The 55,631-nt window shown below is 59.4% G+C and carries 61 protein-coding genes and 1 tRNA gene (2 of these 62 cut by a window edge); 12 read left to right on the top strand and 50 right to left on the bottom strand.

What is annotated here, in order from left to right; genetic code table 11:
• On the bottom strand, positions 1 to 485 hold the 5' portion of the coding sequence (locus EDF70_RS06425; protein ID WP_132272457.1) for an invasion associated locus B family protein. It extends 151 nt beyond the left edge of the window; 485 of the gene's 636 nt are visible here — the first part of the coding sequence; the start codon lies at positions 483 to 485; its stop codon lies off the left edge, out of view.
• Positions 486 to 758: 273 nt separating this feature from the next.
• On the opposite strand from EDF70_RS06425, the gene EDF70_RS06420 reads away from it, so the two are divergent.
• From EDF70_RS06420 to EDF70_RS06410, 3 genes are read left to right on the top strand one after another with little or no spacing between them, the layout of a single operon-like run.
• On the top strand, positions 759 to 2,564 hold the full coding sequence (locus EDF70_RS06420; protein ID WP_132272456.1) for an extracellular solute-binding protein: 1,806 nt from the start codon (positions 759 to 761) through the stop codon (positions 2,562 to 2,564).
• A gap of 52 nt (positions 2,565 to 2,616) precedes the next feature.
• Positions 2,617 to 3,288, top strand: coding sequence for a DsbA family oxidoreductase (locus EDF70_RS06415; RefSeq protein ID WP_132272455.1), 672 nt, complete (start codon positions 2,617 to 2,619; stop codon positions 3,286 to 3,288).
• A 4-nt stretch (positions 3,289 to 3,292) separates the two neighbouring features.
• The gene (locus EDF70_RS06410; protein WP_132272454.1) at positions 3,293 to 4,243 is read left to right on the top strand and encodes a DMT family transporter; all 951 of its coding nucleotides are present in this window, start codon (positions 3,293 to 3,295) and stop codon (positions 4,241 to 4,243) included.
• A 52-nt stretch (positions 4,244 to 4,295) separates the two neighbouring features.
• Here the strand turns inward: EDF70_RS06410 and mfd are convergent, their stop codons facing one another.
• Both mfd and EDF70_RS06400 read right to left on the bottom strand, forming a co-directional pair.
• A complete protein-coding gene (gene mfd / locus EDF70_RS06405; RefSeq protein ID WP_132272453.1) occupies positions 4,296 to 7,835 on the bottom strand; it encodes a transcription-repair coupling factor in 3,540 nt (1,179 codons plus the stop codon).
• Positions 7,832 to 8,161, bottom strand: coding sequence for a succinate dehydrogenase assembly factor 2 (locus EDF70_RS06400; RefSeq protein ID WP_132272452.1), 330 nt, complete (start codon positions 8,159 to 8,161; stop codon positions 7,832 to 7,834). Before EDF70_RS06400 ends, mfd begins: the two co-directional genes overlap by 4 nt.
• 220 nt (positions 8,162 to 8,381) lie before the next feature.
• Between EDF70_RS06400 and EDF70_RS06395 the strand changes: the two genes are divergently transcribed.
• Positions 8,382 to 9,392 (top strand): dienelactone hydrolase family protein, encoded by a 1,011-nt coding sequence (locus tag EDF70_RS06395; RefSeq protein WP_132272451.1) that lies wholly within the window; start codon positions 8,382 to 8,384, stop codon positions 9,390 to 9,392.
• A 115-nt stretch (positions 9,393 to 9,507) separates the two neighbouring features.
• Entirely contained in the window at positions 9,508 to 11,613 is a 2,106-nt protein-coding gene (recG, locus tag EDF70_RS06390) for an ATP-dependent DNA helicase RecG (RefSeq protein ID WP_132272450.1), read from the top strand.
• Here recG and EDF70_RS06385 read toward each other — a convergent pair.
• From EDF70_RS06385 to pcsA, 9 genes are all read right to left on the bottom strand, one after another.
• The gene (locus EDF70_RS06385; RefSeq protein WP_132272449.1) at positions 11,591 to 12,289 is read right to left on the bottom strand and encodes a DUF502 domain-containing protein; all 699 of its coding nucleotides are present in this window, start codon (positions 12,287 to 12,289) and stop codon (positions 11,591 to 11,593) included. The two genes, recG and EDF70_RS06385, sit on opposite strands and share 23 nt — an antisense overlap.
• 12 nt (positions 12,290 to 12,301) lie before the next feature.
• Positions 12,302 to 12,805, bottom strand: coding sequence for an N-acetyltransferase (locus tag EDF70_RS06380; RefSeq protein WP_132272448.1), 504 nt, complete (start codon positions 12,803 to 12,805; stop codon positions 12,302 to 12,304).
• A complete protein-coding gene (glmS, locus tag EDF70_RS06375; RefSeq protein ID WP_132272447.1) occupies positions 12,802 to 14,628 on the bottom strand; it encodes a glutamine--fructose-6-phosphate transaminase (isomerizing) in 1,827 nt (608 codons plus the stop codon). Before glmS ends, EDF70_RS06380 begins: the two co-directional genes overlap by 4 nt.
• A 210-nt stretch (positions 14,629 to 14,838) precedes the next feature.
• The gene (gene glmU, locus EDF70_RS06370) at positions 14,839 to 16,197 is read right to left on the bottom strand and encodes a bifunctional UDP-N-acetylglucosamine diphosphorylase/glucosamine-1-phosphate N-acetyltransferase GlmU (RefSeq protein ID WP_132272446.1); all 1,359 of its coding nucleotides are present in this window, start codon (positions 16,195 to 16,197) and stop codon (positions 14,839 to 14,841) included.
• Between the two features lie 159 nt (positions 16,198 to 16,356).
• Positions 16,357 to 17,430 (bottom strand): BMP family ABC transporter substrate-binding protein, encoded by a 1,074-nt coding sequence (locus EDF70_RS06365; RefSeq protein ID WP_132272445.1) that lies wholly within the window; start codon positions 17,428 to 17,430, stop codon positions 16,357 to 16,359.
• 50 nt (positions 17,431 to 17,480) lie between these two features.
• Entirely contained in the window at positions 17,481 to 18,395 is a 915-nt protein-coding gene (locus EDF70_RS06360; protein ID WP_132272444.1) for an ABC transporter permease, read from the bottom strand.
• A gap of 2 nt (positions 18,396 to 18,397) precedes the next feature.
• A complete protein-coding gene (locus tag EDF70_RS06355; protein WP_132272443.1) occupies positions 18,398 to 19,483 on the bottom strand; it encodes an ABC transporter permease in 1,086 nt (361 codons plus the stop codon).
• Positions 19,473 to 21,059: an ABC transporter ATP-binding protein gene (locus tag EDF70_RS06350; protein WP_132272442.1), complete on the bottom strand. Its 1,587-nt coding sequence runs from the start codon at positions 21,057 to 21,059 to the stop codon at positions 19,473 to 19,475. The genes EDF70_RS06355 and EDF70_RS06350 overlap by 11 nt, the downstream gene beginning before the upstream one ends.
• A gap of 152 nt (positions 21,060 to 21,211) precedes the next feature.
• Positions 21,212 to 21,946 (bottom strand): phosphatidylcholine synthase, encoded by a 735-nt coding sequence (pcsA, locus tag EDF70_RS06345; protein ID WP_348639710.1) that lies wholly within the window; start codon positions 21,944 to 21,946, stop codon positions 21,212 to 21,214.
• 156 nt (positions 21,947 to 22,102) lie between these two features.
• Between pcsA and EDF70_RS06340 the strand changes: the two genes are divergently transcribed.
• A complete protein-coding gene (locus tag EDF70_RS06340; protein WP_132272441.1) occupies positions 22,103 to 23,314 on the top strand; it encodes a UbiH/UbiF family hydroxylase in 1,212 nt (403 codons plus the stop codon).
• Here EDF70_RS06340 and EDF70_RS06335 read toward each other — a convergent pair.
• From EDF70_RS06335 to EDF70_RS06275, 13 genes are all read right to left on the bottom strand, one after another.
• Entirely contained in the window at positions 23,294 to 24,244 is a 951-nt protein-coding gene (locus EDF70_RS06335; RefSeq protein ID WP_132272440.1) for an AEC family transporter, read from the bottom strand. The genes EDF70_RS06340 and EDF70_RS06335 overlap by 21 nt on opposite strands.
• Before the next feature lie 9 nt (positions 24,245 to 24,253).
• Positions 24,254 to 25,012, bottom strand: coding sequence for a cytochrome c biogenesis CcdA family protein (locus EDF70_RS06330; RefSeq protein WP_132272439.1), 759 nt, complete (start codon positions 25,010 to 25,012; stop codon positions 24,254 to 24,256).
• A 128-nt stretch (positions 25,013 to 25,140) separates the two neighbouring features.
• A tRNA-Ala gene (locus EDF70_RS06325) sits at positions 25,141 to 25,216 on the bottom strand.
• Between the two features lie 150 nt (positions 25,217 to 25,366).
• A complete protein-coding gene (locus EDF70_RS06320; protein ID WP_132272438.1) occupies positions 25,367 to 25,831 on the bottom strand; it encodes a DUF3597 domain-containing protein in 465 nt (154 codons plus the stop codon).
• A 1,082-nt stretch (positions 25,832 to 26,913) separates the two neighbouring features.
• Complete coding sequence (locus tag EDF70_RS06315; protein ID WP_132272437.1) at positions 26,914 to 28,212, bottom strand: SIR2 family protein; 1,299 nt, start codon at positions 28,210 to 28,212, stop codon at positions 26,914 to 26,916.
• A gap of 99 nt (positions 28,213 to 28,311) precedes the next feature.
• Positions 28,312 to 28,782, bottom strand: a complete 471-nt coding sequence (locus EDF70_RS06310) for a dATP/dGTP diphosphohydrolase domain-containing protein (protein ID WP_132272436.1) — start codon at positions 28,780 to 28,782, stop codon at positions 28,312 to 28,314.
• A complete protein-coding gene (locus EDF70_RS06305; protein WP_132272435.1) occupies positions 28,779 to 29,060 on the bottom strand; it encodes a hypothetical protein in 282 nt (93 codons plus the stop codon). Before EDF70_RS06305 ends, EDF70_RS06310 begins: the two co-directional genes overlap by 4 nt.
• Positions 29,057 to 29,260 carry a hypothetical protein gene (locus EDF70_RS06300; RefSeq protein ID WP_245519055.1) on the bottom strand — a complete coding sequence of 68 codons (204 nt, stop codon included), beginning with the start codon at positions 29,258 to 29,260 and terminating at the stop codon, positions 29,057 to 29,059. The genes EDF70_RS06305 and EDF70_RS06300 overlap by 4 nt, the downstream gene beginning before the upstream one ends.
• Positions 29,253 to 29,450, bottom strand: a complete 198-nt coding sequence (locus EDF70_RS06295) for a hypothetical protein (RefSeq protein WP_132272433.1) — start codon at positions 29,448 to 29,450, stop codon at positions 29,253 to 29,255. Before EDF70_RS06295 ends, EDF70_RS06300 begins: the two co-directional genes overlap by 8 nt.
• Positions 29,450 to 30,115, bottom strand: coding sequence for a hypothetical protein (locus EDF70_RS06290; protein WP_132272432.1), 666 nt, complete (start codon positions 30,113 to 30,115; stop codon positions 29,450 to 29,452). Before EDF70_RS06290 ends, EDF70_RS06295 begins: the two co-directional genes overlap by 1 nt.
• Positions 30,112 to 30,831 (bottom strand): hypothetical protein, encoded by a 720-nt coding sequence (locus EDF70_RS06285; RefSeq protein WP_245519054.1) that lies wholly within the window; start codon positions 30,829 to 30,831, stop codon positions 30,112 to 30,114. The genes EDF70_RS06290 and EDF70_RS06285 overlap by 4 nt, the downstream gene beginning before the upstream one ends.
• Positions 30,828 to 31,010 carry a hypothetical protein gene (locus EDF70_RS06280; RefSeq protein ID WP_132272431.1) on the bottom strand — a complete coding sequence of 61 codons (183 nt, stop codon included), beginning with the start codon at positions 31,008 to 31,010 and terminating at the stop codon, positions 30,828 to 30,830. Before EDF70_RS06280 ends, EDF70_RS06285 begins: the two co-directional genes overlap by 4 nt.
• On the bottom strand, positions 31,010 to 31,465 hold the full coding sequence (locus EDF70_RS06275) for a hypothetical protein (RefSeq protein ID WP_245519053.1): 456 nt from the start codon (positions 31,463 to 31,465) through the stop codon (positions 31,010 to 31,012). Before EDF70_RS06275 ends, EDF70_RS06280 begins: the two co-directional genes overlap by 1 nt.
• Positions 31,466 to 31,582: 117 nt before the next feature.
• On the opposite strand from EDF70_RS06275, the gene EDF70_RS06270 reads away from it, so the two are divergent.
• The gene (locus EDF70_RS06270) at positions 31,583 to 31,831 is read left to right on the top strand and encodes a hypothetical protein (protein WP_132272430.1); all 249 of its coding nucleotides are present in this window, start codon (positions 31,583 to 31,585) and stop codon (positions 31,829 to 31,831) included.
• Here EDF70_RS06270 and EDF70_RS06265 read toward each other — a convergent pair.
• The 4 genes from EDF70_RS06265 to EDF70_RS06245 all read right to left on the bottom strand — a co-directional run bounded on the left by EDF70_RS06265 (position 31,828) and on the right by EDF70_RS06245 (position 34,539).
• The gene (locus EDF70_RS06265) at positions 31,828 to 33,090 is read right to left on the bottom strand and encodes an oxidoreductase (protein ID WP_132272429.1); all 1,263 of its coding nucleotides are present in this window, start codon (positions 33,088 to 33,090) and stop codon (positions 31,828 to 31,830) included. The two genes, EDF70_RS06270 and EDF70_RS06265, sit on opposite strands and share 4 nt — an antisense overlap.
• The gene (locus tag EDF70_RS06260; protein ID WP_132272428.1) at positions 33,087 to 33,311 is read right to left on the bottom strand and encodes a hypothetical protein; all 225 of its coding nucleotides are present in this window, start codon (positions 33,309 to 33,311) and stop codon (positions 33,087 to 33,089) included. Before EDF70_RS06260 ends, EDF70_RS06265 begins: the two co-directional genes overlap by 4 nt.
• On the bottom strand, positions 33,308 to 33,619 hold the full coding sequence (locus tag EDF70_RS06255; protein WP_132272427.1) for a hypothetical protein: 312 nt from the start codon (positions 33,617 to 33,619) through the stop codon (positions 33,308 to 33,310). Before EDF70_RS06255 ends, EDF70_RS06260 begins: the two co-directional genes overlap by 4 nt.
• 263 nt (positions 33,620 to 33,882) lie before the next feature.
• Positions 33,883 to 34,539, bottom strand: coding sequence for a serine protease (locus tag EDF70_RS06245; RefSeq protein WP_132272425.1), 657 nt, complete (start codon positions 34,537 to 34,539; stop codon positions 33,883 to 33,885).
• A gap of 101 nt (positions 34,540 to 34,640) precedes the next feature.
• Between EDF70_RS06245 and EDF70_RS06240 the strand changes: the two genes are divergently transcribed.
• The 4 genes from EDF70_RS06240 (at position 34,641) to EDF70_RS06220 (ending at position 36,804) form a co-directional block, all read left to right on the top strand.
• Positions 34,641 to 35,012, top strand: coding sequence for a hypothetical protein (locus tag EDF70_RS06240; protein WP_132272424.1), 372 nt, complete (start codon positions 34,641 to 34,643; stop codon positions 35,010 to 35,012).
• 157 nt (positions 35,013 to 35,169) lie between these two features.
• A complete protein-coding gene (locus EDF70_RS06235; RefSeq protein ID WP_132272423.1) occupies positions 35,170 to 35,901 on the top strand; it encodes an ImuA family protein in 732 nt (243 codons plus the stop codon).
• Entirely contained in the window at positions 35,898 to 36,137 is a 240-nt protein-coding gene (locus tag EDF70_RS06230) for a hypothetical protein (protein WP_245519052.1), read from the top strand. Before EDF70_RS06235 ends, EDF70_RS06230 begins: the two co-directional genes overlap by 4 nt.
• A gap of 295 nt (positions 36,138 to 36,432) precedes the next feature.
• Complete coding sequence (locus tag EDF70_RS06220; protein WP_132272420.1) at positions 36,433 to 36,804, top strand: phospholipid-binding protein; 372 nt, start codon at positions 36,433 to 36,435, stop codon at positions 36,802 to 36,804.
• 56 nt (positions 36,805 to 36,860) lie between these two features.
• Here EDF70_RS06220 and EDF70_RS06215 read toward each other — a convergent pair whose 3' ends face one another.
• The 8 genes from EDF70_RS06215 to EDF70_RS06175 form a co-directional block, all read right to left on the bottom strand.
• Positions 36,861 to 37,199: an oxidoreductase gene (locus tag EDF70_RS06215; RefSeq protein WP_132272419.1), complete on the bottom strand. Its 339-nt coding sequence runs from the start codon at positions 37,197 to 37,199 to the stop codon at positions 36,861 to 36,863.
• Positions 37,200 to 37,318: 119 nt separating this feature from the next.
• Positions 37,319 to 37,522, bottom strand: a complete 204-nt coding sequence (locus tag EDF70_RS06210) for a hypothetical protein (RefSeq protein ID WP_132272418.1) — start codon at positions 37,520 to 37,522, stop codon at positions 37,319 to 37,321.
• 630 nt (positions 37,523 to 38,152) lie between these two features.
• A complete protein-coding gene (locus EDF70_RS06205) occupies positions 38,153 to 39,487 on the bottom strand; it encodes an SGNH/GDSL hydrolase family protein (protein ID WP_165931942.1) in 1,335 nt (444 codons plus the stop codon).
• On the bottom strand, positions 39,472 to 39,789 hold the full coding sequence (locus tag EDF70_RS06200) for a hypothetical protein (RefSeq protein ID WP_132272416.1): 318 nt from the start codon (positions 39,787 to 39,789) through the stop codon (positions 39,472 to 39,474). Before EDF70_RS06200 ends, EDF70_RS06205 begins: the two co-directional genes overlap by 16 nt.
• 12 nt (positions 39,790 to 39,801) lie before the next feature.
• Positions 39,802 to 40,143, bottom strand: a complete 342-nt coding sequence (locus EDF70_RS06195; RefSeq protein ID WP_132272415.1) for a hypothetical protein — start codon at positions 40,141 to 40,143, stop codon at positions 39,802 to 39,804.
• Between the two features lie 216 nt (positions 40,144 to 40,359).
• Entirely contained in the window at positions 40,360 to 40,758 is a 399-nt protein-coding gene (locus EDF70_RS06185; protein ID WP_132272413.1) for a hypothetical protein, read from the bottom strand.
• Positions 40,755 to 41,330 carry a lysozyme gene (locus EDF70_RS06180; protein ID WP_132272412.1) on the bottom strand — a complete coding sequence of 192 codons (576 nt, stop codon included), beginning with the start codon at positions 41,328 to 41,330 and terminating at the stop codon, positions 40,755 to 40,757. Before EDF70_RS06180 ends, EDF70_RS06185 begins: the two co-directional genes overlap by 4 nt.
• On the bottom strand, positions 41,317 to 41,529 hold the full coding sequence (locus EDF70_RS06175; RefSeq protein ID WP_132272411.1) for a hypothetical protein: 213 nt from the start codon (positions 41,527 to 41,529) through the stop codon (positions 41,317 to 41,319). The genes EDF70_RS06180 and EDF70_RS06175 overlap by 14 nt, the downstream gene beginning before the upstream one ends.
• A gap of 86 nt (positions 41,530 to 41,615) precedes the next feature.
• Here EDF70_RS06175 and EDF70_RS29915 point away from each other — a divergent pair, with 86 nt between their 5' ends.
• Entirely contained in the window at positions 41,616 to 41,759 is a 144-nt protein-coding gene (locus tag EDF70_RS29915) for a hypothetical protein (RefSeq protein ID WP_165931941.1), read from the top strand.
• On the opposite strand, the gene EDF70_RS06170 is transcribed toward EDF70_RS29915, so the two are convergent.
• The 13 genes from EDF70_RS06170 to EDF70_RS06110 all read right to left on the bottom strand — a co-directional run.
• Positions 41,756 to 42,913, bottom strand: coding sequence for a contractile injection system protein, VgrG/Pvc8 family (locus tag EDF70_RS06170; RefSeq protein ID WP_132272410.1), 1,158 nt, complete (start codon positions 42,911 to 42,913; stop codon positions 41,756 to 41,758). The two genes, EDF70_RS29915 and EDF70_RS06170, sit on opposite strands and share 4 nt — an antisense overlap.
• 2 nt (positions 42,914 to 42,915) lie before the next feature.
• Entirely contained in the window at positions 42,916 to 43,128 is a 213-nt protein-coding gene (locus EDF70_RS06165; protein WP_132272409.1) for a tail protein X, read from the bottom strand.
• A 3-nt stretch (positions 43,129 to 43,131) separates the two neighbouring features.
• Positions 43,132 to 43,602 (bottom strand): phage tail protein, encoded by a 471-nt coding sequence (locus EDF70_RS06160; protein ID WP_132272408.1) that lies wholly within the window; start codon positions 43,600 to 43,602, stop codon positions 43,132 to 43,134.
• Between the two features lie 12 nt (positions 43,603 to 43,614).
• Positions 43,615 to 45,783: a phage tail tape measure protein gene (locus EDF70_RS06155; protein ID WP_132272407.1), complete on the bottom strand. Its 2,169-nt coding sequence runs from the start codon at positions 45,781 to 45,783 to the stop codon at positions 43,615 to 43,617.
• A gap of 124 nt (positions 45,784 to 45,907) precedes the next feature.
• Positions 45,908 to 46,165, bottom strand: coding sequence for a phage tail assembly protein (locus EDF70_RS06150; protein ID WP_132272406.1), 258 nt, complete (start codon positions 46,163 to 46,165; stop codon positions 45,908 to 45,910).
• Positions 46,166 to 46,245: 80 nt separating this feature from the next.
• The gene (locus tag EDF70_RS06145) at positions 46,246 to 46,755 is read right to left on the bottom strand and encodes a phage major tail tube protein (RefSeq protein ID WP_132272405.1); all 510 of its coding nucleotides are present in this window, start codon (positions 46,753 to 46,755) and stop codon (positions 46,246 to 46,248) included.
• A 12-nt stretch (positions 46,756 to 46,767) separates the two neighbouring features.
• Complete coding sequence (locus EDF70_RS06140) at positions 46,768 to 48,228, bottom strand: phage tail sheath C-terminal domain-containing protein (RefSeq protein ID WP_132272404.1); 1,461 nt, start codon at positions 48,226 to 48,228, stop codon at positions 46,768 to 46,770.
• 45 nt (positions 48,229 to 48,273) lie between these two features.
• Entirely contained in the window at positions 48,274 to 48,801 is a 528-nt protein-coding gene (locus EDF70_RS06135; protein WP_132272403.1) for a DUF4376 domain-containing protein, read from the bottom strand.
• Between the two features lies 1 nt (position 48,802).
• Positions 48,803 to 50,200: a hypothetical protein gene (locus tag EDF70_RS06130; protein ID WP_132272402.1), complete on the bottom strand. Its 1,398-nt coding sequence runs from the start codon at positions 50,198 to 50,200 to the stop codon at positions 48,803 to 48,805.
• An 11-nt stretch (positions 50,201 to 50,211) separates the two neighbouring features.
• Complete coding sequence (locus tag EDF70_RS06125) at positions 50,212 to 53,460, bottom strand: DUF4815 domain-containing protein (protein ID WP_132272401.1); 3,249 nt, start codon at positions 53,458 to 53,460, stop codon at positions 50,212 to 50,214.
• Positions 53,460 to 54,584, bottom strand: coding sequence for a phage tail protein (locus tag EDF70_RS06120; RefSeq protein WP_132272400.1), 1,125 nt, complete (start codon positions 54,582 to 54,584; stop codon positions 53,460 to 53,462). The genes EDF70_RS06125 and EDF70_RS06120 overlap by 1 nt, the downstream gene beginning before the upstream one ends.
• The gene (locus EDF70_RS06115; RefSeq protein WP_132272399.1) at positions 54,584 to 55,471 is read right to left on the bottom strand and encodes a baseplate J/gp47 family protein; all 888 of its coding nucleotides are present in this window, start codon (positions 55,469 to 55,471) and stop codon (positions 54,584 to 54,586) included. Before EDF70_RS06115 ends, EDF70_RS06120 begins: the two co-directional genes overlap by 1 nt.
• A gap of 2 nt (positions 55,472 to 55,473) precedes the next feature.
• Positions 55,474 to 55,631, bottom strand: the 3' end of a protein-coding gene (locus EDF70_RS06110; RefSeq protein WP_132272398.1) for a GPW/gp25 family protein. Its footprint extends 217 nt past the window's final position; only the last 158 of its 375 coding nucleotides appear in the window; the start codon falls outside the window, past its right edge; it ends in the stop codon at positions 55,474 to 55,476.

Genomic DNA, 55,631 nt, shown 5'->3' with positions numbered 1-55,631 from the left:
GAAAGCGTGATCTTGATCGGGTTCGGCGCGCGACGGAAGTTCACCGAGGTGAAGACAACTTCGGTACCCTTCTTGAGGGCGGCGAGGTTGGCATCCGTCAGCGGTGCTTCGGCAATGCACTTGTCCGGCAGGCAGACGGTGTAATCCATCTTCTGGCCCTTGCCGCCATCGATCTGCATGGTGATGCCCGGAGGCAGCAGGCGTGCGGTCGGAACCGAAACCTGCATGATCTTGCGAGTTTCCTTGCCCTGCAGCGTCATCAGGCCAACGGCGGTGATGAGCTGACCGTTCTGGGCGAGCTGGACGTTCTGGACGACGCAGAGGTCGTTTTCGCCCTGCTTGGCGCAGGTCTTGTACCACTGGCCCGGAGCCGGGCCGGCCGGTGCGGCCTGCTGAGCGGAAGCGGCGAAAGGAACTGCAGCCGTGCCGACCGTCAGAGCCAGAGCCGAAAGGGCCCGCGTGATGTTGTTTGCGTTAAGCGTCATAACGAAATCCGTCTCCTGAAATCCGTCCGAGAGCGACGATGCCGCTCGATATCGGGTTGCCTTCCTGCGTTCACCTGTCGGTCAAATGAGGCATTTGAATGACCCCCCGCGTTGAGCAACCTGTTACATCGCAGCTTCAGCGATATCCAGTGCCCGCGAGAATTTTCTTCGTATCAACCTTTATTTCCGCGGTGTTTGATTTGGTTTCCGCCACAAGCATGGTCTATTTTGCGCAGAATCATAAAGCATCATCTTCGAATGAAAGCCGCCCGCATGCGCAGACCGTCAGCCATACTTCTTGTCTTCTTGCTGGCCGGTACAGCAAGTGCGGAACCGCTGCACGGTATAGCCATGCATGGGCAGCCGGCGCTCGCCAGTGACTATACACATTTTCCCTACGTCAATCCAAATGTGAAAAAGGGCGGGCGCATCACTTATGGCGTTGTCGGCACCTATGACAGCCTCAATCCTTTCAACCTGAAAAGCATCCGCACCACCGCACGCGGGGTCTGGGATCCGTCTTTCGGCAATCTCATCTACGAATCACTGATGACGCGATCCAGCGACGAGCCTTTCACGCTGTATGGTTTTCTCGCCGAAAGCGTCGAATGGGACAACGACAGAACCTTTGTGCAGTTCAATCTCAATCCGAAGGCAAAGTGGTCAGACGGCCAGCCTGTCACACAGGACGACGTGATCTTTTCCTTCGAGGTGCTGCGCGACAAGGGCCGCATTCCGTTTTCCCTGCGCCTGAACTCGGTAGAGAAGATGGAAAAGGTCGGCGAGCACGGTGTTCGCTTCACCTTCAACGACAAGGCCACGCGCGAGACACCGCTCATTCTGGCCACTGCCACGCCAATCCTGCCGAAACACGCCATCGACGTGGACACGTTCGAACAATCCACGCTGAAACCACCGATCGGCTCCGGTCCCTACCGCGTGAAATCCATTTCGCCGGGCGAGCGCATCGTTTACGAGCGCAATCCCGACTATTGGGGCAAGGACATCCCCTCGAAGGTTGGCTTCGACAATTACGACCAGATCGCCATCGAATATTTTCTGCAGGACAACACCCTGTTCGAAGCCTTCAAGAAGGGTGCGATCGATGTCTATCCTGATGGCAGCCCCACGCACTGGACACGCGCCTACGATTTCCCGGCCGTCAACAATGGCAGCATCGTCAAGGACGCCTTCCAGCCGCAACTGCCGACCGGCATGCTCGGCTTTGCCTTCAATGTCCGCCGGCCATTGTTTGCCGACGTTCGTGTCCGTGCGGCCCTCTCGCTGGCCTTCGATTTCGAATGGGCCAACAAGAACCTCTTCGATGGCGCCTATACGCGTACGGAAAGTTTCTGGCAGAATTCGCCGCTCTCGGCGCTCGGTAATCCGGCCGACGAACGCGAGATCGCTCTTCTCGGCAAGGCGAAGGATCGGATCGAACCCGATATCCTCGATGGCAGCTATCGCCTGCCGAAGACCGACGGCACGGGCGGTGACCGCACCGTCCTGAAAAAGGCAGTCGATCTGCTGCAGGAAGCCGGATACACGATCCGCAACCGCCGCATGGTCGATAAAAAAGGCCGCCAGCTTGCTTTCGAGGTGATGACGCAAACGCAGGATCAGGAAAAGCTGGCGATTGCCTATCAGCGCAGCCTGCGGCTGATCGGTGTCGCCATGACGATCCGCACCGTCGATGATTCGCAATATCAGAGCCGCTCTGGCAGCTTTGACTATGATGTCATCGTAAAGTCCTACCCATCGTCGTTATCGCCGGGTATCGAGCAGGTCGGACGCTGGGGCTCGGTGGCCGCCAAGTCTCCGGGCAGCTTCAATTTTGCCGGAACGGATGATGCCGATCTGGACCGGATCATGGATGCCATGCGGCTTGCCCGCAACAAGGAAGACTTTCAGGCCTCCGTACGCGCCTTCGATCGCCTGCTTCTTTCCGGCCATTATCTGGTGCCGCTTTACCATATCCCGCAGCAATGGGTGGCGCGCTGGAAACGTATCGATCGTCCGCAGGCGTTGCCGCTTTACGGCTACCAGTTTTCCACCTGGTGGGACGCCCGCGTACAATAATTGAAATCCTGCCGCCTCCTCCCGGCGGCTGTTCTGACATAAGGAGTTCCGGATGGAACGGCTCACTATCGACCTCGTTTCGGACGTCGTCTGCCCATGGTGTTATCTCGGCAAGGCAAGGCTCGAGCTGGCCATTGCCGAAGTTCAGGATGAGGTCGGCATCGACGTCAACTGGCGTCCCTACCAGCTCAACCCGGACATTCCGGCGGAAGGCGTCGATCATCACAAATACGTGGCGGAAAAGCTGGGTGGCGAAGACGCCGTCAAACAGGCCCATGACCGTCTGCGCGAATTCGGCAAGGAAATCGGCATCAATTTCGATTTCGCCGCCATCAAGATCGGCCCGAACACGCTCGATGCCCACCGCCTCATGCACTGGGCGATGATGGAAGGCCGCGAGCTTCAGGACAAGGTAGCGACCGCGCTCTTCAAGGCCAACTTCGAGGAAGGCAAGAATGTCGGCGATCAGGCCGTTCTTCTCGACATAGCAGAACAATCGGGCCTCGACCGCAAGGTCATCGAAAACCTGCTTGGCACCGATGCCGACAAGGACACGGTGCAGGCGGAAATCACTGCTGCCAAGGACATGGGCGTGACCGGCGTGCCGTTCTTCATCATCGACCAGCAATATGCGGTAAGCGGTGCCCAGACCCCGGATGTGCTTGCCAACGCATTCCGCGAAATCGCGGCTGCCAAGGCCGAAGCCCGCAAGGCGATGAACTAAGACCATGACCACTGTTTCGAAAGACCATGCTCTCAAGGGCGTCCTGATCGCCTTCGCCTCCTTTGCCGCCTATGCATTCAGCGACGCCAGCGTCAAATTGCTGGAAGGTACGCTCAGCCCCTATCAGGCCTCGTTCCTCGGTGCCATTTTCGGTGCCATGGCCCTGCCCTTCATCATGAAGCCGGGCGACCGCTGGACCGATGTGTTTGCCACCACCAACCGACCGCTGTGGATCCTGCGTTTTGCAGCCCAGGCCGGCGGCACGATCGGCAGCGTCACCGCCTTCACCCATCTGTCGATGGCGGAGGCCTTTGCGCTGATCTTTCTGCTGCCGTCCTTCGTCACCATCATGTCGGTGGTTTTCCTCAAGGAACAGGTCGGATTTCGCCGCTGGGGCGCCGTCATCATTGGTTTCGTCGGAGTGATGATCGTGCTGCGACCGGGCTTTCGCGAGCTTTCGATCGGCCATCTCGGCGCCGTGTTCGGCGGTTTGAGCGGCGCCATCTCGATCGTCATCTTTCGCGCTATGGGACCGTCGGAGAAGAATATTTCGCTTTATGGCGCCGGCGTTCTCGGCACGCTGGTCGTCTGCGGCGCGCTGGCCATTCCCGGTTTCCAGGTGCCCACGGCCATGCAATGGGTCTGGCTTGCCGGATACGGCGGTTTTGCCGCCATCGCCGCCATCCTGTTGATGTATGCGGCCGCCTATGCCCCCGCCACACTGATCGGCCCGACGCAATACAGCCAGATGCTCTGGGCGGTACTGTTCGGTTATCTTGTCTTCGGCGATCATATCGACCTGCCGATGATGATAGGCATTCTGTTGATCGTCGGCTCCGGCCTGCTGACGCTGGTGCGCGAACGCGTGCGTGGCACGCCGCTGCCGCCATCGATCGGCACGGATGCGCAGGCCGCCGCGATGGTTTCGCCGGAAGAACCGACCGAGCAGAAATAAATCGAAACACAGCTGAAACGAAAAATCCCCGGGCGACAAACCCGGGGATTTTTTATGCCTTGGCCAGTTCGGCCATCTGGCCCATCACCTGGGCAGCGGTCACCAGCCGTTTTTCCGGCGTGGGCAGGTCGCGGGTCAGGAACACGCTGTGGTCCGGCCGGATCTTGGCCATCGTGCCCTGCTTGGCGATGAAACCGACGAGATTGGCCGGGTTCGGGAACTGCTTGTCGCGGAACTGCAGCACGATGCCCTTCGGCCCGGCATCCACCTTTTCGACATTGGCCTTGCGGCACAGCGACTTGATGTAAACGACCTTGAGGAGGTTCTGCACCTCCTTCGGCATAGGCCCGAAACGATCGACCATTTCGGCGCCGAAACCGTCGATTTCGGCAAGCTCCGTCAGTTCGCCGAGGCGGCGATAGAGGCCCATGCGCAGATGCAGGTCGGGCACATAATCTTCCGGGATCATCACGGTGATGCCGACGGAAATCTGCGGCGACCAGCCGGTATCGGTGATCTCGTCGTCACCCTTCACTTCGGCCACAGCCTCCTCCAGCATCTGCTGGTAAAGCTCGAAACCGACTTCCTTGATATGACCCGACTGTTCCTCGCCGAGCAGATTGCCGGCGCCGCGAATATCGAGATCGTGGCTCGCCAGCTGGAAACCGGCGCCAAGCGTGTCGAGCGACTGCAGAACCTTGAGACGACGTTCGGCCATCGTGGTGAGCTGCTTGTTGACCGGTAGCGTGAACAGCGCGAATGCGCGCACCTTGGAGCGACCGACACGGCCACGCAGCTGGTAAAGCTGGGCGAGACCGAACATGTCGGCCCGATGCACGATCAGCGTGTTGGCGGTCGGTACATCCAGGCCGGATTCGACGATCGTGGTCGACAGAAGCACATCATATTTGCCGTCGTAGAAGGCATTCATGATGTCTTCGAGATCACCGGCCGCCATCTGGCCATGGGCAACCGCCACCTTGAGTTCCGGCACGTCGGAGCGCAAAAACGCTTCGATTTCCGGCAGGTCGGCCAGACGCGGGCAGACATAGAAACTCTGCCCCCCACGATAATGCTCGCGCATCAAGGTTTCGCGGATGACCAGCGGGTCGAAGGGCGAGATGAAGGTTCTGACCGCCATGCGGTCCACCGGCGGCGTGGTGATCAGTGACAGTTCGCGCACACCGGTCATGGCAAGCTGAAGCGTGCGCGGGATCGGCGTTGCCGACAGCGTCAGCACATGCACGTCGCTCTTCAGCTCCTTCAGACGTTCCTTGTGTTTGACGCCAAAATGCTGCTCCTCATCGATAATGAGAAGCGCCAGATTGGCGAACTGGATGCCGGTGCCCAGCAGCGCATGCGTGCCGACGACGATATCGACCTTGCCGTCGGCAACATCCTTCTTGGTCTGTGCCAGCTCCTTGGCCGTCACGAGACGCGACGCCTGCGCCAGCTTGATCGGCAGACCACGGAAACGTTCGGTAAAGGTGCGGTAATGCTGGCGGGCGAGCAGCGTGGTCGGCACCACGACCGCCACCTGCGCACCATTCATTGCAGCGAAGAAGGCGGCGCGCAGCGCCACTTCGGTCTTGCCGAAACCGACGTCACCGCAGACGAGGCGATCCATCGGCCGACCGGCGGCGAGATCCTCGCGCACGGAATCGATGGCGCCGGCCTGATCCTCGGTCTCGTCATAAGGAAAACGCGCGGCAAATTCGTCATACAGTCCTTCCGGCGTCGCCAGAACCGGCGCACGCCGCGTGATGCGGGTGGCGGCGATGCGGATCAGCGCATCGGCCATGTCGAGCAGGCGCTTTTTCAGCTTGGCCTTGCGGGCCTGCCATGCGCCGCCGCCGAGCTTGTCGAGCTGCGCTTCCGCCGCATCCGAACCGTAGCGTGACAGGATGTCGATGTTTTCCACCGGCAGGAACAGTTTTGCCGCATCGGCATAATGCAGTTCAAGGCAAGCGCGCGGCGCACCTGCCGCCTCGATCGTCACAAGCCCGACGAACCGGCCGATACCATGCTCGGCATGCACGACCAGCGAACCTTCATCGAGGCCAGCCACTTCGGTGAGGAACTCCGCTCCACGCTTGCGGCGCTTGCCACGGCGCACCATGCGGTCGCCCAGAATATCCTGCTCGCCGATGACGACGAGATCGCCCGTCTCGAAACCCGCTTCGAGGCTCATCACGGCCGCAGCCGCCTCGCCTTTCTCCAGCTTCTTGAGATCGTCGAGCTTTTCGATCTGGCGAATACGCTTCAGGCCACGCTCGTCCAACACCTGCAACAGGCGGTCGAGCGAACCGGCAGACCAGCCGGTAATCAGCACCTTGTCGCCTTCGGCGCGCTTGTCGGCGATATGCTTGACGACCAGATCGAAAACGTTGACGCGCCCAGCCTCGCTATCGGCGTCGCGTTCCGGCGTTTCCGATTGCGTCTCGGCCTGGGTTTTTGCCCAGCGCGGACCGGCATGGGCGTCGAGCGAAAGAACCTTGCGGCCTTCGGAATCCATCTCGTTGAACGGCGTCAGGCGGATCGCACCGGCCTCGTCGAGACCTGCCGCAAAGCTTTTGCCGTCAAGATAAAGCTGCCCCGGCGAAACGGGTTTGTAGGGTGCGGCCTGCATGGCCGCCCCCTTGCCTTTGCCCTGAATGCCGCTGTCGCGCCGCGCCTCAAAATAATCGATCACCAGCTTGGAGCGTTCGGCCGCAGCTTCCCGTGCCGTATGGTCGGTGACGATACGAAAACCCCGCAGATAATCGAATGCGGTTTCCAGACGGTCGTAGAACAGCGGCAGCCAGTGTTCCATGCCCGCATATCGCCGGCCTTCGGAGACGGCCTGATAGAGCGCATCGTCCCGGTTGGCTGCGCCGAACAGCGACAGGTAGTTCTTGCGGAAGCGGCTGATCGTATCGGGCGTCAGCGTCACTTCGCTCATCGGGTTGAGATCGAGCGAACGCTCCTGTCCCGTCGTGCGCTGGCTGGCCGGATCAAAACTGCGGATCGTTTCCAGCGTGTCGCCAAAGAAGTCGAGGCGCACCGGCTCTTCCGTACCCGGAACAAAAACGTCGAGAATACCGCCGCGCACCGCAAACTCGCCGACTTCGCGCACGGTCGACACACGGTCGAAACCATTGCGCTCAAGGCGGGCGGCAATGTCGTCCATGCGGATCTGGTTGCCGGGTTTTGCCGAAAAGGCGAGGCTTTCGATCACATCCGCCGGCGCGATCTTCTGCATCATCGCATTGACGGTGACGAGGACGATAGCCGGATGCTGCTTTTTTGCATGCGCGATCAGGCCGGAAAGGGCCGCCAGACGACGCGCCGACGTATCGGCGCTCGGCGACACGCGGTCATAAGGCAGACAGTCCCAGGCAGGCAGCGTCAGGACCGGAATTTCCGGCGCGACGAAACCCAGCATTTGTTCCAGATCGGCCATGCGCTGGCCGTCGGAGATCACATAGGCGACCGGCTGACCGGCGCGCGCCATTTCGGCCAGCAGCAGCGGCTCGATACCGGTCGGCACATTGCCAATGATCAGCGGCGTCGAACCGGCGGCAATCTTCTTCGCATCGAAACCGGAAATCATCGGAAGGCATCACCCTTTGCATTCAGGCTTTCGCGGGTCACCAGATCGAAATCCGGACGATAGGAGGCAAGACGTTCGAAGAGCGGCGTGCGATATCGTTCCGGAACCGGAACGGCGCCTGTGATCCAGCTGTTCAGGTCCGCATCTTCCTCGGTCATGATGATCTCGAATGCGTCGAGTTCTTCGTCCGTCAGCGCGGAAATCTGCTCTTCAGCGAACTGCCCGAAGACGAGATCCATCTCGCGGATACCGCGATGCCAGCAGCGATAGAGGATGCGCCTGCGGCGCGGGTCGAGGTCTGCGCTGGTGCGCGTCAGTCCAGTCATGTCCGAAACCTTTGTTGCGTGCCCTCTATAGAGCAAGCCTTGGAGCGGTGGAAACCGGTTTTTCGGCAAAACCTGCCGAATGATGGCGCTTCTGACGCGGCCTCGCCAAATCCGCGCCCTTGGATGGAGTTTATCGCGCATTCAAAGTTGCAAAGCGGCATTCTATTTGTGACAAATAATCATATTAATGTGTTTCTCTGTCATCTTCTGGGAGGTATTCATGCGGCGTTTCGCCATTCTTGTTGCGCTGCCTTTGCTGTTCCTCGCGTCCGTGTGTGGCGCACAAAACCTGTCCGGGCAGCCATCCTATGCCGCCGGTTTTTCCCGACTGCCGGTGGAGACGGCAGAGGGCGCATTCGACATGTTTATCTGGTATCCGACATCCGTCGCGGAAGAACCATGGCAGGCCGGCCCGTTCACGATTTCGGCGACGCGTGGTGCTGCACCGGTAAAGGATCGTCGTTTTCCGGTGGTGCTGTTTTCGCATGGCAGCGGCGGCACGCCTCTTTCACATCGCAACCTTGCCGCCATGCTGGCCCGCGCGGGATATATTGTCGTCGCGCCTTTGCATGTGGGTGACGCCGCCGGCCATCCGCGTCTTGCAGATAAGCCAAAAGTTCTTTCGCTTCGGCCGCGCCAGGCGACGGCGGCATTGGAAGCGTTCCTGCAGAATGCCCGTTTTGCGCCGTTTATCGACGCGGAACGGATCGGCATGATCGGTTATTCCGCGGGTGGATATACAGCCCTCGTTCTGGCTGGCGCCCACCCGAATTTCCAGCAGGCCATCGCCTATTGCGCCACCGAGGGGCGCAGTGACATCGGATCGTGCGGACAGGCGCGGGACAGACCTCCCCAGCCGGCAGCAAGAAACGACGCTGCCCTGCCCCAAACGAATATTCGCCTCAAGGCAGTCGTTCTGATGGATCCCCTCGGCATGCTGTTCGATCAGGCGGGTCTTGCTGCGCTGACAATGCCCATCCTGATGATGCGGCCACAGGACGATTCCTACCTTCGTGCCGCGCCCAACGCGCTGGAATTGGTCCGAAATCTGCCAAAGAGACCGCAGGAAACGGTCGTTGAAGGCGCCCATTTCGTCTTCATCGATCCCTGCCCGGAAGTGGTGCGCGCAGAAGCCGCCCTTATCTGCGAAGATGCCCCAACGGTCGATCGGGTCAAAATCCATGTCGATATCGAACGCGATGTCCGCGATTTTCTCGGCGTGCATCTGTAAGGGGCGCGCGTTTCACATCTGAACAAACGCAGCCACGCCATCGCGGCGTTGAAATGCATCGATAAAGCATTTCGGCCCATTGCCAATTCGGCCTCTCCGTCGCATGTAACAAGGCATGCGACCCGCCGTGCTTGATCCGCTATTTTCGCCTGTTTCCGCGCTTGCCGGCGTCGGACCAAAACTTGCCGACATGATCGCCAAGGTCACCGGTCGGGAGGATGCCGACGACTGCCGTGTGGTCGATCTGCTCTTCCATGCGCCGTTTTCGCTGATCGATCGCCGCAACCGGCCGGGCATCGCGCTGGCGCCGCAGGGCACCATCGTCACCATCGAAGGCCGTGTCGATCGACACATGCCGCCACCGGCGCGCACCAACCAGCCCTATCGCGTGTTTCTCCATGACGAGACCGGCGAACTGGCGCTGACCTTTTTCCGCGCCAAGGGGAACTGGCTGGAAAAGACGCTGCCCATCGACGAACAGGTGATGGTCAGCGGCAAGGTCGACTGGTTCAACGGCCGCGCCTCGATGATCCACCCGGATTTCATGGTAAAGGTTTCGGAGGCGGAAAATCTGCCGCTGGTCGAGCCGGTCTATCCGCTCACCGCCGGTCTGTCGCCGAAAACGCTGCGCAAGGCGATCGAACACGCCGTCGCGCGCCTGCCAGAGCTTGCCGAATGGATCGACCTCAACCTCACGCAGCGTCAGTCCTTTCCATCCGTTTCGGATGCGTTTCGAGATCTGCACGACCCGCGTGATGCCGCCGATATTGACCCGCAGGCACCGGCGCGTCGTCGTCTAGCCTATGACGAATTTCTCGCCGGTCAGGTGTCGCTGGCGCTGGTCCGGCAGAAGATCCGAAAGGTGCCGGGCACGCCGATCCGGGTAAAAGGCGATATCGCCGCAAAGATCATCGCCGCGCTGCCCTTTTCGATGACCGCCAGCCAGAAACGCGCCGTCGAGGACATCTTGAAGGATATGGCCGGCGAAGACCGCATGCTGCGGCTGTTGCAGGGCGATGTCGGTGCCGGCAAAACGCTGGTGGCGCTCCTCTCCATGGCGGCAGCCGTCGAAAGTGGCGGTCAGGCGGTGCTGATGGCACCGACCGAAATTCTTGCCCGCCAGCATTTTGCGACGATTGCGAAACTGGCGGATGCCGCCGGTATCACCGTCGATATCCTGACAGGTCGCACCAAGGGCAAGGAACGCGAGGCGATCAGCGAACGCATTGCATCCGGCGAGGCGCAGATCATCATCGGCACGCATGCGCTGTTTCAGGATACGATCAGCTACCACAACCTGGCGCTGGCGGTGGTGGATGAGCAGCATCGTTTCGGTGTCCACCAGCGCCTGCGGCTGACGTCGAAAGGCATCTCGCCGCATATGTTGGTGATGACCGCAACGCCAATTCCGCGCACGCTGGTGCTCGCCGCCTTTGGCGACATGGACGTATCGAAACTCACGGAAAAACCGGCAGGCCGCAAACCGATCCAGACCGTGACCGTGCCGACCGAACGGCTGGGAGACATTGTCGGCCGTCTGCGAAGTGCCGTTGCAGAAGGCAAGAAGGCGTACTGGATCTGCCCGCTGGTGGAAGAATCCGATGTGGTGGAACTGATGTCTGCGGAAGAACGCTTTGCCATCCTCGCCCGCGAACTCGGCGAAAAAAATGTCGGCCTCGTGCACGGCCGCATGTCGGGTGCGGAAAAGGATGCCGTCATGGCGGCGTTCAAAAGTGGCGAAATCCGCCTTCTGGTCGCCACCACCGTGGTCGAGGTCGGCGTCGATGTGCCGGATGCAACGATCATGGTCATCGAACACGCCGAACGTTTCGGTCTTGCCCAGCTGCACCAGCTGCGCGGCCGCGTCGGCCGTGGTGCCGATGCCTCCACCTGCATTCTGCTTTACAAGGGCCCGCTCAGCGAGACCGGCCATGCTCGTCTATCCATCCTGCGCGACAGCGAGGACGGGTTTCTGATTGCCGAGGAAGACCTGAAACTGCGCGGCGAAGGCGAGCTGCTCGGCACCCGCCAGTCAGGCACGCCCGGTTTCAAGCTTGCCAGCCTCGAAGCGCATGCCGATCTTCTCGAAATCGCCCGCAAGGATGCGAGCTATCTGTTGGAAAAAGACCCGGACCTCACCAGCGAACGCGGCGAGGCGATGCGTGTGCTGTTGTACCTGCACCGCCGCGACGAGGCGATCAGGTTTTTGCGGGCGGGATAGGGGCTGCCAGAACCGGCACTTCCGCCGTTTTTGGCGCCCAGTCCGGTGCGATCAGGCCACCGGAGATCAGCAGGCGCGCGCCCTCTTCCGGCGTCATGTCGAGCATGACGATCTTGCTTTTTGGCACGAACATAAGAAAGCCGGCGGTCGGAACCGGTGTGGGTGGCAGGAACACGCCCACCATCTCCTCGCCATCCGCATTCAGCTTGGCAGCGATTTCGCCCTGCGCATCGCCGGCGATGAACACCAGCGCCCAGCTGCCGGGGCTCGGAAATTCAATCAGCCCGCATTTCTTGAAGGATGTCGACTGTTCCTTCAGCACGGTCTCGAAAATCTGCTTGAGGCTTTTGTAGAGGGTGCGCACCAGCGGCATGCGATGCAGCACCGACTCGCCAAAGTTGACGATCGTGCGGCCGATCAGGTTCTTGCCGAGAAATCCGATCATGGTGATCAGGATGACGGCGATCAGCAGACCTGTACCTGGAATGGTGACGTCGAAATAATATTGTGGGTCGTAACGCTGCGGGATGTATGGCGTTACCCAGCTGTCGGCCCAGTCGATGAAGGTGAAGGTCAGCCAGATGGTGATCGCCAGCGGAGCACAGATGATCAGGCCTGTGAGGAAATTATTTCTGAGCCGACCGGCCAGCGACAGTTTTTCGAGGGGATCGGTCATAAAAACCTGAATTTATGCTGAGTCGACGCCAAAGGCGGCATGGAAGGAAAGAATGCCGGATGGCACCTGCCCCCGCAAGGGCAAGGCCATCAAATATTCAGGAGGCAGACCGGGAGTGGTGAGGCCAGCGCCGCTCAGGAAGCCGAAACGCGTGTAGTAAGCCGGCTCACCAAGCAGCACGCATCCGGCCGCGCCACGTGCCTTCAGCGCCTGCAAGCCATCACGGATCAGATCACCGCCGACACCCCGGCCTTGATGTTTCGGCAGAACCGAAACGGGACCGAGCGCATACCAATCGGGTTCACCACTGGAAAAACGCACTCGTGAAAAGGCGATATGGCCAATGACAGCAGCGTCATCAACCGCCACCAGAGACACGGCCAGCGCAGCGGCAGCTCTCAGGCGGTCGATGATGGCAGGCTCGCTGCCATCGCTGTGAGGGGCACCGGCGAAAGCCTCCGCAGTGACGGCGGCGATTGCCGCCACATCGCCGGGTTGCTCAGGCCGCAAAATCACTCGACCGTCACCGATTTTGCCAGATTGCGCGGCTGGTCGACATCCGTGCCCATGAAGACGGCCGTGTGGTAGGCCAGCAACTGGATCGGCAGGGCGTAGATCATCGGCGAAATCACTTCGTCGACTTCCGGCAGCACGATGGTCGCCATGGTCGGCAGCTTGGTGGCCGCTGCACCCTTTTCGTCGGTGATGAAGATGATCTTGCCGCCGCGCGCCGCCACTTCCTGCATGTTCGACACGGTCTTGTCGAAAAAGCGGTCGTAAGGGGCAATGACAATGACGGGCATGTGCTCGTCGATCAGCGCGATCGGGCCATGCTTCAGCTCGCCGGCAGCATAACCTTCGGCGTGGATATAGGAAATTTCCTTGAGCTTCAGCGCGCCTTCGAGCGCCAGCGGATAGCTGGTGCCGCGGCCGAGATAAAGCACGTCCTTGAAACGCGACAGATCGCGCGCCAGGCTCTCGATCTGCGGCTGCACGGCATTGAGCACACGGCTCATGATGCGCGGCATCTCGATCAGATGGCCGATCATTTCCTTTTCAGCCGCAGCATCGATCGTGCCACGCGCGCGCGCAGCACCGATGGCAAGCGAGGCCAGAACCGCCAGCTGGCAGGTGAATGCCTTGGTGGAGGCAACACCGATTTCCGGGCCGGCCAGGATCGGGAAGACAGCATCGGATTCACGCGCGATGGTCGATTCCTGTACGTTGACGATGGCGCCGATCTTCAGTCCCTGCTCCTTGGCATACCGCAGCGAAGCGAGCGTATCGGCCGTCTCGCCGGACTGCGAAATGAACAGAGCGGCCTGCGTCGGCGACAGAGGCAGTTCGCGGTAACGGAATTCCGAAGCGACATCGATTTCGACCGGCAGGCGGGCATAACGCTCGAACCAGTATTTGCCGACGAGGCCGGCGAGATAGGCGGTGCCGCAGGCGGAAATGGCAAGGCCCGACAGCTTGGCGAAATCGATCGTGCCGGCCTGCGGCTTCAGTGCGTTGGCAGCGAAATCGACATAATGGCCAAGCGCATGCGAAATGATTTCCGGCTGCTCGTAGATTTCCTTTTCCATGAAGTGGCGGTGGTTGCCCTTGTCGACAACATAGGCCGCCGCCTGCGAAATCTGGCTCTGGCGCTTCACCGGCTTGCCGGAATAGTCGGTGACTTCGAGCTTGTCATGGGTGATGACGGCAAAGTCGCCATCGACCAGATAGGTGATCTCGTTGGTAAACGGCGACAGCGCGATCGCATCCGAGCCGAGGAACATTTCACCGCGACCGTGACCGATGGCCAGCGGCGGTCCAAAGCGGGCAGAGAGGATCGTGTCCGGTGCATCCTTGAACATCACGACAAGCGCGTAGGCGCCGTGCACGCGGTTCAGCATCTTCAGCATGGCGGCGCGATGATCGAGGCCTTCGCGCGTGTATTTGGCCAGAAGATGCGCAACGACTTCCGTATCGGTTTCGCTTTCGAACACGGCGCCTTCGGCGACCAGTTCGTCCTTCAGTTCCGAAAAATTCTCAATGATGCCGTTATGGACGACAGCGACGCCATCGACAAAATGCGGATGTGCATTCGGCACATTCGGCACGCCATGCGTGGCCCAACGGGTATGCGCGATGCCGATATTGCCCGGCAGCGGCTCGCCGTCCAGTGTCTTTTCGAGGTTGAAGAGTTTGCCTTCGGCGCGGCGGCGATCCATCACGCCGTCATGGATGGTGGCGACACCGGCCGAATCGTAGCCGCGGTATTCGAGCCTGCGCAGCGCATCGACCAGACGCTCTGCCACAGGTCCTTTTCCGACGATCCCGACAATTCCACACATGTACGCTTTTTCCTAAGTTGTTTGATCCGAGCGAATACCTAGCCGATCCAGTGACTTACGCAATCCGGCCGACAGTCACTTTCGGTGTCGCAGCGTAACGCTCCACCGTTAACATTTAGAAACACGTAAAGAGCGAGTTTAAACGCCCTAAAAAGAAAGGGAGCGCGGTATTCCGCACTCCCTTTTATCTGTTCAGCGTGACAGGTTTGTTTATTTGCCGCTGCGCGCCTTCTTGAGTGCCAGCGCCCGCTCGCGAATGACCTTTGCGCGATCCGGTTTCACGTCCTGACGTGCCCGGCCAAAAGCCAGCGCATCAGACGGCACGTCTTCGGTAATGACACTGCCTGATGCAACATAAGCACCGTCACCGATCGTGACAGGTGCCACCAGCGACGAGTTGGAGCCGATGAACGCATCCGCGCCGATACGGGTCTCGTGTTTGTTCACGCCGTCATAGTTACAGGTGATCGTGCCGGCACCGATATTGGTATGCGCACCGACAAAGGCATCGCCGATATAGGTCAGGTGATTGACCTTGGCGCCCTCGCCGATCTCAGCCTTCTTTACCTCGCAGAAATTGCCGACCTTTGAGCCTGCACCGAGATTGGCGCCCGGACGCAAGCGTGCATATGGCCCGACGGTCGCACCGGCGGCAACATAGGCGCCTTCCAGATGCGAAAACGCATGGATGATCGCGCCGCCCTCGACGGTGACACCCGGACCGAACACGACATTCGGTTCGATCAGCGCATCCTGACCGATCTCAGTATCGAAGGAGAGAAACACCGTTTCCGGGGCAATCATCGTCACGCCCGAGACCATGATTTCGTGGCGGCGACGCTCCTGCCAGAGTTTTTCGATATAGGCCAGTTCGGCGCGGTTGTTGCAGCCGGTCAGTTCGCTTTCCGGCGCATCGACGGCGACGACCTTGCCGCCGGCGGCGCGGGCGATCTCGACGAGATCGGTGAGGTAATATTCGCCCTTGGCATTCTTGTTGTCGATCCTGTCGAGCAGTTCGAGAGCCTTGGCGCCATTGATCGCCATCAGTCCGCTATTGCACCAGGTGACCTTGCGCTCCTCGTCAGTGGCATCCTTCTCCTCACGGATGGCGATGAGTTCGCCGTTCTCGACCAGAAGACGACCGTAGCCGGTCGGCTTGTCGGTATGAAAACCGATGACGACGATATCGGCGCCTTCGGTCAGTTTTTCGCGGGCGGCCGCGAACGGTGCTGGCGTGATCAGCGGTACGTCACCATAAGCCACGACCACATCGTCATAACCCTTGGCGATCGCGTCACGCGCCGCCAGCACCGCATGTCCGGTGCCGAGCCGCTGCGTCTGCAGAAAGCTGGAGGTGGTGATTCCGCCAATCTGCGCCGCCTTTTCGACCTTTTCGGCGTCACGTCCGAGAACCAGCGCCGCATCGCCCATGCCGGCGCCGACCACAGCCTGCATCACATGCGCAATCATCGGCCGACCCGCGACCGGATGCAGTACCTTCGACATCGACGATTTCATGCGGGTGCTGTCGCCTGCGGCGAGGATCACGGCCAGACATGTGCGGCTCATCGGTGGAAACTCCTTGGGTCAATCCTGGACGTTATTTAACGGCAGGATGATTGAAACGCTATGAACGGCTTTTATCGGGCAAAAACAAAAAGGGCACCCCTTGCGGCGTGCCCTTTTCACAGTTCGTCATATCACCGGCTCAAAGCCGACCAAATCGCCTCACTTCGGCAGCTTGTCGTCCACGCCTTCGACGTAGAAATTCATGCCGAGCAGAACGCCATCCTCGGCCTTTTCACCGGCCTTCAGCCATTCCGAGCCGTCCTGCTTCTTGATCGGGCCGGTGAACGGATGCAGTTCACCCGACTTGATCTTGGCTTCGGTCTCTTCGGCCATCGCCTTCACGTCGTCCGGCATGTTGGTGTAGGGCGCCATGGTGAGAATGCCGTCCTTCAGTCCGTCCCAGATCTGTTCCGACTTCCAGGTACCGTCGAGCGCTGCCTTGGTGCGCTTGATGTAATACGGACCCCAGGTGTCGACGATCGCCGTCAGCTGCGTCTTCGGGCCGGCCGCAATCATGTCGGACGCCTGACCGAAGGCCATGATGCCGCGCTCGGCAGCAACCTGGATCGGTGCGGTCGTGTCGGTGTGCTGGGTCAGGATGTCGACGCCCTGGTCGACCAGCGCCTTGGCGGCATCGGCTTCCTTGCCCGGGTCAGCCCAGGTGTTGGCCCATACGACCTTGATCTTGAAATCCGGGTTGACCGACTTCGCGCCGAGTTCAAAAGCGTTGATACCCATGACGACTTCCGGGATCGGGAAGGAGGCGATGTAGCCGGCAAGGCCCTTCTTCGACATCTTTGCAGCGATCTGGCCCTGGATGTAACGGCCTTCGTAGAAGCGCGAGTTGTAGGTCGCGACGTTTTCCGAAGCCTTGAAGCCGGTGGCGTGCTCGAACTTCACCTTCGGGAATTTTGCCGCAACCTTGACGGTGGCGTCCATGAAGCCGAACGAGGTCGTATAGATCATCGCGCAGTTCGAACGGGCCATACGCTCGATGGCGCGCTCGGCATCCGGGCCTTCCGGCACGTTTTCGAGGAAAGCGGTCTCGATCTTGTCGCCGAGCGCCTTTTCCAGCGCCTGACGGCCGATATCATGGGCCTGCGTCCAGCCGCCGTCGGTCTTCGGACCCACGTAGATGAAACATACCTTGGTCTTTTCCTGCGCCTGAGCGGCGCCCGACATGCCACCGAGAACGGCGGCCGACGCGGCGAGTGCGATGATCAGCTTCTTCATTTTCAACCCCTGTTGGCTTGAAGTGTTTGTTCGTTTGTTATTGCGCGCTGTCATCGGTCCGGAACGAAAGGTTTTCCGAGCGAGGCCGGCGTGTTGATGAGTGTCGTACGGCGATTATGCGAAATGATCACAAGAACGACAATAGTGGCGGCATAAGGAAGTGCCGAAAGGAATTGCGACGGAATGCCCACGCCAAAAGCCTGTGCATGAAGCTGGCCGATGGTAACCGCGCCAAACAGATAACCGCCGGCAAGAATGCGCCATGGCCGCCATGAAGCGAAAACCACCAGCGCCAGGGCGATCCAGCCGCGGCCGGCCGACATGTTCTCCACCCATTGCGGTGTATAGACCAGCGACAGCTGTGCCCCGGCCAGACCGGCACAGGCACCGCCGAACAGCACGGCGAGATAGCGCGTGCGCACGACATTGATTCCGAGCGCATGCGCCGACCCGTGATTGTCGCCGATGGCGCGCATTTTCAGGCCCGTCCGGCTTTTGAACAGGAACCAGTTGACGCCGATGATCAGCACGATCGACAGGTAGAAGATCAGGTCCTGCGCGAACAGGACACGGCCGATGAACGGGATATCCGACAGAACCGGAAAGACGATCGGCTGCAGCTTGGTGCCGGCCAGACCGACAAAACTTTCGCCCAGCTGGCCCGAGACGCCAAGCCCCAGAATGGTCAGCGCCAGGCCGGTCGCCACCTGATTGGCGACAAGCGTCAGCGTCAGGAAACCGAACAGCAGCGAAAACAGCGCACCGCCGCCGATGCCGGCGAGAATGCCGAGATAAGGCGAGCCGGTCATATGGGCGGTCGCGAAGGCGCAGACGGCGCCCATGATCATCATGCCCTCGACGCCGAGGTTGAGCACGCCGGAACGCTCGGTGACCAGTTCGCCCAGGGCGGCAATCACCAGCGGTGTTGCGGCGGTCATAACGGTGAGCAGGATCGCTTCGAACATTTTTAAGCTCCCACCTCCGTCTTGTTGCGCGAAAACACCAGCCGGATGCGGTAGAGGATCAGCGTGTCGCAGGAGAGCACGAAAAACAGCAACAGCCCCTGGAATACGCGAGACAACTTGTCTGAAATGCCGATCGACAGCTGCGCCGCTTCACCGCCGAGATAGGTCAGCGCCAGAACCAGACCCGATGCAATGATGCCGATCGGGTTGAGGCGGCCGAGGAAGGCGACGATGATCGCGGTAAATCCGTACCCCGGCGAGATCGACGGCTGCAGGTGGCCGATCGAGCCGGACACTTCGGAAATGCCGGCGAGACCTGCCAGCGCACCGGACAGCATGAAGGCGAACCAGACCATTTTCTTCGACGAAAAACCGGCAAACCGCCCTGCCCGTTCGGCCTGCCCAAGAACCGAAACCTCAAAGCCCTTGAGCATGAACCGCATCATGAACCACAGGGCGATGGCAGCGACGATAGCGAACACGGCCTCCCAGTGAGCACGGCCCGATTCCAGCAGTTCCGGCAGGATCGCCTCGGCGGAAAACGAAATCGTCTTCGGGAAATTATAACCCTGCGGATCACGCCAGGCGCCGCGCACCAGCCAGTCGAGAAACAGCTGGGCGATATAGACCAGCATCAGGCTGGTGAGAATTTCATTGGTGTTGAAGCGCGTCTTCAACAGCGCCGGAATGCCGGCATAAAGCGCGCCGCCGATCATGCCCATGATCAGCATGGTCGGCAGAAGCAGCGGCGATTGCCATTCCGGCACCAGCACCGGCAGGATCGACCCGGTGATCGCGCCGATGGTAAACTGGCCCTCGGCGCCGATATTCCAATTGTTGGAGCGATAACAGATTGACAGGCCGACGGCGATCAGGATCAACGGCGCAGCCTTGATCACCAGCTCATGCAGCGACCAGACATCGAAAAGCGGTTCGACGAAGAATGTGTAGAGCGTGGCGATCGGGTCCTTGCCCATCAGCCAGAACATCAGCCCGCCGAAAACCAGCGTCAGCACCAGTGCCAGCAATGGCGAAATGGCGGCAAAAGCGGTCGAGGCACGCGCGCGCCGTTCCAGTTCAATGCGCATGCGCCGCCTCCTCTGCCTGAGAGGCATTTCTGGTGGAATCGTGAATGCCGCCCATCAGAAGCCCGATGCGTTCCAGAGACAATTCCCCGGCGGGATAGGCTTTTGAAAGCCTGCCTTCGGAAATCACCGCAATCGACGTGGCGACCTCAAAAATCTCGTCGAGATCCTGGCTGATCACCACCACGGCGGAACCGGAATTTGCCAGATCGATCAGCGCCTGCCGGATGCGGCTTGCTGCCCCCGCATCGACGCCCCAGGTCGGCTGGTTGACTACCAGCACGGATGGCTGGCGATCAAGCTCACGCCCAACGATGAATTTTTGCAAGTTTCCGCCCGACAGCGAGCCGGCAGCGGGATCTTCGCCGCTCTTGCGCACATCCATGGCCTGACAGATGCGGGCAGCAGCAGCCTTCACCGCACCGTGGCGGATCACCTTGGCAAATCCGCTGGAAAGAAACGCCTTGCGGTCGGAATGCGCGCGCGCCAGCAGCAGATTGTCGGAGAGCGACATCTGCGCCACCGCAGCATGGCCATGCCGCTCTTCCGGCACGAACCCAGCCCCCAGCAGACGGCGACCGTTGATGCGCGTGCGCCCGACAGCCTTGCCACGAATTTTGACAGAATTATCGTCCGGGACCGGATATTCGCCCGACAGCGCGTCAAACAACTCGCCCTGCCCATTGCCGGCCACACCGGCGATCGCCAGCACTTCGCCGGCCCGCACGGTCATGGAAACGTCTTTCAGCGAAACGGCAAAAGGCGTGCGTGCGGCAACCGACATGCCGGACACTTCAAGCAGCGTCTCGCCGGTCGCGCCAAGCTCTTCGCGATGCACGGCGGCAACATCGCTGCCCACCATCATCCGCGCCAGCGATGCCGGCGTTTCCTGTCTCGGGTCACAGGTGCCCGTTACCTTGCCGTGACGCAGCACGGTGGCGCGGTCGCAGATCTGCCGCACCTCGTCCAGCCGGTGGCTGATATAAAGAACCGAACGGCCCTCTGCCTTCAGCTTGAACAGCGTTTCGAACAGCCGCTCCGCTTCCTGCGGCGTCAGCACCGATGTCGGCTCGTCGAGAATGATCAGTTTCGGGTTCTGCAGCAATGCGCGAACAATCTCGATGCGCTGACGCTCGCCGACCGAAAGATCGGCCACATGCGCCTTGGGATCAAGCGGAAGGCCATAGGCTCGCGACAGCGACGCCACTTCATCGGAAATTTTCGACAGCGAGATTTTCGGATCGAGCGACAGCGCGATGTTCTCGCCGACGGTCAGTGCCTCGAACAGCGAAAAATGCTGGAACACCATGCCGACGCCGAGTTCGCGCGCCTGAGCGGGCGACGCAATGGAAACCGGCTGGCCCTGCCAGAGGATCTGCCCGGCACTCGGCTGCAACACGCCGAAAAGCATTTTGACGAGTGTGGATTTGCCGGCGCCGTTTTCGCCGAGAAGCGCGTGGATTTCACCGGGGGCGATATCGAGATCGATCCCGTCGCATGCGGCAAAACTGCCGAAAAGCTTGGTCAGCCTTCGAACCGAAAGAAGCGAAGGCTCTCCCTGATCCTGCGATGAACTCACTCAATTCCCCTCATTCACCCTGGGCGGTTTTCTGAAGAAACCTGCTGCCCTGATGGTGACATCTGCAAAGACGTTTCCGTATCAACGCCTAAAAAACATTCAAGCTCTTTTTATTGCCATGCACAACTGCAAAGACGATCGGGGCACAGATCTTATTTGGACGAACCGAGCTTGGGGAAAAGCTGCAGCACGCCACCGATGACGTAGAGGTAAAGCCCGGTGATGACCACGCCCCAGACCAGCCATGCCGGGCTGTCGAAATGCAGCAGCAGCGCATAACCGCTGAGGCCGCACCAGAGGAAGAATATCCCCAGATTGAGCGGCCGCAGCCGCTTGACGCGGACCGGATGCAGGAAATTGATCGGCAGGAAGGTCAGGAAAACCGATACCACGACAATGATCATCGCCGTCGTCGCGCTCGGCTGGATCACGAACAGGGTGAAGATTACCATGTTCCAGACCACCGGGAAGCCTGAGAAGAAATATTCGTCGGTCTTCATGCCCATGTCGGCGTAATAAATGGCGCTGGAGACCACGATCAGGCCAGCCGCCACGAACGACCATGGCTCGCCGATCATGCCGCTCTTATAGAGGGCAAAGGCCGGAAGCAGAACATAGGTGACATAGTCGATAATGTTGTCGAGCATGTCGCCCGACCAGTTCGGCAGCACTTCGCGCACGCGCACTTTTCGGGCGATGGGTCCATCAATGCCGTCGATGAACAGCGCCAGGCCAAGCCACCACCACATGTCCACGAAACGCATTTCCGACGCGGCGACAACGCCGAGGAAAGCAAAAAAAGAACCGGACGCCGTCAGCATATGGACGGAGAAGGCGCGGATTTCCGCGTAGGGAACCTTCTTGTAGTTAAAGATGCGCCTGATCAAAAGGTGTCCCCGTCTCTTCCATAAGCAAAGCGGTATGCGACCAATCGCCAGCCAATGCAACCATCCGCGTGATGCGACGGTTAAAAGCGGCAAAATCGCTTATGGATAAGTAAGCCCGGAACGCATAAATGAGGGTAAGCAATAAGGAGTTCTGCCATGCATGATGTCGAGATAGCCGTCGTCGGACACGGACTGGCCGGAAGCGTGGCGGCACTGGCTCTGGCCCGCAGCGGCCGCAAGGTGGCGTTGATCGGCCCGGTGAAAGCCGGCAATGACGAGCGCACCACGGCACTGATGGACCAGTCGATCCGCTTCATGGACCGCCTCGGCCTGTGGAGCCAGATCGCGCCGTCTTCCGCCGGCCTGCAGGTCATGCAGATAATCGATGGCACCGACCGCCTGCTGCGTGCGCCGCCGGCACAGTTCCGCGCCGCCGAACTCGGCCTTGCCGCCTTCGGTTACAACATTCCGAACAAGGCGCTTTCCGACGTGCTGGAAAATGCCGTGGCCAATGAGGTGAATATCCGCCGCATCGACACCACCGTGGAGAAAGCGGAGCCGGCGACCGACAAGGTGACGCTGACCCTTGGTGACGGGGAAACGCTCGACGTCGCGCTGGCCGTCGGTGCTGATGGCCGCAATTCCATCCTGCGCAACGGCGCCGGCATCGACGTGAAGAAATGGGCCTATCCGCAATCGGCCGTCGTTCTGAACTTTTCCCATGAATTGCCGCACGGCAATGTTTCTACCGAATTCCACACCGAAACCGGCCCGTTCACGCAGGTACCGCTTCCCGGCCGCCGTTCCAGCCTCGTCTGGGTGGTGACGCCGGAGACGGCCGAACGCCTGTTGGCGCTGCCGCTTGAACAATTGTCTCTCGAAGTCGAGCGCCGCATGCAATCCATCCTCGGCAAGGTTACGGTGGAAGCCGGCGCGCAAAGCTGGCCGCTCTCCAGCCTGATGGCAAAACGCTTTGGCAAAGGCCGCATCGCTCTTGTCGGCGAAGCCGCGCACGCCTTCCCGCCGATCGGCGCGCAGGGCCTCAACCTCTCGCTGCGCGATGTCATGACTCTGGTCGATCTCGTCGGCAATGCCGATGGCCGCGATATTTCTGCCGATACCGGCGACCGTTTCGAACGCCGCCGCCGGCCGGATATCATGACCCGCACATTTGGGGTCGATCTGCTCAACCGTTCGCTTCTGTCGGATTTCCTGCCGATGCAACTGGCGCGCGCCGGTGGCCTGCACCTGCTCTCCGGCATCGGCCCGCTGCGCAATCTGCTGATGCGCGAAGGTGTCGAGCCGGGCCGCGGTTTTCGCGACCTGCTGCGCACCTTCAAGCCATCCTCACACCGGAAACAGGCCTAACTCGATCAGGTAGAGGAAAAGCGGCAGCGTCACCACCGAAAGCAGCGTGGTGATGAGAATGGTGGCGGACGCCCTCTCCTGCCACAGGCCGTAATGCTGGCTGATGACAAACACGTTGGTCGCCGTCGGCAGGGCGGCCAGCAGCATCGCCGCATGCACCCAGACAGGCTCGAAACCACCGACCGCCGTCAGCACGCCATAGACCAGCAGCGGGTGCACGATCAGTTTGGCCATCGCGAGATAACCGATCTCCACCGGCACGCGGCGGATCGGCCGCAGCGCCAGTGTCGCGCCCATGGCAAACAGTGCGCAAGGCGCCGCTGCCTGCGCCAGCATATCGACAAGACGTGAGGCCGCCGCAGGTATCGGCCATTCGAAACCGGCCACCAGAAAGCCGGCAATCGTCGACAGGATGAACGGGTGCAGCATGACGCTGCGCACCACGCCGATCGCCACCTCCCCACGTTTGCGCCGGTCACCACCCGCCAGCGCCATCATGGCCGGCGCGACGATAAAATGCATGGCGTTTTCCAGGCAGACGATCAGCGCCACCGGCACGGCAGCCGCCTCGCCGAAAGCGATCAACGCAAGCCCCGGCCCCATATATCCGATATTGCCATAGGAACCGCCAAAGGCCTGAATGGTGCTGTCGCCGAACGTCGCGCGCCGCACCAGCAAGCCGATCGCAAAAAGCACGGCAAACAGCAGATAGGTGGCGCCGATATCGCTGGCGATGAAGTCTATCCGCGTCAGATCATGAAAGGGTGTTGCCGCCACCAGTTTGAAGAACAAAGCCGGCAGCGCCGCGTAAACGATGAAGACGTTCATGTAACCGAGCGCCTCGGCCGGCTGTTTCACCGCCCGCGCTGCAATATAGCCGATCACGATCAGCCCGAAGAACGGCAGAAGCAGCGTGATGATGGCCAGCATGGCGTGCCCTCAACCGATCTGGCTGAGGATCGGAAAGGTCTGCTGGAACCAGAACGCCATCGAACTGATGAAGCCAAACAGGAAGGCGATACCCGTCACCACCAGGAGCCCACCCATCAGCTTTTCCACCATGCCGAGATGGCGGCGGAAACGACCCAAGAACCGCATGAACGCGCCTGAAAAACCCGCCGCGATCCAGAAAGGTACGGCGAGACCGAGCGAATAGACGGAAAGCAGCATGGCGCCCTCGCCGACCGTATCGCGCGATGCGGCAACGCCGAGAATGGCGCCGAGCACCGGGCCAATACACGGTGTCCAGCCAAACGCAAAGGCAAGCCCCATCACATAGGCACCCGACAGCGTCGCCGGTTTGCCGCCGCTTTGGAACCGCGCCTCGCGGGCCAGCATGCCGATGCGGAAAAGGCCTAGAAAATTCAGGCCCATGATGATGATGATGATGCCGCCGATCTTCGACAGGATATCGAGATGCTGGCGCAGCAGAACGCCGATCGACGAGGCACCGGCGCCGAGCGCCACAAACACTGTGGCAAAACCGAGCGTGAAGCAGAAGGCCGAAAAAAGGATCGCCCGCTTGGTTTGCGCACTGACCACGACCGGCCCATCGGCCTTGCCGCCACGGAACTGATCGACCGACACACCGGCCATGTAACAGAGATAAGGCGGCACCAGCGGCAATACGCAGGGCGACAGGAAGGACAGGGCTCCCGCGAACAAGGCGCTCAGCAATGAGATTTCGGCAATCGACAACAAAACACTCCAGACCAGCGGATGCGCATCTCTCCTAGACCCGCAGACACATGCCTGCCAATCACCTTTTCCGGCGCATCGGTTCGCATGGCAAAATCAGAGCTGGAAAACCGGCGCACTGGAAAATCTGGTGGAGCCGAGCGGGATCGAACCGCCGACCTCCGCAGTGCGATTGCGGCGCTCTCCCGGCTGAGCTACGGCCCCTTGACGGCGCAAGGGATAGGCGACGGGAGATGCCGCGGGAATGCGGCAGGATGGCGCGTGTTGACGAATGCCAGTCGTGCTGTGACCTCCTACAAAGCGAAAAGCCCGCACGCGGCGGGCTCACGACAAGATTCATCGATTGCTCGGAATTCAGTCCAGCAGATCAGCCGGGACCTTGCCGCCGTTTTCCGCCAGCTTCTTGAGCAGCGCCTTGTGAAGCCAGGTGTTCATTTCTGCAGAACCGTTCTTTTCGCCGGTATAACCCAGTTCATCTGCCAGTTCCTTTCGCTCTGCGAGGCTCGCATCCATGCCCAGCGCCTTCATCAGATCGACGATCGAACGTTTCCAATCGAGCTTCTGCCCGCTGCTCTTGACGGCCGCTTCGAGGATCGGCGCAATATCGACCGGCTGACTCGAGGCGGCAGCCGTGCTCGCCGGCGAAGACGCGGCAGAAGTGCCCGAGGTCGCAGGCGCGACCGGCGCCGTGCCACCAACGGGCGCGGCACTGGTCACGGCCGGTTCCGGCGAAGCCGCTGCTGTCGCGGATGCCGATGGGGTCGCTGCGGCGGCCGGATGTCCCCAGATGGCGTTCTTGATCTTGCTGAAAATGCTCATGGATGGTCTCCTCGTTACAGGCCGGGAAATTCGGCGGCGACAATCAACGATTCTTGCGCGGCTTGTGTTCCGCATATCGGCAAGAGGCTTTGAGGACATTTGTGAAATGAGGGAAGGAAACCACCCAATATTTCCGACTTCCATGCGACTTGGAAATGTCGCATGATCGAAATCGGAAACCGGTAAGGTGGTGAGAGCGCAGGGGTTCGAACCCTGGACCTACTGATTAAAAGTCAGGATTTTAAGTAATGATTTTGATTAGGTAGTTGCAAACTACTTCCAAAACGCTCTACCAAAATTCAATGCCTTATCGTTCGTTTGCAAACTGACATTCGTACGACTTGACTGTATTTTCCGTATAGTAAGGCGCAAATTTTGGATGCGCAAGATAACTTTGGTGGAGCCCTCGCCACCCTCACAACCCACCCCCTCAAATTCATATATTGCAGCGTTAACTAATTCGCTTATAACGGCGATGGGCTTGAACACCCTGACTTCACATAGGCCAACCGATCAACGGTTTGCCGAACCTATGCGCAGCTTAGCGGCTGGACGCATTCGCCAAGGCTTTTTGCCGGGGGCGATGTGCCATGTCCAGGCTTCGGCTAAAAGTGCGTCGGCGCGTCTGTGAAGCGCGTGTTCAACCCCCGGCTTCGGTGCCGCCCACCGAGACGCTAAGGCAGGCTTGATCACATGTCAGTAGCAGTCGCATACGCAGAAACGCCGTCCAGACCACGGCGAGTTTATCAGGCTTCTTGGAAGTTTCGAATCGGCTCAGCCGTCAAATGCGGCGAGCTATCGGCGATCGTGTTGGATCGACGCCGGAGCGCCAAGGGGCGCGAGACCTACGATCTGTGGGTCATGGGGCGGGCGCATGGCCGGCCTTATCGGGTGGTGGCTGGAGGGGCGCTGAGCTGAAATAGCAAAAGGGCGGCCCGAAGACCGCCCCTCCCTATTTATCCATACCGACGCAGCGCCCCGTCGACCTTGCCGAACAGGGCATCTGGGTCATTGTCTTTCGCGATGACCAGGTCTTCATCTCCGCATCCGCGCTCACACACATGGTCTCCGAAGATGTGCCCTCATCCCCTAGCGACAATGTGAAGCGCGTCGGGGTCGCTCGATTTTTTCTTGATGTAAGTAGTTATCAGAGACCGATTGTCGGCAGTTACGTTGCTCCATCTGGAGTCCCAGACACTGAAGGCTCGCCACGAGTAGCCGTATGCTTGGCGTCGACTCATTTTTTCCATCGAAAATTTTACTGCATCTAGGAATGTAGTCTCCACAGCGGTACCGCGTACGTCAATCAAGCTGCCAAGGTAGGTCAGCCACGACGCCAGTTGCTCATACTGCGACCATGCGCCGCTCTCTCCGCAAGCCTTCATCTTCTTCGCGATAATATCTGCGAAAGTTTTGACAACTCTTTCGGCCTCCAGACTTTCTCCCACTGCTCCTATGGCAGAAACGATCTCGTAAAACGAGGACTCGATCTTGATGTACTTTTCCTTGAAAACCCTACCTTCGTATAAGACCCGTTTGATAACCTCTATCGTCTTGCTAACCTGTACGGCTTCTTCCAGCTGCCCGTTAATTGCGCCGAAGAACTCCTCCACTTCCGTGTTATCTATGACGCGGATCCCATAGCAATTGGAGTAATAGTCGGCGATCCGGCGATCTACGGGCTTTCGTGACACGAGAAAAATGCTGTTACTCACGGCATGGGTTCTTACGAACCCGCGATAGTCGTTCAGTATCGATTTCAGATTGGTGTCGCCAAGGGAATAACCTAGGATGACCACGGTGTTCTCGTGCAAGACGGTGCTCAGCTTCCGCGAAAAGTATGACTCGGAATGCATGAAGTTGAAGTAGTCGTCAGCAGTTACGACCATGCGTCCCGGAACATCAACGGAGCCATGCACATGATAAACCTTCACGCGACTTGTTGAACGCGGTACAGGCCGGCCTGGAGAGAGCGACAAGCAGTCTGTTGCTGCGACTTCCTCAGCTAGCTTATCGTAATTCGTAGTGACTATCCGCAGCGAGCGCTCTTTCAGAAACTTCTCGGTTTCGGGGTAAGCTCCACCAAGCTTGATCGCTCGAATAATGGCAGCAACCTCTTCATGCAGGTTGACCCCCTGCTTATTGAGCTCGAGCTGGAGAACTTGTGCTGCCTCGTCGAGCTGAAGCGGATTACTCGCACCCTTCGGGAAAAGGGCATTCTTAATGTCCGCGCTCTTAAACTTCGCATCGCAGACCTGCTCGAGTAGCTCCTGCCAGCCCGGAGCCGCATTTGCGCTTAGCGCCTTAGAGAAGCCTGTGCCTGTAAAGAGGCACAACCGGTTAGCGGCAGCGGCGTAAGCTATCTCGAAATATGCACTCACTTGAACCTCCTGACGATGGGAGGATAATGCACAATCTTTCGTCGCTCGCAACGTGCTGGTGACGCCATGAATAGGCGTCACCCTTGTCGTTGGTTAAGGCTACACCGCCTTCTTCAATCTCTCAATCGCATCGCCGGCCGACGCGCAGTTCGGCCTATCGTCGATCAAAGTGCCGGCACCCTGCGCGTCGAGCAGGATGCCCATACATGCCCTGACGTGAGCAAGGTGCGAGGCGCCGCTTTCAGTATCCCGGTCCTCACCTGAGAACCACTGCAGCAAATGGCGAATCGCCGCGCTATAGTACGTGGTGGCGTCGACCGGATCATCCTGCCAGTTGAACGCACCGTATTTCGCCGCTCCGAGCGCCATGACTGCGCTCTCCTCAATAATGGCCACCGGTGGGATAAATTGCGCCGACGGCTTACGGACGCCGAACGCGCGCTTTGGGTTGGTGGATGGGAGGTGGGCCGGGTTGTCGTTGGCGGCCGTGATGCCGATTGCTGAGCCGAGCGCACGCAGTTCCGTTGGGATAGCGGCAAGGCAGCCGGTGTCTTTTGATTCAATGGTCATAGTGCCTCCTCAAGTGTTCTCGCTGGCGTACCTGGCTTCACCACCGGCCGGAACCTGCGAACGTTGAACGGCGGATCCTCCTCGCCGAATTGAGGGCAGACGCCTCGGTTGATGCCCTCCAGCCGAACGCCGATGTAGTCGCCGTTCATGTAGCTGGTGACCGCGCCGACCCACCTGGCTTTGTAGGTCTGCCCTTCCTTGATGCCGAGATATTGCTCCTGGTAGATGCCGTCGTCGATGCAGACGATGTCGTCGCCGGGTTTGATGGTGCTTGTCATGCCTTCCACCCCATGAATTTCTTGAGAGCGTCGGCCATGCGGGCCGCCACGCCGCAGTGCTCTCGAGTCCTGCCGTAGGTAGTCAGGTGCTCGCCGTGCGGTTCCGGCGAATCGTGGCAGCGGCGCGCGTAGATGACTACTTGGTCGTAGCCGTAGTCATCAGCGATCCGCTTGGCAGCCGAGATTGGTATCTCACGCATCGAGCAGCTTCCTTTCGATTGCGTAGCAATCATCGCCGCCGGTGTAGCCTGAGCTGTCCTTGATGAAGTGCTTCGTGCCGTCCTGCATTGTGATGACGAGTTGCGTGCTGCCGTAGCCGCGATCCCAGTGAACGCTGGCGACATGGTCCGTGTTGACGGCAAGCTCTCGTGTCAGTCGGGTGAGCGCCATCACGCAGCCTCCTTCCATTCAGGCACGCGAACGAGCCGTGCCGCCTCGACCAGCGCCTTCTCCTTTTCAGCGGTGGCCGCGTCGAACTGCTCGATTCCCCAAAGGATGGCTCTGCAGCACCAGATATAATGGTGGGTGTAATCCTCCAGATCGTGCTCCCAGAAGTCGCGGAACTCCTGACCGGTTACCGGGCACTTCCAGTCCATGACCGTGCTGGTGGCGAACTGCAGGTCGCTGCTTTCGGCTTCATCGAACAGATCGTCGGTGACCGCTTTCCACGCAGCTGCCTTTTGCTCCTCATCATCGAAGTCCCAGTTGTTGAAGTCGGCCTCTACCGCCGCTTTGAGGCGATCAAAGCTGAACTTTCGATGGCCGCCGTGCTTGTTGGTCGCTTGGATCTTCTCCGCCCAATATTGGGGATTGATCCATTTATCGCGAAAAAATTCGAACATGTCTGGCAGCCGCGAGAACACGAAGCTTCCCATATCTCCCGAAATCGCGAGGTAACCCGGCCACGTTGTCAGATGAAAACGGTAGACCGAAGAGCCGGGACGGCTGAATGTAATGTGCCGATAAGCACCGTGAATGACATGGCCGGTCATCTTGTGGTCGGCGACTTCCTTCAAGAAGGAATCGACCGAGGGCTTGTAGTCGTCGCTTTTCATGCGGCCTCCCCACTCAGGAAGCTGAACGCCACGAGAAACTCGTGCTCGGCCCGCTCCGGCGAATAGTATCGCAGCGGCACGCCCAACGGATCGTCCCACTTCGCATGCCACTCCATCGGCTCCAGGTTGACCAACTCGTCGGCGATTATCCGCTCGTCGGCCATCTTGACCTCCGGCGGCATGATCCAGTTGAGGCCGAAGGCATCGTGGACCACCTGCATGACGCGCAACTCAGCCGCCTTGTAGCCGCCAAGGTACGGCTTCACCGGTCGAGGGATATCGACAAGGTAAGCCTCGCTGGCATCGTGCAGGAGGGCATGCAGCGCAACGCGCTTGCCGTATCGTGGCAGCAGCCAGTCGGCCATGATGACGCAGTGCTCCGCCACACTGTAGAAGCGACGGCAGTGACCGGCGTATCGGCACTGCATTGCGAGGCTGTGAGCGATGTCGCGGATATCGACATCCTCGACACGCGGATCCATCGGCCAGAACTTCTTGCCGACATAGGTCTGCATGAAATCGCCGTAGCGCTCTGGCTGAGCGGGTGCGGCCCGGCCCAGCCCGATGTAGCGGCCGCCCTGATGGTTGTCGTTCGCGGCGACGTACTTGTCGAGCGGCGCGAAGGTGGTGGTGGCGATGTCGTCGTTATAATGGTTTTGCGAATCCGGTATAGCGAGTTCGGCCGGCACTGGCTGCTCTCTGCGCATCAGCATCATGCGGCCTCCTTCTCGACAGCAGCGACAGCGTCCGCCGCCTTGCGTAGGCAGGCGGCTAGTCCCTCACTTCGAACGTGACTGAAACGCGCAATCACTAGATCATTGTTGATACGGACCTCGTACTGATTGAGCCCGCGCAAATCGCCGTGGCGTGAGATGTTGTTGATGACAACCGACATCAGAACGCCTTCCCACCGGCCTTAAGCCGATTTTCCACGCGGTGGTCCTCGCGGTTGTCATTGTAGGCCATCTTCTCGACGATCGCTCCGCCAAGGTCGTAGCCCATGAAGGTGGCCAGGTCGCCGATGCGGATCATGGCGTCGGCCAGCTCGACCTCCATCATCTTCCGATGCGGCAGCTTGTCGTCCTGCAACTTCTTGCGGAAGCCCTCCATGGCCTCGCTGATCTCGGAATGGATCAGGCAAAGCATCTCCGGCACGTTGCGATCGAGCGCCTTGCCTGTGGCGAGGTCGGTGTACCAGCCAGCCTTGCGGCTGCGGGCATGGCAGTCGGCCGCGAAAATGTTTATGGCGGCGGCGTGGGAATAGGCGAGCGCCGAGTTGTCGTTGGCGAGCATGGCCTCGCGATAGGCAGGGTTGCGGTACATTTCAGAGATATCGTCTCTGGTGCTCATTTCAGTCTCCTCTGTGGTGGTGGTTGCCGCCGGTTGGTGGCCGGCGGCGTGGTAAAGCTATTGCCTGCTACCTAGATGCGATATAAAATCTCATTTAGGTTTTGGTGAGTGGCGGCAATGAAAATTGTAAAGTCGAGTTTCAAAGGGCCGTACGCGGAGATCCTGGTTCAGACCGGGCTGCACGGCAGTTCAGAGCTAGTCTCATTCGGGCCTTTCGGGCCAATGCTGCACGAGGTCCTCAAAGACCCAATTGTCGCCAATGTCGATCTGGCCATCGAAGAGATTTCAAAGCAGTGCGGAGCCGCGGACGTTGAAGTAAGGGCGGCAATCCTCCACCACCTGACGGCCAACGACAATCCGCTTTAGGCCACCCTCTTCTGCTCCGCCGGCACGTTGTCGTTGGCAGCCGTCATCTTGGCAGCGCCCATCACGCGGGCCGCCGAGAGCGTGACGCGACCGTCCTCGCCAAAATCCTTGTGATACGTGATGACCTTCGCCGACCGGCCTGAGAGCCAGTTCGAGCCGTAGGCATCCGGCGCCGCGAGCGTTTCGTGTTGCTCCACCTTCATTAGATCAGTGGTGCGAAGCTCGTCGGAATGCTTGTGTCCGGTGTGCGCGTAGCTGAACTGGGTCCGGCCATAGATCTTCCGGAACTTGCCGACGAGAATGGAATCGACGTTCTTGGTGCCGCGACGGTGCCCGTGATGGTAGAACAGCGAAACGTCGCCATGCTCGATGACCGAGTACGTGCCGGGATTGGTATCGACCTTCACGCGTGGCTCTTGGTCATAGAACGCCGCTAGCATTTCGCGCAGCCAGACCTCGCCCGCCGGGTCGTGGTTGGCATCGCACATGACGACATCCAGATACTTGTGCTTCCGGAGCAGCATGGCGATTACCGCTCTCACAATACGGATCGCCGCACGCACCATCTTCGGATAGCGGCTGTCGCTGTCGAGCTGGTGCTGATGTTCAGGGGTGACGCTCTTGAACGAATCATAGTGCAGGAAATCACCAAGCTGAGCGAAGACTGCGCGCTCAGCCGGCGGAGACTGCGCTATTGCAGCGGCAAACCAATCTATGACGAGCTGCTCGCCGATACGGAGGTCATAGTCACCAGCGCCAGTCTCCTCATTCCAGGCAAGCGCACCGAGGTGATGGTCTGTGATAGTGTACTGATTGAGAAGGTCGGCAATGGTGTGCTCCGGCACTGCGGTAGGCGCCGCACGCGGAATCTCGTCTTTGAACGCCTCAACGGCCGCAGCTAAAGCCGACGCCTGATCCTGACCGTCATTGCGCGTCTTCACCCATTGCTGAATGGTCCGGCCTTCAGCATCGACGAGCGCCGAAACGCCTTTGACCGTGTGTCCTGCCGGAACTTCGAACTCTTCGCCCTTCTCTGGCTTCTGTTGTATGAAGTCACCATTCGGCGTGTTGGTGATCTGGCTGATCCGGAATCCCGGCAACACTGGTTTCGTGCCGAGCATTCCAACCTCGGCGGCGCGTTTGATACTGTCATGCAGTGCCGACTTCTTGATGCCGAGCGCGGCGGCGGCCTTAACGAGCGTTCCGTGCTCGCGATAGGCATCCGCTCTGCGCTGCAGTTCTTCTGGGCTGGTCTTCAAGTGGTGGTCTCCTGATGTCGGTAGGCAAGCATTGCGTCGGCAAGAGCATATGACCAACGTGCGAAATGCTCTGGGCGGTTGTCCTCAGTGTCGTTTCGGCTGAAAGCCACCAAGCCCATCAGGGCCTGCCCGGCGAATTCGTCTCGCAAGCTCTTGTGGTCGGCGCGTGGGTTTTTCGCCTCGCTGGGGAGCTGAATCGTTGGTTTAGGCAACGGTTTCATGCAACCTCCTGCTGGCCAGCATACTCGCGAAACTCGGCGACAGCCTTCTTCGTGGCCAGCTGGGCGGATGAGACGTATTCCCACGCCTCTCCGTTGTGGCCATCCTCGAACAGGTCTGATGCCGCCTGCATGTTGTCGAGCGATAAGGTCAGCGCCTCTCCCAGCGTATTGATCAGCTCCTCACGGGAAGCCAGCTGCTCGGCAATCACTGGACCGAGCACGAGCTCGTTCATTTTACGCGCCAATTCCGGATTGGCCTCGAGCATCTGCATTGCGGCGCCGATATCGACGACGATTGGGTCGGACATGGAAGTCTCCTCTTTGTGATGGTGTGGTGGTTATCGCGGAAGTGGTCCGCGCTCAGATGGGTAGGTGGTGCTCCCGAATATCCAAAGGCCGGCAAACCACCTGAGTTTGAACGACACCCCGTACCAGCGAGCCAGCGCATGATCGGTGTAGTTGTTGAGTGCTTCGCCACCTGCGTTTTTGGATAGCAAACTGCCTGTGTAAGCTCGAAGTTTGGTGGGCAATTCCGGCTCGCCAGCATGAAGGCGAACCCCGAAAAGCGCCCTCAAGACACCCGCCCCAACAGCGCGCAAACATCGGACGACGGCACGACGAAGCCAAATCGCACGCCGATCGGGATCAGCCCTGTAGCGTCAGACAGCAGACCGACGGTGATGCCGACGACATCGCCAGATGACGAGAATACCGGGCCACCGCTCATACCCTTCACGGTCGTGATGTCTGTGACGTAGACCGACTTCCAAGGACCCTGCTTCCGAGGGTCGCCGGCAATCTTGCCGTAGGCCGAGACAAAATCGACGACCAGAGGATTGCCCATGGCCTCGATGACCGCCCCGACATCCATACGACCGCAGTCCAGGTGAGCGGCAGGCAACGTCGCGGGCGACGTGCGCAGCAGCGCAATGTCGTATTCATCGTTGATCCACAGGACGTCGGCTTGGCGTGACTGACCGTCCTTCGTCACCAATTGCACCGACTTCACGTCGCGGGCGACGTGCGCAGCAGTCAGAACAAATCCTGTGCCGATGTGCACACCCGAACCGTGGCCGGTCTTTGTGACGACTTTGACCGTCGCGGCGGCTGTAACCGGCGCGGCAGTGAACTTTTCGGTGTAGGCCGCTACTGTAGGGGCGGCAAAGTAGGCGATACCGCTGAGTAATACAGCGACGGATGCGAACGCAATGCGTCTGAATCTGGTCATGACGGCCTCCTCTGTGTGGTGAATTTGGCTGGTGAGGCCATGAACTACCACTACAATAGATTTACAAATTTGTCAAGATTTGTGATACTGAGGGGAACTGCTTGCGGTTGAGTTCGTTGGGCGGCATGGATAAACCCCGCGCGAATTCTTCCGACCGCTTCATCGAATGTGAGGAGGCGATCGAAGGGCAGTTGCAGGAGCTTATTGCCGACGCGATGAAAGCCGGCTGGACAGAGGCCGAAACCCTGGCAGCTGTTGTCGAGGTCGCAGAAAATTTGGCACTCGGCATGGGCACAGACGAGGAACTCAGGCAAATCTTAGAGACGGTGAATCGCCTGAAGCAAAAGTTAAATAATCTCGGAACGTATTTCGGTGATCACGGTTTTGAAATCGCGCCGGTTGATCTTGACGATGCGTCAGCTGGCCGCGCCATTGCCCCGCGTACCGACATGCGCGGGGCTTTGTGCGTTTAAAGCCAGCCTTGGCAAAAATGGTTTATCCACTGCGTAACCACAGCCCATTCTGAACATATAAATTAGCAGTTTCAGTTGGCTACGCGGTCACCGCGAACAGGCCGTTGACTCCACTATCAATGAGAACATAATAGGAACAAAAGCCTATTGTGAGATCATGAGAATTAATCGCACCGTCATCGCAGATCTACAGGAGCGCATCGACCAGATCGCCGGCGGAGCTGTGCGTCAGCGCCAAACGGTCCCTTTCGGAGTGCCCGAAATTGATAGCCGGTTGCCTGGCGGCGGATTGGCGCTCGGAGCGACGCACGAGATTGCGGGCGGCGGAACCGATGTAGTGTGCGGGGCAGTGTCGGCGCTGTTTACGGCAGGGATAGCAGCGCGGATACCCGGCCCGGTGATATGGTGTCTAACTCGCACCGATCTTTTCGCGCCATCCTTGGTGCAGGTCGGCCTCAGCATGGACCGCGTGATTTTCGTCGAATCCAAAGATGAAGAAGGCGTGATTGAATGCGCCGAGGAAGGCCTGCGGTATCGCGGCGTAGCAGTTGTTGTCGCTGAACTGGTGCGCCTGCCGATGGTCGCCAGCCGACGCTTCCAACTCGCCGCAGAGCAGTCTGGAGCAACCGGGCTTATCATTCGTCGGTGGCGGCGCCAGCAAGAAGCCACAGACTTCGGAAGCCCGACCGCCTCGATGACGAGATGGCGGGTGTCACCCCTTCCTTCTGAACCCCTACCCGTTCCCGGCATTGGTCGGCCCCGCTGGTTTCTAGAGCTCATGCGTGTTCGCGCAGCTGAGAGTTTTGACGTTGAGGTAAACGCGTGCAACGCAACAGGCCACATGACATCTATCGAAGAACAAGAAGACCCATGGAGGGTGGCGCTGTGAGCCTTCCCAAACTGCGCGACTTCCGCGGCGACAAGATCGAAATGGTTTGCCACCGGTGCGACCGCCACGGCGTCTATGATCGAAAACAGCTGGTTAAGAAGCTTGGTGCCGAGACGGAGTTCGTCGAGCTTCGCCGAATAATGGCTATCGGCTGCGACCGTCGCGGAACCGATCAATGCGAAGCTCGCTTCCCTTGTCTACTGAAAGCCAACATACTCATCGAGGCAAAAAAATGAGCGACGAAAGCCGTACAGCCCAATTGGACGGGGCCGGACCGTATATTCACTTCTGCATCGTGGAAGGCTGCGGCAAGTGGGGAGGCTGGGGCTTTCGCCATGGGCACGATGAACCAAAATGGTGGTGCTATGAGCACTATCCTTACAAACGCGGTACCGTGCGGAACGAGGCAGCAGAGCTTGCGGATAGCATCGGCCTACCTTGACACACCTTTATTGGGTGAAACGAGAAAACACACTTGTGAGTTGGAATGCACTCCATAAAGTGGCGCTGCCAACAACATACGAGATCCACATGAGAATCGCCCTTACCGTATTGTTTTCATTGTCACTCACCACCGTGGCCCTTGCCGATATGAAGGCCTCCGTTGAATGGGGTCCGACAAAAAAATGCTTCGACTCCAAATCCCCTCCAATCTCTCTGTCAGGCGTTCCGGCTGGGACAGTGAAGCTCGACATCAAAATGGTTGATATGGACGCGATGAGTTACAACCACGGCGGTGGCAAGGTTGATTACAAAGGCCAGCAATCGCTTCCGTACGGCGCGTTTCGTTATAGCGGCCCCTGCCCGCCAATGCGTCACACTTACCGCTTTACGGTCAAAGCTCTTGATGCAGTCGGCAAGACGTTAGCAACAGCGAAGGCGTCGAAAGATTTTCCGCAGTAAAAACGAAAAAACGCCCCCTGCCGGCGGGCAGGAGGCGCTTCCTTACTTACGGGGTGTCAGCACGATGTGCCGGCAGCGCCTGCTCCTGGATTTGTGGAGCCGGAAGAAGTCGTGCCGGACTGGGCTGCGCCCTGAGTCCCGCCGGGAGCGCCGCAGTTCGACTGCGAGCTACCCGGCGCGTCGCTAGCCTTGCCGCCTGATGCGCCGGTCGACGCCCCGCCGTTGTTACCGCCACCAGTGCCAGTCGAGCCGGAGTTTGAACCGCTCGCGCCGCTAGAGCTACCGGAACCTGCACCATTGTCGCCACCTGTGCCGGAAGAGCCGCCAGATGCCTGAGCCATTGCGGACGTTGCAAGGCCGAGAGAGAGAGCGGCGACTGTGAGAATCTTGATCATTGGGTGTTCCTCTTGTTTTTTGTTGATGCGAATGTCCAACAAGACGAAACTTGATTAGTTCCAATCGATATAGCTGGAGGATTGAAAGCCGGGTGTGCCTGATCGCTTCGCGTAGCAGCTTAGCCATCCACCAGTGACAGCAGCCACTCGAATAGTTGAATGAAGTCTCGGCCTGTTCGCTGCAGGTCGTCAAACATCAACGTCAGTTCGCGGTGGACCAATATGCCGACGATGACGAGTATCAGCACCGCAACCCAAGGCCAGATTGGTGGTTTACGTTTCGTCGTAGGCTTTGAAACTTCGACTGGATTGTTATCGTTCAAGTCTGCCCCCGCTGTTTTCCCACAGATTAACCGGCCCTTGCTATCCCGACAGACCTGAACGCGAAAAAATCCCGCCACATGGTGGTGGCAGCTGGCACATGCTGGATATGCTTTCGCGCTAACCTTACCGCTTAACGATATAGCGGCCTTAGAGTTGAATTCAGACTGCGAAAGCACAATGCTGCGTGTATTGCTGGAGGCTGACATGAAGCGAAAGCGCGTGAATTCGGTAAGGTCGGAGCGCATAAGCTCCAGATCTCGAAAAAAGCTGGAACCGCTTGCAAGCAAGGCTCAAAGCCTACGCCTTGCCGAGTCCGCTCTACGGTTACTCAAGCGGGCGAAGGCCGTCACTTGGATGGATAGCGACAGCGAAAATTACTGCTGAGAGTCACCGAATGGCTCGCATGCCAAAAAAAGCCCGCCACCTGGTCAAGGCGGCGGGCACAGACTGGATATGCGTGAAGTCTAAAGTAAGCATGCAAAATTAGGGTTGTCCACTCAATATTTCGGACCAGGTGGCGGCGCGCATCAACTGAAATAAAAAAAACGCCCTCCACCGATAGGCAGAGGGCGTTCAAACTTGGTCCGCTGTCTAGCAGCATACACCGGGAGATTCCGCGAGGGAATCCCTTACTTCAACATAGCCTCAACAGCATCTCGCACTGCAGTCGCAACGCGGTATGCGCCATATTCATGGCCGACGATCGGCGTGAAATGCGTGCCGTCGGTGCCGATGTAGACGTCGCTGTTGCCGCTGGCATTGGTCGCGCCTTGGTAGCCCGTCCCAAAAAGGAAGGGCTGCGCGGCCGTACTGTTCGGCGCAAACCTGCAGAGCGGATCTGCCAAGGCAGTGACCGCAGAACTGATAGCGTTCTCGACACCAACAACTGCCGCGCTAGGCCCCGTCCTGCCTCCCCATGGGCCGACCACGACGATCGGCACGTTCGGCGCACCCTCGCGGATCAGTCGCAGAGCTGCAAGAGCTTCTGCCTGAACAGTGGCTGGCGCTTGCGCGGCATCGTTATAGCCGTGAGCGACAAGTATGAGGTCCCAAGGCCCCTGCTGCGAGATGGATCGGGGGATCTGCGCGAGCAGCTTCGACCGACCAGAACCTGTAGCGATGTATCCAGTACCGAACTGCGACAACTGGCGAACATCTCGCATGCCCAGCAGTTCACCAGCGAGCGTGGTGAAAGCGGCGTTCGGAGTATCCCAATTGGTTTGAGTCCCGCCGCCCATGCCGTAGCTGTCAGTGTAGCAACCAAGGCGTAGCACTCCGGACTGATCCGGCTTCCAGAATGCCGACAGCGCAGATAATCGAACCGCCGAGAGCATGGTGGGAGAACTAGCGGCTTCCGACATGTTCGACATGAGAATGCGGATTCGGCGGGGCCGTTTGCTCGTGAACGTCAACTTGAAAAAGTTGTAGCTGTTGCTCGCCGTAACGCCGACATGGCCGGCCTTGCTGACATATTGTCCGTCGACCTGGAACATGACCTTCCGATCGGTTCGGCAATAGATCGAGAATTCAACGGTGTCCGCGTCGGTCATAATTTCGGCCGCGTGATTATACATCGACAGGTCGGCGCTCACATTGGCATTAGCAAGCGAAGCAAGGTTGCCGTTGGCCGGCAAGTTACTAACCACCGGCATGCCCACGAAGGTGTTCGCGATAACGGCAGGAACGCCGCCATACCAAGCCACCTTTGCTGCTGCCGCGGTCAGAGCGTTAGCCGTAGCGAGCGGGATAGATGCGGCAAGGGCGGCGTCGGTCGTCGCTGATACAGCAACCGTTGGCGGGGTCGCCATCTCCGGCAACTGGTAAGGGTTGTTGTCTTCTGCCTTGCGGAACGCGCGGAGCAGCTTGTTGACTGCCTCCGCGCCGCTCATCCTGACGTTGCGATCAGTCAGTGCTCTGGGACCACCGCCCAGCCCTCGTAAGCCACTCATCAGGCGGACGTCCAAGCAAGGCGGTCACCAACATCGACGTAAACGTCGTAGTCAACACCAGCAGGAACGATGAACCGCTTGCCGCCGACCGGGTCCGGTTGAGGTCCGACCGACACCCACACCTCCGCAGAGGAGCGAATGCGGAAGATAGGCTGCCCGGCAGCGCCGTGAAGGCCGGGAGCGGAGTTAGTGGTCATGGAACCGGAGGATATCGATTCAGACCAATTGACCTTGCCGATGATCGGCTGTGTGGGGGCGCGCTGGAATGCCAGAGAACCGGCATATGCGCACACTACGTGAACGCCTGAAAAAGCCATGCTTCAGCTTCCTTAAGTACGAGTAGTGGATCGACGAGGCTGGCCTTCGACCACCCGGTCGATGCGAAGCGTCATGCCGTCGACGGCGCTCTTGACGCCGCTGATGGCTTCCATGAGCTGCTCGGTGGTTTCGCGCATGCCAGCCTTGGTAATGTATGTCTCGGCGACGTGCAGGCGATGTGCGGCCAGTTCGTCGCGAGCAAGGTTAGCAAGTGCCTGCGCAGCAGTAGCGGTACCGACGGCCGAATCTTTGGCCTCTTTCACCCTGCCTTCGATGCGCCACCAGATGCCCCAAAGGGCACCGGACACCATTACAAAAAAGCCGACTACGGCCATGATTTCAGAGCCGGTCACTGGCTACCTCTCAATGCGTTATCGCGGTCTATGATGAAATTGCGGAGCGCCGTGTGGCGCCGGTAGCAGGCCAATAGTGCAGCCCGGTCCGAGATCCACAGATCCTCGACTTGCGCCTGACTGAGTGCGCCTTTGCCGACATCGACAGGCAGGCCGCAGACCTTCAGTAAGCTGCTGTCTGGTCGCGCGATCACCGGTGGCGCCGGTGGCACGATGCTAGCGGACTTGGTTGATACGCTGCACGCTGCCAGCCCCAAGGCTAGGGCGGCCAGCATCAGGATCTTGCTGAGCTTCACTGGCCAGCCTCCTACTTAGTTCGAGGTTCTCGGCTTCCTGAGCCTCAAGGGTGGCGATGGCTTCGGCCTCGCGCTGCTTCGCGGCATTGTTGGCGATGGCCTGCCTGCGTTGTTCGTTCAGGCTCGCCTCGGCTCGCTGGAGCGCGTCGGCAGCAATCTGTGCCTCGTACTTGGCCGAGGCAGTCTGATAACCGTCGTCGTAGATTCTGCCGTGAACCCACCACGCGCCTGCCATGAGCGATAGGCCGACGAGCAATACCGCGCCGACCTTCACAAGCCAGGCATCGACGCCCAGCAGCTTCGCAAACGCTAAGATCATCTCGACAGACCAGAGACGCACAGCTCAGCTTCGCCGATCCGCTGCGCATCACCCATTTCGCGGCGCTTGACGAGACCATTGACGACACGACCGCCGGCCTTGTTCCACGCCGTTTGCGCTTCGCATGCGGCTTGATACTGGCCAGCCCTCGCAAGGCGGGCAGCAGATGAACCACACATTCCGCCGACGCCGAAGTTGTAGGCGCCGGAGATCATGGACGCCTGCACGCTCACCGGCATCTTGGTGAATCCTGCGATGCACTTTGTCAGCGGCTGGTAATAGTCGTCGGTGACGCGGGTGATGAGCATGATTTCGCATTGCGCCACCGTCTTTGTCTGGCCTAGTTTCACGCCCTTGGTCTCGCCGTAGCAGATCGTTGGGACCTTCACGATATCAAGGTAGGCACGCGTGTGCAGGCCTTCCCACGGCTTGATGAGGTGGTCGACCGCGAGGGTGACAGGCGCTGGCGTGCCGCTGGGCAGCAGGGAGGCGGTACCCACCATGACCGCAGCCATGACAGCGGCAACAGCGCTTTTTGCCCGCTTGGAGGGCAGGATTTTATTGATCGGCATTCGCCGGCTCCTTTTCGGGCTGGGAAAGAATGCGCGCGCCCCAAGCTGCTGCGAGCAGCGCGATGGTGAGCCACCATGGCAGCCAGTCAGACACGAAGGGCACGACGTTCAGGATGATGTCGGCGGCTGCTGCGATCTCAATAAGCCGCAACGACCAAGCGCGACCGATCACGGCGCGCCAGTCTGGAAGGAGTTTCATGATACCCCTTTGATTTTAGGGAGAGCCGGCCTATCTTGGCGGTCGGCAGATTGTTTTGCGTCCTGCCGAAGAGTCAGGAGGACGCTATGAATGAAGATCTCGCCGCGCTATCGATCATCGAAATCGCCCAGCAATTGGCCGCACTTGCCGCTACGCTACGCGAGCTGGCGGAAACGCCGGTGTTTGACGAGCCTGCGAACGATGATGTCGGACATGAGATGGCGAGTTAGTTCTCGTCCGTTCGACCGTAACGTCGCTGCCCTGTCCATTCCGATGGAGTAGCCGGCGTTCCTGCTGGCGCATTTGGTGCGACCTTGTCTTCCGACTTGCTGGTCTCCGACGTGCTATCCGGATCGTTGTCGTTAGCGGCCGATTTCTTGCTCCCGCCAGACTTGCCATCGTACAGCTTCGCACTGATGGCCGTGCGATAACCTTCAGTTTTTCGATAGGTGTGTGTCGCCGTGTCGATAACATAAGGCACGCCATCAAGGCCCGGCCTCACATCCCCAAAGAGTAGCGGAGCTCCTGCGATGATGGCCGTGTCACCGACCACGGTGACTGATGCAGCCCCCTCGCCTCGCTTGAGCGCTTTCGCCTTCGACTGGGCGGCTTTGTCTGCTTCCTTGACGCTGGCGAACGGCTCTGGAATGCGGAAGACGCTATCGCCATCTGCATCACCGTCGGCCTCGATCTCGACACGCTGCGCCTTATCGTTGTCCTGATAGTAGGCGACGACCTTCGAATACTTCGTGCGATCGTTGGCCTCGAAACTACAAGTCCCTTGGATAATCTTCGAAGGCGAAACGACGACCGAGCCGATAAACTGGCCGGATGCTGAGTTGCCGGAGCCTCTAGCGGAGAACAGCAAGCGGCCGTCCTTAACCTTGCATAGGGCGTTGTGACGGTCGGATAGGCGACGCAGAAAGTGAATGTTGGATTCGTCCTGCTGAGCGACCCAGTCGTATTCGTGCTCGCCGATATCAGGGTCCACATAGGCGCCCAGTCCGGCCTCCCCCGCCAATTCTTTGACGAGATCCTTGACTTTCACCTTGTCCCAATGGCGTTCCTGCCGTTCTTTGAATTTGCCGCTACGCATGTCCCTCGCCTTCCCAGAAACGGAAAGCGAATAAGGAAGACACTTGGCCGAGACTTTATCGACAGTGTACTGACCGAGACTCCGAAGCTTGCCATATCCAAGGCGCACGTCGATAATCGCCCCTTTGCGAGGGATCGCAAGAAAAGAAGGCGGCCCGTCGTTCAGCTCGATGTCGATCGTATCGGAGGAGAGACCCTCCTTGTCAGTGACAGTGATCGAAACGAGACGTTCGTAAAAAGCGCCGGCAACTGGGTTGCCATCAATTTTCACCTCAATGAGCGGATGCATAGTTAATCCCACAAACTGACGAGTTTTGGCGCCGTCTCGCGCAAGGGGGCAGCAGGCATCACGACCTTTGTGCCTAGCGGCAGGACGATGCCCAACGACGCGATGTCCGGATTGGCTGCGAGCACCATCTCGGTGACTTCGGCCGTGCGGCCATAGTGAAGGAGGCAGACCAAATCGACGGTCTGTCCCTGTTTCGTGGTTACGATCGTGCTCATCATTTATCCAAACAGGTTCACAATGGGGGCGACGATCGAGCCGATGGCACCGGACAGCACGAAGCCGGCCGGGTCTCCATCGGCATACCGTTTCAACGAGATGGTGTAGGCATTGCGCCGAGCGGTGCCCCTGCTGTTGTGCGAGGAGCGGTCCTCATCCACCGACTGGATGGTGAACGTGCCGTGGATCAGCCCTTCGTCAGCGTCACCGGAAACCAGCATCAGTGGTGTGCCGGCCATTGCGGCCGACACGATACCAGACAAGGAGCTCTGACCGCCGAATTCCGCAGGAAACAACACGCCCTTGATCGTGATCTCTTCCGAGGTCGGTCCAGTCCACTGCTGCTGGTTCAGTGACTGCGCCACTTGGACGTCGGCCCATGGTGTCTGAACTTTGCGCGAGACGCCGTCGTATCCGAAGCCAATAGCCTCGAAAGCGAATGGCCCTAGAGCCATCGCTACCGGTCCTGCCATGCAGACCTCCTTTTAGTCGGTGTCAGCGCTTTCAACGGCAGCCCTTACGGACTCGCCCAGCTGAGATGCGGCAGAGCTTGCCGCTGCTTGCGGATCCGCGACGCCTGTGATGCTGATTGGCGCGTGGACGGTGACGTTCGGCGGCTGAGGATTGGTGACGCGAACGTCCTGCGTGCCAGATGGCTGGATCATTGCCGCGATCGACGAGGAGTCGATGCGCGTGGTCCTGACGATGCCGAGATCGTCGGCCGTCTTGCCGGGCAGCTGGTCTGTGGTGCGACCGCCGGGACCGAAGGCGCGCGCGTTGTCCATTGCCTGCTGAGCGCCGACGCCGGGAAGCGTGGTCTGACCGAAGTTCCGCTGCCAGCCTTGAGTCAGGGCGGCCCTGTTGATGCCGGTGATCCGCTCAAGGTCTTCGCGGTGCTGCTTTTGCAGTCGCACCTGATCTTCGAAAGTATCGCCCGGCGTGAAGGACATTGCTTCCGACATAAGACCGGGAGCGCCAGCCACGACAGCACCCTTAACCCATGAACCCCATGCAGCCAGCGTAGCCATGACGCCAGTGTCTGGCTTGGGCACAGAAGTGCCTGCGGAACCGGCCTTCCCCCCGCCCTTACCGCCCGGCATAGTTCCGCCAGAAACAACATCAGCTATCGTACCGGCGGCTTTCAGCGCGCCGATGATCGCTGATGCCCCGCTGAGGAACATCATTGCAGCTGCAAGTTTGCGGACTGTGCCGGCTAGGGAGGCGATGCCTGCTCCCCACACCATGATCTGAAAACCATACGGCGCAAGATCAGCGAAGAACTGAGCGATCGGGTTTTCCTTGATCGCTGCACTAAGCTCGCGGATCGTGGCGCCCCACTCCTTCGCCTGCATGAACAGGCGGCCAAGTTGATCACCGGCAGTGCCGTCAACTTTGCCGAACAACAGGTCGCCGAGGTCGGCGATGACGTCCTTTACTCCGTTGTAGCCGAGGCCTTGCGCGAACCCCATGATGCTGGTTTCCATCTTGTCGAAGATGGAAACGCGGGAATCGAGCGTGTCAATCACCTCGCTGATGCCGGCGATGCCTTCCTTGATGGTAGGCAGCATTCGGTCGCCCATTTCCCAGAACCGATTGGAAATTTTGTTTCCAAGCAACTGGGCAGCATTCGCAGCTGTGCTCGAACGCTGAACGAATTCATTGAACGCCGAGCCGGTGTATTTCGCCTTGTCAGCGACGCTATCGAGCGCCTGATCCAGCAGACCGACGTTTCCGATCAAGGGCGCAAAGGCTTTGGCTTCATCACCGAAGAACTGCGACAGGATCGCAATGTGCTGATCTTTCGGTGCCTTGGCGATTGCCTTCAGGACCGTTTTCAGCGCTTTCGGCGCGTCCTTCTGCATCTGCTTGGCAATCTGCGGCAGGTCGAGGCCGAGCGCCTTGGCGGCGTCTCTCTGGTCCTTTTTCGCGAAATTTCCACGGGTCAGTGCCTTCACGACGTTTTGCATCGCGGTGCCGGCGACCTCGGAGGGCGCGCCAGCCGCGATCATAGCTGAGCCAATGCCGGCGATCTGTTCCGCAGTGAAACCACCCATTTTGCCGAGCGCCGAGACGCGCAGCATGAAGTCGGTGATGTCGCTGGCCTTGGAAGCCATGTTATTTGACAGGTGGTTGATCGCATCGGCAAGAGACCCGACGTCAGCCACCGACACGCCCAACTGGGTTTTGAGCTTAGCGAGGGTCTCGCCCGCTTGCCCGGCTCCGATATCGAAGGCAATCCCCACGCGGGCCGCCATCTCGGAAAATTCTTTTAGCTCGGTGGTTGCGATGCCAGATTCGCCGGCGGCTGCGAACAGCGCGGCGATATCGTTGGCGGTCATCGGGATTTCGGTCGACATCTGCCGAATGGTCCGGCGCATGTTGCCGAACTGTTCGTCGGATGCCTCGACAACCTTTCGGACGTCTGCGAATGCGGATTCGAAGGTGATTGCCGAGCCGATGGTGGCCTTCAGGCCTTCGGTGATTCCGACGTAGGCTCCGCCGAATGCAGCGAGTTGCCCAATGGCACCACGGAGCGGATTGGTAAACGCCATCGTCTGACGCTGCAGGCCACTCAGCGCGCCCGACACCTTGCGGATAGGCGCAGAGACCTGATCCAGCAGCGACAGGCGCAGCTGACTTTGAAGGACGGCCATCAGAGAGACCTCGTCGCTTTATGGATTTCTGTGGCCGTGTCGAAGTAGGCCAACGCCTTTTCAGGCGGCCACCGCTCGATCACTTCGAGCGGTGTGTGGAGCACACTGGCGACGAAGCCCGCGACTATTCGCCAGTCGTGGGCTCCGGCTCGTTTCCCAGATCAATCGCCTTCGAGAACTTGGCGAACTCCTTGGCCTTGATCTTCTTGAGCGCCGGGATCGGCACGCCTGACATGCTGGAAAGGACGGCGAGCATCTGGTGCGTTTCGCCCTTCACGAGATCCGCAGCGGCGAGATCGCCGACCGTCGGTTCATCGAAAGAGATTTCGGAATAGGTGACGCCGGAATGTTCGACGGGCGTGGAAAGCTTAATGGTGGTCATGAGGACTCCTCAGTGGTGTTGAAAAGCGAAAGGCCGCTGGTGAGGCGGCCCTTCTAGCTATGCTGGTGATGGTGGGTGGCTTAGAGCAGCAGCGAGTTGCGCTGGCCGCTGACCTGGCTGACGCCGCCGATCAGGACGTCAAAGTCGTCCATTTCGTAGATCGGCTCGCCGTCAATCTCGAGCTTGTAGTAGTTGACCGAGACCGTGTAGTCGTTCTCCGCCTGATCGCCGGTCTTCCACGAGCCGTGGTCGGCCTGCTTCAGGAAGCCACGGATCGTCATGACGGCCGAGTGGTCAGTGCCATCCTCGTCGACGAGTGCGCCGGTGATCATGAACGGGTATTCGGAGCCAGGCTTGAGACCGAAGAGCTTGAGAATCTGCGGATCGAGGCCGGGCATCTTGAAGCTGAATTCCAGCTTCTCGTAGCCCATATGCACCTCGCGCGGCTTGATCATGCCGGCATTGCGCATTTCCTCGACCTTGATCTGCGGGACCGGCGGCGTGATGTCGCCGATCTGACCAAGTTGGGAAACGCTGTCAGCCCACAGCATGCAGTCGCGCATCAGGAAGCGCGGAAGACTTGTCGCCATTTAGGAAACTCCTTACGCGGCCAGCGTGAGCGGGCCGTTGTCGATCGCGCCACGAACCTCATCCAGAAGGATCTGGTAGTAGAGGATGTTGCGATGCGTGGTGATTTTGATCTGCTCCATCAGGCCGACGGGCTCGAACTCAACATTCAGATAGACCTGGCCGTTGGCATTGACCGTGGGCTGGTTGATATCGGAGAGCCAGACCTTGCCGCCGAGGATGTCGTCGTTCTTCTTGAAGACGCGCAGTGCGGCATTGCCGTCCTCGATCATCATCTTCAGGTTGGCCTTCGTGAACTTCTTGTCGACCCACTTGAAGTAGATCTGCTCGAGGCTCTCGTTGATCATGTCGGCGGTGGCGCGGACGCTATCGAACTGCCAGAGGGCATCCGATGTCGCGAGGCGCGAGCCCCAAGTGCGTAGGCCATTCTCATTGATGACCGTCGCGACCTGCTTGTCGTTCAGGTAGTTGCTGTCGGTCGGATAAGCGATCGTGCGTGCGACGCCGTCCAGCGTGCGGATTTCCTTGTTCGATACCGAGCCGGAAACGCCCTCAGCCGAACCGACAACACGCGAACGAATGCCCGCGAAGACCGGCGCAATCGGCACGATAACAGGCACGCCATCGACGTTCTTGATGCCAGCCGGGTCAATGGGAAGGATACGACCGCTGTTAATGGTAGCGCGGAAGCGCACGGCATCGGCGTTGGTCGTGTTCGGGCCGGCGATGTAGGCACGAGCCTTAACCTGCTCCGTGATGGTCGCAAGTGCCGAAACGAAGGGGTTGCCGACGTCGCCGATGTTTGCGGTCGCGGTCGGGAGCACCTTGCCAGACTCAGAGCCGCCACCGGTGAAGGCAACAACGGGAGCCTGTGTCATGCCCTTGCCCGCGCTGGTAACCGTAACGGACACGACCTTGCCGGCATTTACGCCGGTACCGAGCACCGCAACAGCGGTCGGCAAAACCTTGCCGGCATCAGAACCGCCACCGGTGAAGGCAACCGTCGGCGCCTCGGTCAGCAGGCTGCCAGAGCCAGAAATGGCGACGGACAGAAGGCCGCCCTCGATCCACGTGCCTGTGTTGCCGGCGGTGACGATCACGCGCGGCTGATAGCCAAGAAGTGCCTTGGCGCGCAGTGCCGAGTAGAGGCCGGTGCGCTGGCCGGCGTCACCGATCAGGTTTGCCTGCAGAGTTGCGGCAGTTTCGCTGTGCTCAACACGGTTGACGATGACAATCGATCCGCCCTCACCAAAGATGGTGACCACGTCGTTGTAAAGCGTGCCCTGCGTGCCGAGCAGCGCGGCCTGCGACAGGTTCGTGATCAGCGTCGGCTTGTTCAGCGGGAATGTCGCAGCGTCAGCGCCCGGTGCGGTGCCATTGACGAACGAAATGCCGTAGTTGGTGACGCGCAGAAGCGACGGGCTGTCAGGGCTTTCGAGCACCTGCACGCCATGGAAATACGATAGGTCAGCCAATGCGGCCTCCTCTGATGTGGTGTCAGTTTTGCTGGTGGTGGCGGCTTAACCGCGGGTCTGGAAACTTTCGGGCGAAAGCTGCGCGGCGAAGGCCGCATCCACGTCTGCCGTGGTCGAGATCGAGCCGTCACCGATTGCGGCCAGCACATCGGCCTCGATAGAGAAGCAGTCATTGACGTGGTCAAGAACCGCGTCGCTGGCATGGATGATGGTCGCGGCATCAAGCGTGATGAAACTGCCGTCTGGGCATTTCCACTGCGCGGTAAAGGCAGTGTCTTTGTCCGCCTTCATGCGCGCGCCGGAGATCATGATTTTCGACCGGTCGTCGGTAGCGACATCCAGGCCACCGACGACAATGCCGCCGACCTCACGCTCCCAGCGCTTGGTTGCCGTATAGGCATTGAGATCGATTGCGGGCGGTGCGTATGGCGGGATGGTGTTCCCCTCCGCTTCCCACTCCGCGATCATCTGGCGATGTCGGTTGCCCATGTAGTCGGGGACAGTGCTCTCACTTGCGTCCCCATCAAAGATGGCGCGGATTGAACCGCTTTCGGTGTAGCCGATAACGTTCATGTCAAATCTCCGCGTCTGCGGCAAAACGGTCACCGTAAATAACTCCGCCGCCTGTTCCGCTATTTCCTGCAATGTACCGAATGCTAGTTTTTTGGGGTGCGTCCACACCGCCAGTGGTCATGCTTCCTGATGCCGTTCCCGAAGCGAAGACAACTATGGTCGGCTGCGCGCGCATTTCAGGGGAAAAGGGAACGACGATGGAATTACCATAACCGGCGATGGTCGGTCCGCTTAGGCCTATCGGCGGCGTGATCTGGTAGTATCGTTTGCACAGCTCCAATTCCTGTTGGATATGGCGCGGAGAGAATGGATCATCTTCCTTAGAAGCATCACCTTCGACAAGAGAGGCACGGGTTAGGTTCACATTGCCCGTTTGAGGCACAATCTTCCCGCCCGCCGCATCATAATTCGCGCCACTCGAAAAGATGAAACGGACAATCAAACAGCTTCCAGAGCCAATCGTTTTTCCAGCGACAGACGGGATGTCGAATAGCAACGAGTATTTCGTGTTGATTGCAGAAATCGCTTGCTGGCGAGCCCCGATATTTACAAGTGGGGAGCCGCCTGCGCCAAAAATCTGGATAAGCACGACGCCAATGAGGCTTACGTTCCCAGCCGCATTGAATGTCAGAGTGGCTCGTTTTCCTGCAAGCGTTCCAACATCTTCAATCGCCTGATCCACAAAAGTTACATGCGAGGCGTCAGCACTTTGCGTGAAATCAAAGCGGCCATAGGCTTCGGTGTCCTCGGGTATTGAAGGAATATCCTTCGGGTAAAGCATGCGCGACATGCCTATTGTAGCGCCATTTGATGCCGCCAGACGCCACCTATCAACTGCGTACCTAACCGCAGCCGCTTGAGCGAATGTTGTCCCTCGCTGTGCGATGTTGAAATTGCCGTTGATGAGCTTGTTTCGATGTCCAGCAAGAACGCCGCCGCCGATGTTGGCGATGGCTTGGCCCTTCTGCGCTACAGTCAGTCCAGTGAAGATGTTCTCAATGACCTGAGACTTCTGCGCTTCCGTCAATGCCTGAGCGGAATCAATACGCAGCAGGAAGGTGCCGAACACTGATGGAGCCGAAACAGGTTCAACCTTGCCGTCGGACTGCTTCACCAGAATGTAACCCGCCGGAGCACCCGCGATGTTGCGGGTGTCCGTGAGGTCAGCCAAGGCAAACGTCTTGCTGGCGGCCATCTTGTTATTAAGGGCCGTCACCAGACCGGTGATGTCCGACAACTCATGGGCATGAATGATCGGTGCCTTACCAGCCGCCAACGTCTGCAACGCCCCGATAGTGGTATCGAGGAGCTGCAGGTTGGAAAGAAGGCGATAGATCTCGGTATCGATGTTCGCGGTATCAACCGGAAGATCGAGCCCGACGTTAGGCGTCGTTGCCATTCATGGATTCCTTAGAAGATGCCGGCGCCAAAATCGCCAAGGATGACGCGCGCGGACGGGCCGCCTGTCGCGGTGATCCGAAGCCGGACCTTGAGGCCGGTGATGCTGGCGACCTGGTACTTGTTCTCGACCCAGAGCGGGAAGGCCAAGGCTTCCGTGCTCGCGAGTGGCAGGTTCGTAAACGCTCCGCCGTCGATAGAGTAGGCCACCGCGACGCTCGCGCCGCCCGGCAGATAGGCCTTGAGGTAGTCCGTCAGTCTGACGGCAGTACCCAAGTCAAATGCGCGGGTGATGTAGACCATCGACGAATCAATGCGACCCGAGATCAATTCGACCGGAGCATAAAGCACCGGCGAGAGTGTCGCCGTACCGGTCAGGACTGCGCGCAACTGGACCGTGTCTGTGACGTATTCCGTCAGCTGCAGAACCTGGAAAGGCAGCAGCTTGTAGATCGTCCCGTTCGAACGCTGGACCTCGAAGACCACCGAGCAGCCGGAACTTGGAAGCTCCGCGACGCAGCGCACCTGAAGATCAGAGCAATCCACCAGATTGAAGGTACCGAGATTGACCGTCTTTGTCGTCTGCGTGTAGCGCGCAGCGACCAAACGGAATGTCAGCGCCTCGTCCTGATGCGCCGTCCACGTTTTCGCGTTGACCGACGAAAAGCGAGGGCCAGTCACATACGGATGTTTGGAGACGTATTCCTGCCTATCCGTATCGAACCCGCCGAGCTTTGCTCCAGAGACTGAGTGCAGGTTGTCATCGGACTTGATGACAAAAGCATGGTTTTCGGTCGGGAGAGTAATCAGCGGAACCGCATAGCGGGCAGATCGCCAGCCGGGAACGGCAGCACCAACCTGTACAACTGCTTCCGCTCTGATTTCAGCCGTCGGGTAACCGTTTTCGGTGGTGACCTGATCGACGAGGATATGCTTCGTCAGATCGCCGAAGGCGCACATGTGGAAATCAACGCCGATGATCTGACGCGCCTGACTAAGGCCAAAGTACTGTGCCTGTGGATCAGCTCCACCGCCATCGCTTTGATCAAAGCCATCGTTGCCAGAGCCACCTGAGAACCAACCTAAGGATGCATTCTGAACAACCTCCGTAACGACCGGCCTTGACCAGTTCTGGACGGTGGTGACCCGGCGCATCACGTCGGTTAGGACCGTGCCCTGCCCGACAAACATGTTGGTGGCCTGAGTGCCGCCCATCCCGTCTGCCGCGACAACCTTCGTGCCAGCAGGAACGGTCGGGGGGATAGTGAACGTCCCGCTGATCTCTCCGTTGGCATTCGCGGTCTGCGTGCCAGGAGGTTTTACGCTGATGCCGTCGAAGGTTAGCGACTTCAGAATTTCGCCAGCGCCGAAGCCAGAAAGCGTGAAGCTCACCGAGATCGGGCGCAGGAACGCCGCCTGTTCAGTTCGCTGATCCACAACCTGATTTTCAGAGGATGTGGTCTGCAGCGGGCCGCCGTCAGTCCGGACGCCTTGGTTGAACTCCAAAGTTTGCTCGGAAAGCCAAGTCGTCTGCGATACCGTCCAAAAATCAACCGACGGACTGAGACGCAGAGCGCCCGGAAGCGGGTTGAAATTGGCGTATGGGTTGATCTTCTCGCAGAACGTCTTGAGGTCCTGCGTGACGATGACCTCCTCGACATAATCGAGCGTGATCGGGTCGGTGATGTTGCCATAGAAGAACGTCGGGCGGATCGCGAGCTGCATAAACCCGTTGCCAATGGCGCCGGACTGCGCGCCTGCCGACCCGAGATCGCGGTAGGTGTCGTCCAGAAGAGGATCGACGAAGACGCCCTTCTTGGCGACAGGCTCTTTGCTGTCGATCGCATGCCGGCCTCGTTCCCTCATGATGAGGTATTCGAGGTCAAACAGCCGGTTGTTGTACTTCCACTGCTCCTGAATCGTCAGGGATCGCGTGCCATCATTCACGATGGTCGGCGCGGTCATCCAGTCGTTTGAGACCGTGCAGAGGTTCAGGACCGTCTCAGGAACGCCCGGAGCCTGCGGATTGCTACGGGCCGACTGGCCCATGAGGTAGACCGGCGAGCCATCCTGAAGAAGGCCGATGCGGTCGATCCGCGGCAGCTTGCGCGTATAGCTGACGATGACGTCGCCGCCAGTCACACCGCCGGAAACCGTGATGGTCGTGTCCGTGAAGCTCGTAGCCGTGACGGCCGCGCGATAGCGATATGTCACGTTGTACGAGGATCCTGTCGTCGGCTCTGCCCCGCCGGGCGCCCAATCGATGGTGTTGTTGACCAGATTGTACGAGGCTGGGCTGGCGAACGTCGTGCCACCCTGAACAACAGACGAGACCGAGATGACCGACGTGTCAGGCAGAGCATCGGCACCGTTGGCAATGCTGCCTCTGGTGATGGTGACCGTCTTCTGTTTGGTCAGCAGGATGCTGTTGATGACGCCAATCGGCGATTCCGCGACCGGGAAGGCATAGGAACCAGCCGTGTCGGCGTAGGTGTGGGTTTCTCCAACAACCGCGCCTTCGTCCCAATCTTCTTCCTGTTCGAAGCGAAGCGAGGCAAAGCGGGTCCGCTTGAAACCGTAGACGTTGAACTCGCCTTGCTCGATCGAGAACACACGAGCGCCAGCGTTGAGGCCAACGGCGGTCACTCGGCAACCGGAGACGATATAGTTGCCGTTGGGCCGGTCATAGATGGCCAACGCCTGCATGGCCGGCTCCAAGATCGACGGAGACGTCTGATCGAGGATGGTGCCGTCCTGCAGCGTGTAAACGGCATAGAAGTCGCCGGGCGCATCGATGTCGCCGCGCGCCCATGTGATCGTCGCTACCTCGCGGGCAGCGCCAGGTTCAAGCTCAGCAAGCGAACCGGGGACCAGCCCCATCAGTTCAGGATTGGTTTCTGCCGTGAGGTAGGTCGTACCAAGCCGAACGCCGAGCTGGATTCGACCTGTCATCGGCACGTCGGCGAGAAGCGCCTCAGCCACCGACATCACGTCGCCCTGAACGTAGATCATGCCGGCGGTCAGCCGAACGGTCTTCGCCTCAATGTCGACAATGGCGTCAGCACGATCCACGCGGTCACCGTCGGAAGCAACAAGGCGGCTCAGGCGGGTCTGACGATTGCGTGCAATGGTCTGGACTTCGTTCAGTTCGGCCGCCTGGATAATGCGGTCCTTGCCTCCGAAAACGACGCCCTGCTGCTCCGGATGGCCCTCTGCACGGTCGAACGTGTAGGCCAGCCCGGACTTGTGTTCGTAAGCCATCAAAACCTCAGGAGTATCTTGACCTGATCACGCACCGTTAAGCGCATCGATAAGTCGAATGGTGTTTCGGAGAATGTCGGGCCGGACACGATGTCGCCGGGCTCTAGCCACAGCCGTCCGGCTGGAATGCCAGGCGCGAGAACCGCTCTCGATACGAGGCGAACCTTTGTCGCTCTCGATGCGTCTACGTCGTTGAAGCCCGTTCGAGCCTCAATGTAGACAGCGTCGCCGGATGTCATCGGTGCATAGCGCGCGCCGCCGTAGATGTAGTCTCCGCCCGCGATGGCTCTCACCTGCGCGACCTTGCACTTCCGGTAGCCAATGGTGACGTCATCGTCTCCGATGAATTCCATGTAGACTGATGGATATTCCCTGAAGAACGACGCCAACAAGACGCGACGCTGAGCCTCAGGATTGAGCGCCCACTGGAATTGCGCAGTGACCCATGGATAGGTCATCGAGACCCACGGAATGCCGCCGTCTCCGGTCTGGGCAAGCCAGTTACCGATCGCGATGCCCTCGCCCTCTTCGAGGACGTGCTCGATTTCCGTCAGGCGACCGAAAGACCAGATGGTATCGCCGTCGGCGTAGGTCGTGCCGCTCTCGAAATCGAGCAGCGACCCGTCGAGGCGACCGCTGTCTTCCACCAGTGCGGTGACGTCATACCCATGTACCCCGCGCCGGAACATCGATCGCGCCGGCACAGAGAGGTCGACGACGCCCTCGATCTGCACGAGATCGGGGAAGTCGTAGCGAGGAAGGTCGGAGAAGTAGAGCTGGAAGCTGTTCCACCAATTACGGGTGGGCGACTGCTGCACGATGGTGGCGCTATAGCCGATCCACCCCAAGGCGATCTCAATGGAACGGGGTGTTCCGCGAAGTCTCTGCCAGCGAACCGCCTCGTCAACCAGATCGTCGAGGTTTGGAACGAACGGCCGAAGCACATCCAGCCCGTATTCGTAGATGATGAACGGTTTAAAGCTGGCCGGTATGTCGGGACTGTACTTCAAGCCACGAATGAAATCGGCGGATACGTCGAAGCTGTCCCACCGTGGGAACGCGGAAGCTTCGAACGTCTTTTCGAAGAGACCAGTGCCCGACGGCGGGAGCAACGATTCTGCCACTAGAACGCCCTACCCTTGTAATTGAGCTTCACCGTCCCGAGCGAAATCGCTGCGTAGTCGGGAGCAACTTGAGTTTCGATCGGTACGAGCGGAATCACTGACTGGACCCCGGAAACCATCAACTTCGAGACCCACCAGCTGGTCGGAAGATCGCGACCAAGCGCCTGTACGGCAGCCCAAGTGTCGCGAAGGTTCTGTTCCATAGTCAGGTTTGTCGAAAGCGGAGCGCTCGGATCGAGGAAGTAGTCTGCCTCGATATCGACGACGATGCGGACAGCTGATTCCACCGAAATCGTGTCATTGACCATGATCACGTCCGAGGACTGCAAAGTCGCAGTGACCGTGGCGAGAAGAGCAGTCGAAGCTATCCCGTCAGCCGCCGTTGAGAAGATAGCGACATGAACGACCGGAGACTTGCCAGCGCGATACACCTCTACGCCTTCAACCTCGATAGACGCGGTCATCGCTATGAACTTGTAGCGTTCCTTCGTGCCACCTGGGCTCCTGCCCTGTATGGCAAGCACGACGCGTTCACGTAGGCGATCGTCAAGTTCGCCAACCATTCGGATTACGTCGTAGAACCCAGCGAGGTGCTCGAGCTCAGCGCCGGTTGCGAAGGCTAGAAAGTTCGAGCGCGCCGCGGCGTTGACGCGGGCGCGCATGATGATCTCGCGGTAGCTCTCCTCCTCAAGAAGGACGACGACCGGGTCCGTCTCCAACATTGAGACGTCATATTCAGGAAGATTGAGATCAGGATTCGATGCTCGAACGGCCTGCCACAGCGACTGGAATGACGCCTTCCTCTCGCTGAGGATCGTCTCGAAATTCAGAGTTTCGACAATGGTGGGTGCCGGCAGGGAGGCGAGGTCAATCGCAGTAGACGCCAAGGTCACACCTCAAAGATTATGCGCGTGCTTGCATCCTCGACAATCGAATAGTCGTTCAGATGCCCGCGCGGGTAATAGAGTCCGAAGAGCTCAAGGGTGACCTGGCCGTCTGCCGTCAGGTTGGTGACGCGGGCCGCCCTCACCCGATAGCGAGGCTCCC

The sequence above is a fragment of the Neorhizobium sp. JUb45 genome (assembly GCF_004343585.1).
Classification (GTDB): Bacteria; Pseudomonadota; Alphaproteobacteria; order Rhizobiales; family Rhizobiaceae; genus Neorhizobium.
Note: the sequence above shows the minus strand (reverse complement) of the source record. Positions and strands in the feature narration are given on the sequence as shown.

Excerpts from the sequence above, each read along its gene's own strand:
- EDF70_RS06420 (WP_132272456.1), top strand. The coding sequence starts at position 759 with ATGCGCAGACCGTCAGCCATACTTCTTGTCTTCTTGCTGGCCGGTACA.
- EDF70_RS06415 (WP_132272455.1), top strand. The coding sequence starts at position 2,617 with ATGGAACGGCTCACTATCGACCTCGTTTCGGACGTCGTCTGCCCATGG.
- EDF70_RS06410 (WP_132272454.1), top strand. The coding sequence starts at position 3,293 with ATGACCACTGTTTCGAAAGACCATGCTCTCAAGGGCGTCCTGATCGCC.
- mfd (WP_132272453.1), bottom strand. The coding sequence starts at position 7,835 with ATGATTTCCGGTTTCGATGCGAAGAAGATTGCCGCCGGTTCGACGCCG.
- EDF70_RS06400 (WP_132272452.1), bottom strand. The coding sequence starts at position 8,161 with ATGACTGGACTGACGCGCACCAGCGCAGACCTCGACCCGCGCCGCAGG.
- EDF70_RS06395 (WP_132272451.1), top strand. The coding sequence starts at position 8,382 with ATGCGGCGTTTCGCCATTCTTGTTGCGCTGCCTTTGCTGTTCCTCGCG.
- recG (WP_132272450.1), top strand. The coding sequence starts at position 9,508 with ATGCGACCCGCCGTGCTTGATCCGCTATTTTCGCCTGTTTCCGCGCTT.
- EDF70_RS06385 (WP_132272449.1), bottom strand. The coding sequence starts at position 12,289 with ATGACCGATCCCCTCGAAAAACTGTCGCTGGCCGGTCGGCTCAGAAAT.
- glmS (WP_132272447.1), bottom strand. The coding sequence starts at position 14,628 with ATGTGTGGAATTGTCGGGATCGTCGGAAAAGGACCTGTGGCAGAGCGT.
- glmU (WP_132272446.1), bottom strand. The coding sequence starts at position 16,197 with ATGAGCCGCACATGTCTGGCCGTGATCCTCGCCGCAGGCGACAGCACC.
- EDF70_RS06365 (WP_132272445.1), bottom strand. The coding sequence starts at position 17,430 with ATGAAGAAGCTGATCATCGCACTCGCCGCGTCGGCCGCCGTTCTCGGT.
- EDF70_RS06360 (WP_132272444.1), bottom strand. The coding sequence starts at position 18,395 with ATGTTCGAAGCGATCCTGCTCACCGTTATGACCGCCGCAACACCGCTG.
- EDF70_RS06355 (WP_132272443.1), bottom strand. The coding sequence starts at position 19,483 with ATGCGCATTGAACTGGAACGGCGCGCGCGTGCCTCGACCGCTTTTGCC.
- EDF70_RS06340 (WP_132272441.1), top strand. The coding sequence starts at position 22,103 with ATGCATGATGTCGAGATAGCCGTCGTCGGACACGGACTGGCCGGAAGC.
- EDF70_RS06335 (WP_132272440.1), bottom strand. The coding sequence starts at position 24,244 with ATGCTGGCCATCATCACGCTGCTTCTGCCGTTCTTCGGGCTGATCGTG.
- EDF70_RS06320 (WP_132272438.1), bottom strand. The coding sequence starts at position 25,831 with ATGAGCATTTTCAGCAAGATCAAGAACGCCATCTGGGGACATCCGGCC.
- EDF70_RS06310 (WP_132272436.1), bottom strand. The coding sequence starts at position 28,782 with ATGACCATTGAATCAAAAGACACCGGCTGCCTTGCCGCTATCCCAACG.
- EDF70_RS06305 (WP_132272435.1), bottom strand. The coding sequence starts at position 29,060 with ATGACAAGCACCATCAAACCCGGCGACGACATCGTCTGCATCGACGAC.
- EDF70_RS06300 (WP_245519055.1), bottom strand. The coding sequence starts at position 29,260 with ATGCGTGAGATACCAATCTCGGCTGCCAAGCGGATCGCTGATGACTAC.
- EDF70_RS06295 (WP_132272433.1), bottom strand. The coding sequence starts at position 29,450 with ATGGCGCTCACCCGACTGACACGAGAGCTTGCCGTCAACACGGACCAT.
- EDF70_RS06290 (WP_132272432.1), bottom strand. The coding sequence starts at position 30,115 with ATGAAAAGCGACGACTACAAGCCCTCGGTCGATTCCTTCTTGAAGGAA.
- EDF70_RS06285 (WP_245519054.1), bottom strand. The coding sequence starts at position 30,831 with ATGATGCTGATGCGCAGAGAGCAGCCAGTGCCGGCCGAACTCGCTATA.
- EDF70_RS06280 (WP_132272431.1), bottom strand. The coding sequence starts at position 31,010 with ATGTCGGTTGTCATCAACAACATCTCACGCCACGGCGATTTGCGCGGG.
- EDF70_RS06275 (WP_245519053.1), bottom strand. The coding sequence starts at position 31,465 with ATGAGCACCAGAGACGATATCTCTGAAATGTACCGCAACCCTGCCTAT.
- EDF70_RS06270 (WP_132272430.1), top strand. The coding sequence starts at position 31,583 with ATGAAAATTGTAAAGTCGAGTTTCAAAGGGCCGTACGCGGAGATCCTG.
- EDF70_RS06260 (WP_132272428.1), bottom strand. The coding sequence starts at position 33,311 with ATGAAACCGTTGCCTAAACCAACGATTCAGCTCCCCAGCGAGGCGAAA.
- EDF70_RS06255 (WP_132272427.1), bottom strand. The coding sequence starts at position 33,619 with ATGTCCGACCCAATCGTCGTCGATATCGGCGCCGCAATGCAGATGCTC.
- EDF70_RS06245 (WP_132272425.1), bottom strand. The coding sequence starts at position 34,539 with ATGACCAGATTCAGACGCATTGCGTTCGCATCCGTCGCTGTATTACTC.
- EDF70_RS06235 (WP_132272423.1), top strand. The coding sequence starts at position 35,170 with ATGAGAATTAATCGCACCGTCATCGCAGATCTACAGGAGCGCATCGAC.
- EDF70_RS06220 (WP_132272420.1), top strand. The coding sequence starts at position 36,433 with ATGAGAATCGCCCTTACCGTATTGTTTTCATTGTCACTCACCACCGTG.
- EDF70_RS06215 (WP_132272419.1), bottom strand. The coding sequence starts at position 37,199 with ATGATCAAGATTCTCACAGTCGCCGCTCTCTCTCTCGGCCTTGCAACG.
- EDF70_RS06200 (WP_132272416.1), bottom strand. The coding sequence starts at position 39,789 with ATGGCTTTTTCAGGCGTTCACGTAGTGTGCGCATATGCCGGTTCTCTG.
- EDF70_RS06185 (WP_132272413.1), bottom strand. The coding sequence starts at position 40,758 with ATGATCTTAGCGTTTGCGAAGCTGCTGGGCGTCGATGCCTGGCTTGTG.
- EDF70_RS06180 (WP_132272412.1), bottom strand. The coding sequence starts at position 41,330 with ATGCCGATCAATAAAATCCTGCCCTCCAAGCGGGCAAAAAGCGCTGTT.
- EDF70_RS06175 (WP_132272411.1), bottom strand. The coding sequence starts at position 41,529 with ATGAAACTCCTTCCAGACTGGCGCGCCGTGATCGGTCGCGCTTGGTCG.
- EDF70_RS29915 (WP_165931941.1), top strand. The coding sequence starts at position 41,616 with ATGAATGAAGATCTCGCCGCGCTATCGATCATCGAAATCGCCCAGCAA.
- EDF70_RS06170 (WP_132272410.1), bottom strand. The coding sequence starts at position 42,913 with ATGCATCCGCTCATTGAGGTGAAAATTGATGGCAACCCAGTTGCCGGC.
- EDF70_RS06165 (WP_132272409.1), bottom strand. The coding sequence starts at position 43,128 with ATGAGCACGATCGTAACCACGAAACAGGGACAGACCGTCGATTTGGTC.
- EDF70_RS06160 (WP_132272408.1), bottom strand. The coding sequence starts at position 43,602 with ATGGCAGGACCGGTAGCGATGGCTCTAGGGCCATTCGCTTTCGAGGCT.
- EDF70_RS06155 (WP_132272407.1), bottom strand. The coding sequence starts at position 45,783 with ATGGCCGTCCTTCAAAGTCAGCTGCGCCTGTCGCTGCTGGATCAGGTC.
- EDF70_RS06150 (WP_132272406.1), bottom strand. The coding sequence starts at position 46,165 with ATGACCACCATTAAGCTTTCCACGCCCGTCGAACATTCCGGCGTCACC.
- EDF70_RS06145 (WP_132272405.1), bottom strand. The coding sequence starts at position 46,755 with ATGGCGACAAGTCTTCCGCGCTTCCTGATGCGCGACTGCATGCTGTGG.
- EDF70_RS06135 (WP_132272403.1), bottom strand. The coding sequence starts at position 48,801 with ATGAACGTTATCGGCTACACCGAAAGCGGTTCAATCCGCGCCATCTTT.
- EDF70_RS06130 (WP_132272402.1), bottom strand. The coding sequence starts at position 50,200 with ATGGCAACGACGCCTAACGTCGGGCTCGATCTTCCGGTTGATACCGCG.
- EDF70_RS06125 (WP_132272401.1), bottom strand. The coding sequence starts at position 53,460 with ATGGCTTACGAACACAAGTCCGGGCTGGCCTACACGTTCGACCGTGCA.